The following is a 57,671-nucleotide window of genomic DNA, read 5'->3' on the forward strand; positions in this document are numbered from 1 at the left end:
GCCCCCATTACGGACTTTCACCGATTAGTACGTGCCCATGCTGGGCACACAATAGTAAAAGGAGTACCTTTTTCAGATACTCCTTTCATCGTTTATATAAAAATTATCAAACTATAATTTATATTCAATTTTATTAATTATATTTCCTCTATTTTCTTTGTAAATCCTTATTCACATAAAAATTAACGTGATTTATTAAACACAATATTTAAAATATCATTAGGGCAATTTAAATAATATGTAGATTTTATATTATCTGAATCATCTCTTCCCCATAACGCTAATGCTGAATCAACTCCAGCATTTGTAGCACACGTCACATCATATATAGAATCACCAATATATATTGTATCTTCTCTTTTAGCATTAGTATATTTTAAATATTCTTCCATTGGTTCAGCATTTGGTTTATGTTTGATAGTATCATCTGCACAAATTACTGCATTAAAATAATCATCTAAACCAAAATTCATAAAATCATCTTCATATTCTTTTCGTGTCTTAGACGTTATAATTCCTAATGTTATAAAATTTGATTTTAGCTCTTGTAGTATTTTTCCTATTCCATCAAAAACACAAATTTCATCTGAATATTCATTAAAAAATTCAGTCCATATGCATTCTACTTTTTCTAAATCCTCTATTCCTAACTTTATTAAAGCATCTTTTCCTGGTATTCCAAGTGCAAATTTAAGTTCATCTAAATCCTTTTTTATTCCTTTTACCTCTAATATCGTTTTCTGCAATGATCTTAAAACCGCCTTTTCAGTATCTATTAAAGTCCCATCAATATCAAATACAACATGTGAATATTTCATTTAATCCCCTCCAACATTTTATCAATTCTCAATTATCAAAGCTAAATTATTAATCCATTAACTCATTAGCCATCTTACTTAAACCATATTCATAATCTTCTATAAACTCATCAGATATTATAATTTTAGGCATTGCATTTTCAGGTATTCTACACTTACAATAAAACTCAATTTCTTCTAATTTATCTATTATATAAGAGTTACTATAAAGAACTATTAAATTAGGATTTATCAGCGCTATATATGATTGAATTATTTTGCCATAATATTCAACAATATTAATGTCAATATCATTAAATTCATACACAGGATATTTTTTACTATCACCATTGATTGGAAGATAGTGTATTTCGCCAGCAAAATTAGCTGTTCCACTCCATATCTTACCGTCAATAACCATATTAGATCCCATTCCATTTTTCCCCATATATATACTTGCTACAGCCTGTATATCTTTATTTTCATGCCTTGCCCAATATCCCCTAGCTGCAACTTTCATATCATTCTCAATATTTATAGGAATTTCATATTTATCTTTTAAATACTTAATTACATCCATATCATATAGTTCTTCATATTCCATGTGAGATGTAATTTTTCCACTATTAACATTACTTGCAATTCCAATCATTATACTTGCTAACTGACTATAATTTATTTTTATTGAACTTATTATATCTTCTATACATTTTAATATTTTATTTTTGCAATTTTCCCTTCCATCCTGTATTTTATTTCCACAGTGATCAGTTATAAACCAATATATTTCAAATCCCTCTAAATATAATGATAGTGAAACTAGATACATTGGATTTAAACTATATTTTTTAGCACATCTTCCTCCTGATGAATCTTTAAGTCCACCGTCTATTACTTCTCCTTTTTCAAGCAAATACTCTATAGTATTACTAACAGTTGGAAAACTCAATCCTGCATATCTAGCAATATCACTTTTAGTCATAGACTTATTACTGTCTAATACATTACGAATATTATTAATGTTAATATTCTTTATAGTCCCTGAATTAGCCACAGTTCACACCCCCCAGACTTATTAAAACTATTTTAATAAGTCTATTGTAACAATTTAACTTTTATACGTCAATTATAAATAAAGAAACTTCATTTATTTATGTTATTTAAAATTTTTATCAAAATAAATATATAAAAATAGCCTTAACCAAATAATATAATTGATTAAGGCTGGTTCTACTATGTCTAAAGATGCTGGAGAAATTTACTCTAAATAACTATAGTTTTTCATCAAATTTTTTATAATTTAAATGGCTTATCCTAACATATTACTTGAATTTACTATATAACTTTTGTTCTCATTACGTATCTCCATATACCTTACTCTTTAGATAAATAATGATATTCTCCAAAATTATTAGGTACATCTACTCCTAACTCAATATTAAACATCTTTTCCATTATCATTTTGCCTACTATATTTCTATAATGAGATGTTTCATACCAATAAAAATTATTAGTAGTTATATCATTATATCCAGAAAAATCCCAATAACTAGTTATTTTTTGTAACTGTTCTTTAAATTCTTCAGTTACTTCTTTATTTGATTCATATGTTATTTTATTTATTGGATTAAAGAAAACATATAAATTTATATTATTATCTTTACATAATGAAATAATTTCATTCATTTCATCAATGGATTCACTAATTCTATTGACTCCAAAAAAATTAGCAGGATTGTTAAATTTCGGATCATTAACATGGTTTTCTATATCACTAAGTATTTCATCGTCATTCCCATATGTGACACCTGTTTCTAAAATATCATCATTCTTATTAAAACAATAATTCCCATTAATTAATGTTCTGATAGTATTCAAATTATAAGTATCTATTGGATTTCTTAATAGATACTTATTAAACTTTTCTTTATAATCAAGATTTTGATATGGTACTCTTAATAAATCGTTGTTATTATTTTTTGGATCAAAAGTAAAAGAAAAATCATCTATTCCTAAAATAATATTTTTTATTTTAACATCATTATTTATAAAAGTTTTAATTGTACCTAACCACTCATGTTGTGTTCCTACAGAATATGTCATGTTATAATATTTACCGTCATGCAGTAAATTTGTTTCAATATGTCCTACTCTAGATGACCCAAATATAAATGAATCATATTTTTCAGGATTATTTAATACAAATTGTGTTTTTGCATAATTTTTATTTGGTTCTAAAACTTGATATTTAAATGAAGTTTTCCAAATTCCATATGGATCTAGTTTGTAATTAAAAAAACATATGCTTACTATCAAAATAGTAATAAAAAATATATTTAAATAAAAGAACTTTTTTTTCTTGTTCATAATAAATCAAAATCTCCTTAAAAATTAAAATATAGTGAAGTTATAGTTTGGCTCGAACATATTACAAAAGTTGCGCAAACTATAATTACTACAATTTGAAACATAGTTGCTATATTTAATTTCATATTTTTCACTTTATTCAATGAATTATTACATAAAAACGTGATAATAATAGCTATTATAAGTATACATAACAACCCTTCAATACTCATACTATCAGCAGAATTTATTTGCTTTATATAATCACTACTCATTAGTTTTGTTATACTTCTAAGGTCAAACATACTTCTCAATACACTTAATGCATTAGATATACTCTTTGCCCTAAAGATCACCCAGAATATATTCACACAATTAAAAGTTATAAAGATACCTAAATATTTATTTAATTTTTTTCCACTACTTGTCCATATTCTATGTATTATACTAGATATACCATGAAGCATCCCCCATATAATAAATGTCCATCCTGCTCCATGCCATATTCCACTCACCAAAAATATAATAAATATATTTAAATATGTTCTATATTTCCCTTTTCTATTTCCACCTAAAGGAATATATAAATATTTAGTTAAAAACTTTCCAAGTGTACTATGCCAATTTCTCCAAAACATTTGAATATCAGTAGACTTATATGGAGAATTAAAATTCATTGGTACTTTTATATTAAACATTAATGCAATTCCTATTGCCATATCACAATATCCACTAAAATCAAAATATAATTGAAACGTATATGCTAGTGATGTTAACCAAGCATCACAAAAACTTAAATTGCTTATTGCAAATCCAGCATCTGCGAATCTTCCTATCATATCTGCTATAAATATTTTTTTTCCAAGTCCAATTGCAAACATATATAGTCCTTTATTCATATTATCATAATCAATTCTTTTTTTTATGCTATCATCTAATTGAAAAATAAATTCATTAACTGTCATAATTGGACCCTCTGAAAGTTTAGGAAAAAATACTACTGCTAAACAATAATCTATAAAATTATAATGTATCATTTCATTTCTATAATTATCAATAACAAATGCTAATTGTTGAAATGTAAAAAATGAAATACCTACTGGTAATATTACATTTATTAAGTTAAAATCATTCTTAAAAATATAATTAACATTTTCTATAAAAAAATTATAATATTTAAAATATCCTAATAATCCTATATTAAATACTAAACCTATAATTAATAACATTTTCTTTGCACTTTTTAATTTATTGAACTTAATTATCAACTTTCCTATAGTAAAATTTATAATTATTGAAAATAATATAATTACAATATATTTTTTATTTGTATATTCATAAAAAAATAATGAAATACAAATTAAAAACATTTTCTTAAATAGTCTTTTATCACTTTTATCAATCTTATCAACAAAAAAATAAATTAAAATTGAAATTGGTAAAAATACTAAAATGAATTGTCGTGAATTAAAAATCATATTTATTGTCTCCCTATATCCCTTATATAATCTAATACCTGAAGGCAATGGAAACTCCCCTGCCTTAATATCTACTATTCTATTTTTGTTTTAAAATTTAATATACTCTCCTGCAAATTGTATTGCTGCATCCCCTTTCTTTTTTGAAGCTCTTATAATATAAGAGTATTAATTTAACCTAAAGGTTTTGTTGTCTTAATTTTTGCCTATTTTCCAAATATAAACTATTATAACATTATTTTATGCTTTTTATAAACATTTCACATTATAATAATAGAAAGATATGATTAAGAAATAATATAGTAAAAAATAAGCTGTCCAAAATAGAAATTACATTTCTACTTTGCAACAGCCCCTTCTGATTTTATTCATTTTTAGTAAATTTTGCATTTATTTATGATACTGTTCACCGTACCAGTAGCAAGTGAGAACTTTTATTTAGTTCCATTTAAAAAATTAAACATTTTGACTAAGACTCAATTTACGTTTAACTTTAATTTCTTTATCTTTCATAAATCTGTATATACGTGCTACAAAGTATAATCCAAATATAAAAGTATAAATTAATACATCAAAGAACTTTCCACCTTGCATTTTAGGTATAAATAAACACATAACATGAACATATATTAACCCATAAAAAACATATGCTAATCTTTGAATTGCTTTCCACTTTTTAAATGGAATTCTTTTTCTAACACTAGGAAATGAAGTTATCATTAATGGAAGCATTATAGCAATTAGAACTACTGATAATATTGCCGCTATTAATTTAAGCCAAGTAAATGAAGTAGGGTTTGTAAATAATATCACAAAAATTGTCATCCCATATAAAACATTATGACCTAATGTTAAAATACATGCAATTATTGACAGCTCACCGCGTATGCTTAATAATTTTTTAGTTATAGACATTTTCTTATTTAAAGCACCAGTATACATTACAATAGTAAACAAAGCAGTTGAAACTGCACTTCTTGAGAAAATTGTTACAACATATTTATTTATACCTTTAGGTACCTTATTATTTAAATCTAATTGAAAATATAAAATAAATCCTATTGCAATTAGCCCTGCTATTATATAAAAAATATTAGCATGTCTTTTTATTTGTTTATGAAATAAAACAATAAAAATAGATACAAGTAAAATAGAAATTAATATTAACACTAACGTTATCCCCCTTAATTGGTTATATTTAATAGTTTAATCAATTGTATCACTATTGATAGTGATTTTCAATATCGCATTTTTGTTTTTCCTAATTACTTTTATAAAGTTCATCATTCTTCATTAAGAAATTACTTTTATCTATAATTATTATTAATACTATATCAGCCTTATTAATTTAAATTGTCAAAGCTGAAAACCCTCCACCTCTTTTTTGTTTCGCTGTCAAAGGTTTTAATTGTAATAGTTTTATGTACCTTATACTCATCAGCGGTAAATTCTTTTTCAAAATATGTTTTTAAATTTTAATTATATTTACTCTATTTTCTTTGTAAATCCTTATTCACATAAAAATTAACGTGATTTATTAAACACAATATTTAAAATATCATTAGGGCAATTTAAATAAATTTTTTATACTACAAATTAATATTGATAATAATACAGAAGGCAGCATTAAAAGAAAGAAACTATTCCAATAAGTATACTTTTATAGTACATAACATTTCATAAAGAACCCTTTTTAACTCCTTATAAAATACTTAAAATTTCACAAAATGCTATTAATGTAAAGTAAGACAAAATGATTATATTGCATTTCTTGTTATCCATGTTTTAAAATCTATAATAGTGCGAAAATATTTCAATAATTTTCCACTATTATAGATTTTAAATGTTTTTATGTAAATAAAAAGCAGGTTAGAATTTCTTTAAATTATCCTTAACCTGCTTATATACATAATTACTTACCCCTTTTAAAGAAGCTGATTTAAACGTATTGTTAATCTATTTATTTTTCATTAATTGCTTTATTATACTCAAAATCTGCATATGCTTTTACTGAAAATCTACTTACTTTACCTGTAAATGTATTAATACCTACATCTACTTTTTTAGTAGAATCATTTTCATCTTGATAGAAAAGATGCTTTCCTTTTACAAGTATACATTTAGGCTTTTCTATATCACCTAACTTATTTTGCTTAATAAAATTCTCTGCTGTATTTTTTAATTGTTCTTCACTAATTGTTAATGGAACATCTGGTTCCTTAGGCATATCTTCACTAACCATTACAAAATCTACTTCCTTTGTATTTTCATTGAAGTCAAACATATAGCATCTATTTTCATCAACCCATCCAGCTTGGACCATTCCATGTTTTAATTTTGCCACTCTATCTTTAAGTCCATCATCATTTTTTTCAATATAATCTATTTCTTTATCATACTCTTCCTTGGAAATCTCCTTGTTATCATATAAATCCTTCATTGCTTTTAGTTCTTTGGGCTTTAGTTCATCCAAAGTCTTTTCATTTAATATACATGCGCTAAACTTAAAGTTTTCGTTTTCTTCAACTGATATGTTAAAATAATTTTTTAAAATGTCTAAAGACTTCTCCTTATAAGCTTCCTCCTCAGCACCACTTACTGTGCCTGTGCCATCATCTTGAGAAGCTGCTAACGTATCATCTTTAGCATAAACAACATTTTGCTTTACACTCTCTGCAAAAGCTGTTTTTATATTAATTTCATTAAATAAAGCAGTAGTAGATGCTACTACCCCCACTGCTACTAAGACTGCTGTTAATTTTTTAGAAAACATAATAATTCCTCCCTATATTCTTATTTTTTCATTCTACTCTAATTGTGTATAAATACTTACCACTCTTTAATTATAAAATTTAAATGTCTCAGAAGTTTATTGCAAATGTAAAATAGTTGTAAACTTTTATTTATTTTTCTAAGGAGCAATCTCAATCTAAAAACTTATAACAAGAACCTGTTCTAAACAATAGACACCTCATTATAATATAAATATTTTAGAATATAAATTAAATTGATTTATCTATATTTATAGAAGGTTGATTAAAAATTATGGTTACTTCTGTACCCTTACCTAATTCACTATTTATTTTTATATCTGCATTATGAATTTCCGCTATTTTTTTGCAGATAGAAAGTCCAATACCTGCTCCGTTATTTTTTCTGCTCCTTGCTTTATCAACTACATAGAATGGCTGCCATATTTTATCCAAATGTTCTTTAGTCATTCCTGTACCTAAATCCAAGACAGATATAGAAGTTTTATCATGTAAAACAGATACCTTTAAATATATTTTAGAATCCTTCCCGGATGCTTTTATAGCATTTTCCACTAAATTGCATAATGCCATCTTAATTAGATCTTTGTCAACATCTAATATACAGTCTTCCCCTTCAATAATTAAATCTATATTTTTATCTTTAAGCTTAACAAGTAGAGATTTTTCTGCTTCATATATTATGGGCATAATTTTTTCAGGTGTTAATTTAATTTCCTGAGTCTTAGCATAGATTAAATCCATCATTTTAAAAGCCATTTGCTCAAGTCTTTTCCCCTCTTTATAAATATAGTCTGCAGATTCGAAAAATAATTCTTCATTATATTTTGATGTTCTTATTAAATTAGCATATCCAATTATAGAAGTTAAAGGTGTCTTAAGTTCATGAGTCAGGTTATTTATGAAAGTTTCCTTTTTAATATTCGATATTTCCAACTCATTTATTTTATCTTCTATTGTCTGAGCCATTATATTAAAATGATTTGAAAGAACGTTAAATTCATCCTTTGATTTTATTCTTACCCTTTCAGAATACTGACCCAAAGATATTTTTTGAGTAGACTCTATTAACGTATTTATTGGTTTTGTTATTAATCTGCTTACAAAAAACATAAAAACAGCAAAAAGAGAGCAGATTAAAATATCCAATTTCATAAAAAGAGCATATTGATTCATTTTTTCAATGTATATGTTTGAAATATCTTTAGCATAATGTATTTTTATTGGAACATTATACACATTAACTAAGCTGCTTACATATAAATACTGCTTTCCATCCAATGTTCGAATAATGTAGTTGGTTTTTCCTACAGAAAGATTTTCTAATTCCTGTTTTTCATCTGAAACAGGAAATTTCACATCTGAATATAGTATTTTATTTTGCTGATCTAAAATTTCTATATCCCCATGTTGTCCAGCTTCACGATCAATTAAACTGTTGTATTCACTCATTAAAGCGCTGATTGACATATTAATGTCAGGAGAAGTATCTAAATAATAGATTTTTTGCAAAGCTAGAGAATTAATTCTGAATTCTGAAGAAACAAATTTTTGTTCTGCAAGACATTTCTCAACTTCTTTTTCTAATACATCATTATGAAGTTTTTGTATCAATATAAATCCGGCTATGTTTAAAGTAAATATTAGTAACAATAAAGAAAAGAAATATATTTTCTGCCATAACTTCATATCTATTACTCCTCTAATCTGTATCCAATTTTATATACAGTTTTTATGCTATCTGTAATATTCAGCTTCTTTCGTAGCTTTTGAATATGGGTATCTATCGTCCTTGTTTCCCCCATGTATTCATACCCCCATATCTTTTCTAGTAAATATTCCCTTGATAGAGCCATATTTTTATTTTTCACAAGCAAAACCATGAGTTCAAATTCCTTTAAGGTAAGATCAATTGTCTTATCATCTTTTTTGATAATCCTTTCTTCTTCATATATTTTCAAATTCTCAAATTCTATACAATTACTATTTTTAGAATAACGCCTTAAAACTATTTCAATCCTTGCCAGTAGCTCAACTGTTTCAAATGGTTTGACAATATAGTCCTCTGCACCAGATTTAAGGCCAGTTACCTTATCTGCAAGTCCATTTTTAGCGGTCAGAAATATTACTGGTATATTTAAATCTTTTATTCTGTTCATCAATTCAAAACCATCCATACCCGGCAACATAATATCCATGAGTATCAAATCAAAAGATTCTTCTTTCAATAAATGAAAAGCTTCCAATCCATCAAATACCTGTCTGCTTTCATAACCAGCCATGCTCAAGTTTATTTTTATTAAATTAGAAATAGCTTCATCGTCTTCTACAATTAAAACATTTATTTTCAACTATATTCCCCCTAGTGCAATAATCTAATATTTTTCAGTGAATGTTTAATTTATACCTTCATTATATAATAAATCTTTTAAAAACATTGCAAAATAGTTGTAAAATAGTTTCAAAATGGTTTAAAAACAAATTAATCTATTTACTGATTATATTTTACTGTTATCTAATTTTTTAGCCATTTAATCTTTCTTATGAAACATAAAAGGAATACTTTAAGCTCTTATTGCTCTAAGTATTCCTTTTAATTTCTCTTCATTAATTAAATAAATAATCAGCCACTTTATTAACAAATCCATTTTTATTCCAATAAATCACATCATTAACCAAGAAAGGATTATCTGTAATTATGCTATCTACATTTAAATCAATCATCTTCTTCATTAGATTTTTATCATTTATAGTCCATACAAAAATTTGTTTACCACTATTATGTATTTTATCTATTATATTTTTATTTACAAATGTAGATTCAATGGCATATATATTAACATAGTCCCAATCATAAAAATTACCATAGGCTATTGCACTTATATAACAAGTTTTCAGGTTTGGGTCTATTTTTTTTATCTTTTGTAATACGTCTTTACTCATAGAGGCTATAACACATTGATTTTCAAAGTTATTTTTCTTAATTAAATCTATAACTTTTTGTTCCATATTATTTGCATGTTCGTTAGCCTTAATCTCTATTAGTAATTTAATTTTACCTTTAGAATTTTTTATTACTTCATCAAGAGTTGGTATTTTTTCTCCTTTAAAATCTACACTAAAATAACTACCTGTATCATAAGTTTTAACCTCATCATAATCTACTTCCCATACATTTTTATCTATTCCAGTAGTTCTTTTAAAATTTGAATCATGTATAATTATTAACTCTCCATCTTTTGTTTCTTGAACATCTATCTCGACGTATTCTGCTTGACTTATAATAGCTTCTTTAAGTGCTGCTATTGTATTTTCTGGAGCAGTTATAGACGAAGCTCTATGTGCTGTTGCAGTAGTATTGTAAAGAAATTCTGTATTAAACGGAGAAACATTATTTAAAGAAAATGTAAATGATTCTATGCAAATTCCTAAAAATATTATTGATAATCTAAAAATATTTTTTATAATAGAATCTTTTGGTTTTTTATGTCTAAGCTCTTTTAAATTACATCCATAAACCTGATTATATTCATAATAAATAGCTGACAGAAATCCAATACTCACTATAAATTGAATTACTGATGATATAAATATAGCATAGTCCTTAAATATGATAGTTCTACTTATAAATATGTTCTTTGCATGATCAACATTACCTATATAGTGTTTTGTTAATAATCCAATCAAAATAATTATCACATACGAAATGATATATCCAATAATTGCAGTCAACATGAATAGACCTGTTGAATAAATAAAAATTTTAAATATCTTCCCTTTTGTAAGCGAAATACTCTTTTGTCTTGCTTCCTTAAAACTATCTGTATTTAAGGTAATTTCATGTATACTAAAAATCCACCTTATTGCTAAAATATATATACCTAACATTAAAATAATATATAATATGTTCAACATATTATTAGAATATATATAATCAATTATATATTCTGGTAACTTTATTCTTCCTATAAATCCTGAGGTTAGTACTAAATTTGTTAATGGAACTATAAATATCACAAATGCTATAAGCAATATATTTTTAGTATATATTATTCTAATTGATCTTTTTAATGATTCTTTTATAAGTTCTATTAATCCTATCTTAGAAAATTTTATAGATTTATCAAAACAAATAATTATAGAAGTAAGTTCAAAAAATATATAAAAAGCTAATGCTAAGATTATTAATAGAATTAAAATTATTGATATAGGATTGGTTAATATCTTTGTTATATTGTCAGTACTTAAATAAATTATATTTGCACTTTTCATTAAACTACTTAACATATAATTTATGAATGGCATTATTGCTATTAAAATTAATCCTTTATGAAGTAATTCAAATAAAATTAATGTCATCCAATTGTACCTTATTAGAATATAAAAATTATTTAAAATTCTTTTATTCACAAAAACCCTCCAAGTATTTATAAAATAAGTATATATTTTAATTTTTCTTTAAACCTTATTTTTCTTTATCAATATCACCATTAGAATATAATGCTTTTTTTGCTCCATTACTAGCAATTACTTCTTTATACCAGTTGAAACTTTTTTTCTTATAACGCCCTAGTGATCCTGTTCCATCATCATGACGATCTACATAAATAAATCCATAACGTTTCTTTAATTCAGCAGTAGTAAAGCTTACTAAATCAATACATCCCCAAGAAGTATATCCCATTAATTCTACTCCATCTTCAATTGCTTCTGCTACTTGAACTAAGTGATCTCTTAAATATGAAATTCTATAATCATCTAATACAGTTTTTGTGCCGTCCTCTAATTCAACTAATTCATCAACAGCCCCTAATCCATTTTCAACAATAAATAATGGTTTTTCATAGCGGTCATATAAAATATTTAGATAATATCTAAGTCCTTTAGGATCAATTTGCCATCCCCATTCACTTGCTTCTAAATAAGGATTAGGTACTCCACCAATAATATTTCCTTCACCTGAATTAATAGATTTATCACTAGATTCGCAAATACTCATATAGTAACTAAATGATATAAAATCTACTGTATGTTTCAATAATTCCTTATCTTCTTCTGTAATATTTAATTTAACATCCTTTTCTTTGAAAAATCTTTTTGCATATGCTGGATAGTGGCCTCTAACCTGAATATCTGAAAAAAAGAAATTTTCTCTTTCTTTATTAAGCGTTACCCATACATCATCAGGTGATGGTGTCATTGGATAAACAGGCATCCCTAAAATCATACATCCAATTTTAGCATCAGGAATAATTTCATGACACATTTTTACTGCCATTGCACTAGCCACTAATTCATGATGAATGGCTTGATAAATGTCCTGTTTGCTCAGTTCTTCTAAAGGTGTATAAATTCCTCCACTTAAAAAAGGAGCATGAGTAATTGAATTAATCTCATTAAATGTTAACCAATATTTCACTTTATCCTTGTAACGTTTAAAAACAGTAGAAACATAATTTTTGAAAAAACCAATCATCTCACGACTTTTCCATCCATCATAATTTTTAGATAAATGTAAAGGCGTTTCATAATGAGATAAAGTTACAAGTGGTTGAATTCCATACTTTAAACATTCATCAAAAACATCATCATAAAACTGTAGCCCTTTTTCGTTTGGCTCTTTTTCATCTCCTAATGGAAAAATTCTAGACCAAGCAATAGATAAACGAAAAACTTTAAATCCCATTTCAGAAAATAGCTTAATATCTTCCTTATAGCGATGGTAAAAATCTATCCCTACAAGTTTCATATTATCCTCTGTTGGTTCTGGTGTTGGTTTACCTTTGATTCCTTTTGGTGCTACATCTTCTACACTTAAACCTTTTCCATCTATGTTATAAGCTCCTTCACATTGATTAGCAGCAATTGATCCACCCCATAAAAAATTTTTAGGGAAAATTGTATCCATAGCTTTATCCTCCTCATATTTTAATAATTTTTTATTATTATAATCCAACCTTCTCATTTTTCAATATTTATATTTCACTATACAAGTTTAATATACTTATATAAACATTTCTTACATAAAAGAAGAAGGAGTACATTTCATATTATACTCCTTCTTCTTTGCTTAAATACTTAATCAAACCATCATTTATACTAATATCTTACCAAATTCTCTAGTATGCTATTTATAGACTCCTACTTCATTTCCATAATATAACTATAGTTTAAGTTAGTAACATCAACATTTTATACTAAAAACTTTGTTACTTATGGTACAACTGCCCTTAAATAATTTCTAAGAATAATTCTCTTAGCCTTATTGTAACGTTTTCGTAATATTAAAAAATTATAATTACTGAAGTAATCACTAAATCATCAATATTTGCTCACTTAAACTCCCTAACCTTTTTTAGTTTTAATTCCAAATTTGATTTGCCCATTCTGGATGGTCAATAAAAGGATTTCTATTGTGCTGATATTTTTTGTATATTATATCATTTCTCCTTTTTTCAAGTTCATCAACAGGGTCTTGGTTATTCCATTGAAGTAATGTGCTTAATTTCCCCATGTATGGATTAACCCCATTATTAACTTTATCATTCAATTCTAAATCTACTTCTCCTTTATCACCTTCATATCTTACATCCATGTAAAATAACATTCTAGCGATATCACCTTTTACACTATCTCTTGGTTCCCATGAATCATTATCATATTTACATAAAGTAGCCTCACTGTGTGGAACCCCACCATTATCAAAATCTAGATTTCCTCTTGCACTATTTACAGATACATCAGCAGCTCTTAAATGATGTAAATCTGTTCCTGGTCCTGTTTTAGTTCCAAAATTTCCATGTGACTTTGCCCAAACATGCTCTCTATTCCAATTATTCACTCCTGCTCCTTTTGTGTCTTTTCCTTGAGAACGACCTGTATATAATAATATTACGTTGTTTGTATTATTAGGATCTTCATCGGTATCCATCAATGCTTCCCAAACAGCAGCGTATGATAATTTTTTATTATCATCAATTATTTCATGAAGTGATGATTTTAAAGCTTTTCCACTCTTTCCAATAGCATCTACATAATAGGTATCATCATATGAAGTTGTTGTGTCAGTAATTGTAGTATCATTAGTACTTACTTCATCACTTCCACTAATCTCTTCATCAATACTCGTATCTGAAGTACTTTCGTCTGAAGTACTTTCATTTAAATTATCTTCATTTAAACCGTCCTCATCAGAAGAATTTATCTTTGTTATGCTAGTAATATCTTTTAATCCATCATGTGAAAAATATGAAGTTAAATAACCTGTAACATTAACTGGACTCCCTTGTAAATCTGGGTTTGTTTTTAGTCCAAAAGAGCTTCTATATTTTGCAGAAATTTTAACATAAATCATATTTGATGTACTTGTTTCTGTTTCACTGTCTGCAATCGCAATAGCAGTATCACCAGTGTATCCACTTGTTAAAACTCTATTAGTAGCTATTGGCTGTCCAATTACATAGCCCTGAATAGTTTTTAATGTATTATTTTGATTTTCTATAGCTTGTGTTACTGAATATGGCTGTGTGTTTGTCCCGCTTCCCGTTATAGCATATGTTGTGTTAGGTGTAGAAAAAGAGAAAACTAAGACTAAACTAAGTATAAATGATACTGTAAACCTTTTAATTTTAAACTTTGCATTATTCAAAATTACCCCTCCTAAAATATTTATTAATAATCCATTTTAATACATAGCTTCCCCCTCTTTATAGCAATGCATTTAAATTTACATGAATTATTATGTTTTAATATATTCTAAATATTTAGGATATATTAATGATAATATAAAAATTTATTTCATAATTATACAAGGGTAAATATTATTAGAAATTAATATAAAAATTAGCTAGTAAAATCTACTTTTACTAGCATATTATGTAAATATATTTTCAAATTCAAGAGTCACTTACAACACTCCTATTACATAAAAAATCATTTTTTTTATAATTTTACCATTGCAATATTTAGTATAACGTATTCTAATAAACTATTACATTTTTTCATTATTATACCAACTTCCTTTTACTATAAAAATTAAAATATAAATACCTTAAAGTAATTTTTTAAATTTTAAAATACAGAGATCAACTTCATTAATACTATAATAATCATTCAAAGTGATAAACTTCCTGTTATAAACGAACAAAATAAAGATAAAATATATTTGTTAGGCAAATTAATCATGTCTAAATTTTTAGTAATTAAAGATTGTGAAAAATGAAAGGAGAACATAATTATGGTTAGAAATGCTAACGATGTACCAGGTTTAAAGATACTAAATTCACCACCTTCAGAACAAAACTCCTCTAATAATGTTTTTGATAGCAATACTCAGAAAGCTAAGCAAGGTGTAACTTTAGGAAAAGGAAAAAAAGTAGTACATTGATTTTAATGAAATTCTAGTGATTCTAAAATAGTCCGTGTAAACTTCATGAAGATTATATAAAAAATTGTCAAATGAAGTTTACATGGGTTATATATTTATCTGAAAATTAATTAATAAAATAACGTATACCACATATATCTGTACAAAACAAAAGTTATGAATATATAAAATTATATCCTAAAGTCCATGCTATTGTATTTATTTTAAATTATTCTAAAGCCCTCGACTTTCTCACGAATATTGATAAATTTCTTGTAAACTAATATTATAAAAATATTTTGTAGACCACTTGTTTGGAGTTATATCCTCTAATTTCTTAATTTTATTTTTGCTGTCAATGAATATTCCTAGATCTTTTGTACATCTAATACAATATTTCCACTTAAGGATTTCATCTATAAACTTAAATAAATCAATGCCTTTAAATCCTCTATCAGCAAGTATAGTAACATCAAATTCATATGAGTTAGTATATCTTGTGTAAGAAGTTAAGTCCTTTTTTAACATGGCAGAAGTCTTTATTTCCAGTCTATTTATATCTAAACAGCCTAGGCCAAAGTGGAATAGCTCTTCTTCCTACCTTTAACGAAAACTGAAGTATCACAAATCTATCATCTATTGTTGTATGATCAAATATTATATAAATTGATTTTGATTTAAATTTATATTTTTTTAATAATTTATACGCAAAAAACTCATAGAGTTTTTCAGGATTAATGGCTTTATTACTTAAAAATCTTTGCAATCTTTTTATTTTACTTTCTTCTGTTCCCAAAGAATAACAATCTTTTAATTCTTGAGATATTTTAGATAAAACTACTGATTGTGAAGTTATTATTCCAACAACTATTGCAATTAAATTATTTAAGCGAGGAGCAGATAAAATTATCATTTTTTCTAGTATTTTTTTCAATTCTGTAGTAATATATTTTTGATCGTTGATCATAGAAACCACCTTTCTTTTGTGAATTGGATGTGCAAATCAATTTTACACTAGAAAAAGGTGGTTTTTTATATTTTTCAGAATAATTTTTCTGCATAATTCATATTCCCAATTATATGGTTATATAAAATACTATAAATACTATTTAGTTATCCACACTATATTCCTTTTTATAAAATAAGAACATTAATATTATGAGTAGTTAGGTTGAAAAACCTCATGGTAAATAAATCCATAATTTATAAAAAAATTCATATGTATAAAAACTACTATTAGACAAATAATAGTTTTGTGACTATTCAATGAGAGGAGAATAGTATGAATTTAATAACGAAAGGAAGTAAGATTATTATGGGAATTTTAAGTGGAAATCCTCAAGATGAGCCTTTACATTATGGAGAAGTATTTGGACTATGGAGCTCTTTATCAGTTGCAAAAGGTGCATTAGACGGTTATCAAGTTTATATTAATCATACTGGTGACCAAGAGTTAAAAGCATTTTTAAAACAAGTAATTGAATCATCAATCAAACCATCAATAAAAGAAATAGAAGAAGTATTACTACATAACGATATTGCGGTTCCACCCACACCAGCAGAACGACCTGAAGCAGACCTTGAACAAATTCCAGTTGGAGCGAGATTGCAAGATGCACAAATAGCTTATATAGTAGCTGCTGATATAGCAGCAGGTGTTGTAGCAAGTAGTCAAGGAATGAGTCAATCAATTCGTGAAGATGTTGGACTATTATTTGGCCAAATGGGTGCAAAAAGAGCAAAAGATGGTGCAGCATTATTACAAATCATGAAAGATAAAGGTTGGCTAGTTCCACCGCCACTTCATCATGAAACAAAACAACAATAATTAATAACAAGTTCGTAAAAGGGTAGAAAAACAGATACAAATATCTGCTTTCTACTTTTTTTATATTATTTAACTAACGTAAGGCGTTAGTTGTAGAAGAAAAGAAGGCGAATCCTAAAAATAATGGATTCGCCTAGAAATTAACCTTATCTTCTTTTTTGTACATTTAAATGGTGGAGTCGAATCTCATTGAACCACTAGATTACAAAAACCTCATTTATTTATGATACGGTTCACCGTATCAGTTACAAGTGAGTTTTTTCTAAGTAAATATTAATTTTCATAAATATATAATAATTTTTTAATACGTTTAATAAGCTCTACGCGTACATTCTCTGGAGCTAAACATTCACATTTATCTCCAAATCCCATTAATATATTATATCCTAAATCATCACCTACAAAAGGAAACTCAACTATAAATTTATCCTCTCCATAAGCCTTTACATTCTCTTCTCCACATCTTTCAACCATTTGTTCTCTCAAAGACCAATCAACTAGAAGCTTAATTGTAATAAGCCTTTTATCTATCCACCCACTTCCATCTAATGGTTTTGATTTAAACTCCCTTGGTACAAATATTGATTCTAATATTTCAAGGTTTGAAATTCGAGATAATTTAAATACTCTAAAATCTTCTCTTAAAGTACAATATCCTTGTAAATACCAGTTATTTTCTTTCAATATTAATTTATATGGTTCTATACAACGTTTATCTTTTTTTCTATTACCACCATAATATTCAAATGATAAATACTTACTATCATTTAAAGCACTTTTTACTTTCTCAAGATTTGGTTGAAAACTCTTATTCCCCATCCACGTAGTAAGGTCAATAGTTATTTGATTTGACTTTAATTCAATATCTCTAAATTGGTCTTTCGGAAATAAACTCTTTACCTTTTCTAAAGTACCTATAACTTCTTTATTGGATAATGTTGTTGCAACACTAGAAAGCCCCATTAAAAGCGTTGATATATCTGAAGCAGTAAAAAACTTTTTATCAATTTTATATTCAGGCATTATACTAACACCGCCATTTACCCCAGTATGAGTAATTATTGGTATCCCTGCTAAAGATATTGTATCTATATCCCTATAAATGGTTCTAGGTGTAACTTCAAACATCTCAGCTAATTTTATTGCACTTATTCTTTCATTATTTAGTAACACCATAATAATGGATATCAATCTATCTATTTTCAATAATATCTCTCCTTGAAATCATGTATACATTTATTTTATAACCTTGACATAATGGTGTCAGATTTACTGTGATATATTTAATCTGTTAGAAATAATATACATAATATATAGGAGGATTACAAATGAATTTTTCACAAGAATTTAATAGGATTATGCTATCTCAAAAGGAGTTAGCTTTAGCAACAAGTGTAGATAATATTCCAAATGTTCGAATTGTTAATTTTTACTACAATATTTCAAAGAAAGGAGTAGTATACTTTTCAACATTCTCAGATAATCCAAAAATTGAAGAGTTTGCTAAAAACAACATAGCGGCATTCACCACTATCCCATCTAATGGAAATGAACACGTTAGAGTTAATAAGGCACTAATTCAAAAAAGCAATTTAACAATATTTGATTTAAAAAATGATTTTATCAAGAAAATTCCTGATTATGAAATCACAATAAATGAGGTTGGAAATCAATTATCTCTTTATGAAATTCACTTTAACCAAGCTACTGTTACATTAGATTACACTCAAAGTGATATCATAACTTTATAGTATAATAATGAATAATCCAAAGATAGTTAAGATATCTTTGGATTATTTAATATTACTTATAAAAACCCTATTTTTCAACCTTACTTCTGATACGGTATTTTCTTTGCTTAAAACACTCTAACCTTAGTAATATCAACACTTAACTAAGAAACCGCATTTACTTATGATACGGTTCTCTGTATCTACTTTAAGTGAGGTTTTCCATTTAATCCCCTACCCTATAGTTACTATCTTCTCAGTTAGATAAAAGTTTATACATAGTTATATTAATCTAATTTTTCTACTTTAATAGATAATTCTATTAAATACTCATCCTGTGATTTTGATACAAGATATCCTATTAATTCACTTTCATATGCATCTCCTGTAACTTTATATCCATTCTTCTCTATAATTCTTACTTTTTGGGGATTTCTAGGAACTTGTTGTTGAGCATTGTCTGGATCTACCTTCCAAAATTTTATTATGAAAAATTATAAAGTCGTTAATACTGTAATTGCACTATTACTTGTCTATTGCTCAATCTCATTAATTATTTAATAATAACTTTTTTGAAGTTGAAAATATATAATTAGTTCTTGTTTTTGTACAATTGAAAAACTCAGGACAATTAATCTGAGTTTAACTTATTTCTAAAAATAAAATATACTCCACTACCTATTATGCATGTGATAGTATAGGAAACATTAATTTTTCTGTTCTAAATGGAATTTCTTTTTTTCCTCTTACAAAAAAAGTAGTGTCTTCTTCATTTACCAAACCCTCTTCATAGTAAGATGTATTACTCGGAGTAAAGCCTAAAACTACCTTCTTCGTTTCATCTATCATTAATGCATTAATAGCTTTATCTAAATCTACTTCTTTCATTGCAAATACATCTTGTATGTATAACACCGCTTCATCATATTCACATATAGCAATAACATTATAATCCTCAATGTAATATATATTATCTTTCATAAAATCCATACAATAAAACATTATTAGTGAAATATTATTTTCAACATGAAGCTGGGATATAGATACTCTATTATTTACAATTTTAATAAAAATTTCTTTATCACTAGCCTCTTCAATATTTAACTGTCTTACTTTTTCTAAAGACTGATCTTTAACTTTATTTATTGAATATTGATACTCATTATGCTTATCAAATCCGAACTTAAGATAAAAGTTAATAACACTATCATTTGCATACAGATATATACAGTCACACTTATTTTCCCATTCTTCTATAACTTTCTCCATAAGTGCTTTACTTAATCCATTACCTCTATAATCCTCATCTGTCATAACGGTTCCTATTTGTATATATCTTTTTCTATCACCTTGAATTAAAACATCCATAATATTTACTGAAACATTAGCTACTACTTTTTTATCATCCAATAATGAATATGGTATGTATTTACTATTCCAATATCCTTCTTTATACCACTTTTCAAAATTAAACCCATAAGTTTTTTCTGTTAATAAGTTAAAACTATTTCTTAATATGCTATCATCTTTATAATTGCTCTTATACACATATTTTTTTCCATTAACATCTAAATAATTATCCATCCCTTTTTATTCCTCCAAGTTATATATTATTTTAATAATTTTATTTTATTGATTTTATTATATCAACCTCAAAAACTTTTCATAAACAAATTTGAGCAATAACATATAAAATGTTATTGCTCATAAATTTATAATTTTCTTTTTTCTTGTAAAATAATTCTATCAATACTTTTCACAGATAAAAAGTACTTATCTGCAAGCTCTTCCTTAGTTGTTCCATTATTAAAATCATCATAAATAGATATATTTCTATATTCCAAACATTTCCTAACACCAGTATTTTCTCCCCATTTTTTTCTTTTTGCTTCTTTTTTAGGGATATAAATATACTTACCATCTATATATTGTTGAACTATTTCCATTACTTCTTTTGGAAATATATCCTCTGCATTAATAATCATTTAAATATTTTATAATTATTATATAATATAATTTCAATAAAAACCTCACTTATTTATGATATGGTTCACCTTAACTACTTCAAGTGAGGTTTCTCCATTTTATTCCTCTGTATATATTCTACATAATTATGGTATAATTCTAAAGTAATATTTTGTAGTTCCGTAGTAGGTTGCTACGAATGTACGAAAAAAGTGCTTCATCCCCTCAAGATTAGCACTTCTTTCATAGAAAATTTACTTAATTAAATTCATCCAATAGCCCCTAAACAAAATAACCACTATAATTAATATTTTTTATTACCTACACACTTATCACCAACAAAAATAATTATCTTATATCTTTTTATTTATTATCTCATCATTTATTTTATCTATGAAATTATCTAATTCTAAAATCCCTTCATCACCATTTTCTCTGCTTCTTAAAGAAATATTTTTATCATTCTCTTCCTTTTCACCGATAACAATAATATAAGGAACTCTTTCATTTCTAGCTTCTCTTATTTTATAACCTATTTTTTCACCACGTAAATCTATTTCAACTCGTATTCTATTAGCTAATAACTTTTCCTTAACTTCATTTGAATAATCTATAAACTTATCAGAAATAGGTAATATCTTTACTTGAATTGGAGCAAGCCATGTTGGGAACTTACCTGCAAAGTGTTCTATTAATATACCAATAAATCTTTCAATACTTCCAAAAATAACTCTATGAATAACTATTGGTCTATGCTTTTCACCATCACTACCAATATAGTCTAATTTAAATCTTTGAGGTAATTGGAAATCTAATTGAATAGTTCCGCATTGCCATGTTCTACCTAGACTATCTTCAAGGTGGAAATCTATCTTCGGACCATAAAATGCTCCATCTCCTTCATTTATTTTATAAGGTAAATTCATCTCATTAAGAGCATCTTTTAATGAATCCTCTGCCATATTCCAATCTTCATCGCTTCCCATAGAATCTTCTGGTCTTGTGGATAGTTCAACTCCATATTTAAAACCAAACTTTAAATATACTTCATCAATTAATGATACAACACCTTTAATTTCTGATTTTATTTGTTCTGGTAACATAAATATATGAGCATCATCTTGAGTAAAGGCTCTTACTCTCATAAGTCCATGTAAAACACCTGATAACTCATGTCTATGAACTCTTCCTAGTTCTCCAACTCTCATTGGAAAATCTCTATAAGAATGTGATTCAGATTTATAAACAAGCATTCCTCCTGGACAATTCATAGGCTTCAATGCAAATTCTTCATCATCAATCATTGAAGTATACATGTTTTCTTTATAATGATACCAATGTCCTGAAGTTTCCCATAACTTTTTATTTAACATTATTGGAGTTTCAATTTCTAAATACCCAGCCTTTTCATGTATCTCCCTCCAATAATTAATTAAATTATTTTTAAAAACTACACCCTTAGGTAAAAAGAATGGGAATCCTGGTCCTTCATCAGCAAAAGTAAATAGTTTTAACTCTTTTCCAAGCTTTCTATGATCCCTCTTCTTTGCTTCTTCTATATTATTTAAATAAGTCTTTAAAAGCTCTTTACTAGAAAATGCTACTCCATAAACTCTTTGTAGCATTTTATTTTTTTCATTAGCCTTCCAATAAGCACCTGCTACGTTTGTTAATTTAAAATCCTTAATTGATTTAGTGGAATATAAATGTGGTCCTCTACAAAGATCAATAAATTCACCTTGTTTATATAGAGATATTACTTCCCCTTCTGGAAGTTCTTTTATTATCTGAACCTTATAAGGTTCATCTCTTTCTTCCATTAACTTTATAGCATCTCCTCTACTTAATTCCATTCTTTCAATACTTAGGTTTTCTTTTATTATATTGTTCATTTCCTCTTCTATTTTAACTAAATCTTCATTATTTAATGGATTTTCTAAATCAAAGTCATAGTAAAATCCATTTTCTATTGATGGTCCAATAGTTACTTTTGCATCTTTATAAATTCTCTTTACTGCTTGTGCCATCACATGTGAGGTAGTATGTCTCATAACCTCAATTCCTGCTTCATCATTATAAGTTAGTATATTTACCTCATCGTCATCTTCAAGTTTATAACTTAAATCAACTAAGGTGCCATTTACTTCACCTACAACTGCAGCTTTTGCTAACTTTTTGCTAATTAAGTTAGCTAATTCTAAAACATTTGATTCTACTTTGATTTCTCTTATTGATCCATCTTTTAATTTAACGTTAATCATTACATTCTACCTCCTTTTGTAGATTTAATTTTTAATATAAAAAAACATCCATCCCGCAAATTTTGGGACGAATGTTATATCCGTGGTTCCACCCAAATTGAATTTTAAAATTCAATTCATCTCTAAAAAGTATTATCAATCTCCACCGATGGTATTTCTCAAGTCTTTGATACTAAACCATAACTCCAGGGTAGTTTTCTTATAGTCATATTTGAAAGTGCTTACAGCCACTGACACTTTCTCTCTTAAAACTGTATTCTATAATACTCGTCCCTATCAACACTTGTTAATATTATGTTAATTTACTGTAATATTCAAATTACAGTAAATTAATACTATCACTTTTTTATTTATTTGTAAATATTTTTTTCACCTATACAATTTTTAAAGCTATTTACAAAATAATCAATTACTATATTTTTTTGTTCTTCTCTCGCTAATCCTACTCTCCAAATTGCTTGAAGACTATGTCTCGCTGTAACAAATTTAGGGTCCTTCATTACATTCCATAATTTAGGAAATTAACCGATAATTTTTTATTATAGTCACTTATAGCTAAATTAGATAAAAGCTGTGCCTCTCTAGATCTTTTGTAATTATCTTTACTAGTTAAATATTCTATAAATTTTATTTTAGCATTATTATAAAAAAACGTATCTCTTACTTATGACATAGTCAACCATAACCTCTCTAAGTGAGGTTTTAGCACCAAATCACGTTACCATAAAACATTGTCATTCCACTTTATTTTGTTAAAAGAGTAATTTGTGAATTCCTATACTTCTTTTAATTTTTTCATCAATTATTGGTTAAAATAACATAAGTATTAAATCTTTTAGATAAAGGAGATCTTTTATATGGACTTTTTACATGGTCAGGAAACACTTAGCACCATTGAGTGGATACTTCGTGCTATTATTGCTTTTTTCTTTTTACTGGCTGTTGCAAAAATCTTAGGGCAGCGTTCCCTTTCTCAATTAAGACTACTTGATTTTACTATTACTTTAGTAATTGGTAATATTATTGCCCATCCTCTGTCTGATGAAAAACTTGGATTAGAGGGCTCCATCATTACAACACTTGTATTAGTTATTCTATATCTTAGTGGAGTATTCATCATTCTTAAGTTTCCGTCTCTTAGAAGACTTATTAATAATTCGCCAATTACAATTGTTCAAAATGGTGAAATACTTTATAACGGATTAAAAAAAGCAAGAATATCAATTGATGTATTATTAGAAGAATTACGTGAAGAAAAAGTAGAGGATGTGAAAAAGGTAGCATTAGCAACTTGGGAGCCTGATGGTAAAATTTCTGTTTTTTTACATCCAGAATACGAGCCAATTACGCATTCATCTTTACATATAGAAATGGAACCTTTTAATTTTCCAAGAACAATTATTAAAGAAGGTAAAATTAATTTCAAGGAGCTAAAAGGACTTCATAAAGATGAAGACTGGGTTGTTTCCAAATTAGAAAATTTATATCAAACCGGGGTAAAAAATGTTTTGCTTGCCACACTTGATAATAAAGATAACCTAAAAGTTTTTTTATATAAGTAATACATTGAGGCGTAAACATATCCATTTATATACAGATTAGTTTAATCCTCTTTTATTCTAAAAACCTCATTTATTTATGACATGGTTCCACGTTACACCTACAACGTAGATAGTTTTTCAAACTTTCTTATACTATCGTACCTTATTGTATTCCATATTAATTATACTCTTTTTCTTATTGATATCTTATAACCTAAGTTAACTATTAGATTATACAAAATATTAGCTAGTAAAATATTTAATTTTACTAGCTAATACTTTTAATCTCCAACACCAAAATCAGTATTTTCAAATAATATTTCTACTTTTTCAACATCTTTTAAGAATTGATATTCTTTTTCAAACCATTTTATTAATTCTTCATCCCTTTTTACTTTAGTAGTATTTTCAGTAAATATATTTACTGTTCCATAGTCAAAATGATGTAATACTATATCTATATCCCTTTTTATTATTTCTTTTGTTTGCCCTTTTATTCCAACCAATAGACAAACTGATTGAAAATTCTCTTTTACTTCTTCATATGTTTTAAAGTTAGCATTTTTATTTAAAAATTTATTTCTAAAATCATTATCAAAACTTTCTACTCCAATTTTAAAAACTATTTCTATTCCAAAAAAGTCTCTCATCTCTTGTAATCTATTTTTATAACACCAATGACTTTCTAAAAATAATTTTGTTATTTTATTTTTATCTATTACTTCTTTTATTTTCTTTAATGTTTCTTTTGGTAATTCAAAACAGCTCCCAGAATTTATTACCTCTAAAGTCTTATAAACACCTTTTACATTATCAAGAACTTCAAAATTTAATTTATTTATTTCTTCCTCTTTTGTTGAGTTATCATCTATATAATCACAAAATGTACATTTACCCCAAATACATGGAAATCCTTTTAATAAAACAATTTCTCTCTTATTTTTTTCTTCTATAACATTATATCTGTCCATTAATCTCATTCCTAACTAAGTTCATAGTAATTTTTATTGGCATAGCTTTTATTACTGAAAATACTAATGCAAAATTAACAGCTTTATCTAGTAAATCCGTAAATATTTGAGTAGAAAATACTGCTGTAATTGTACTTATTCCTAAATTTTTAAATATAGCAACAAATATACTAGACCCAGATGAAGTTACCCCATTAAATACAAATGCTGCTACTATTGATGCCGTTATTGATCCTAAAATCGTAATTAATATAATTGAACAAACTGATTTAATGCCATCAAATTTAGAATTTTTAAAACATATTCCACTACTTAATCCTACAATTAATTGGACAGGCATAAAATAAAATGAAATCGGATCAAAAGTTGCCCCATTTACTATTGAAGTTAATCCACCAACTATTCCCCCATTAATTGGTCCTAATAAAATAGCACTTAATAAAGTTCCTATTGTATCAATATATATTGGTAATTTAAAACTTAATGCTATAAATCCGCCTACAAGATTTATGACTATACATAAAGACATAAATATCATAATATTTAAATTTAATTTTTTCATATTTTAATTTCCCCTTTAATAACAACTTAACACGGTTTAGTGTTCCTGAGCTCAATTACTCCATTCACCTTTATTTATGGATATATCAACAAAATCCACTAAAACATAATTTAAAGATTAATTTATATTTTTGCATATTGCTTAATTACCGTACTTTGAATTATTTAATATATTTAAAATATCTTTTTTGTATTCTGGAAGTAATCTTGTTAAAAACATTTCCATAAAAGCTTTTGAATTTACTTCTGTTAATACTAAACAATTTGGTTCTTTTCTATAAAAATCCCCTTCATCTACTAAACTCATGCCAATTGCTTTTCCTTCTGTAACTATATCCACATAATATTCTTTTCCATTGCAAATACTTGGATTTATAAAATAAGCTATTGCTAATGGATCATTTATTACGCACCCCAAAGTTCTTTCTTGCTCCCAATGAAAATCAACATAAAATCTTGTTATTTTAACTATTAAATCCGCTAATGGATTTTTAAATTGCTTTAACATCTCAATATAGTTAGGAGTTAATACAATTTCTCTTGTTACATCTAATCCAACCATAGTAATTTTTTTATTAAGTTCATTAAAAACTTTTTCTGCACCATGAGGATCCACCCAAAAATTAAATTCAGCAACCTGTGAACAATTTCCAAAACTCTTAAATGCTCCCCCCATTAAAACTAGCTCTTTAATTTTTCTTGTTGTTTCCTTATCCTTCTCTAAAGCTTTTGCAATATTAGTTAAAGGTCCTATTGCTATTATTGATAGCTCATCCTCTTCTCTTAAAGAGTTTAGAATAAAATCTACTGCTCCATCTTTGTAGTTAGTTTCTTCTACTTTAGGTAAAAATGTTTCTCCAAGTCCATCTTCTCCATGAGTGTCTTCTGCTGTAATTAGTTCTCTTACTAATGGCTCACCATCCCCTATATATACAGGAATATCTAACCTTCCAAGTTCTTTTAATATTTTAAGAGCATTTTCTGCACCTTTTTTAGCATGTACATTCCCAGAAACAATAGTTATACCTTTTACTTCTAATTCCTCAGATTTTAATGCAAGCATGATTGCTAATGAATCATCAATTCCAGGATCACAATCTATTATTATTTTTTTCTTATTCATTAAAATTTCTCCTTGTCTTTTATATTTAGAATAAAGCTACAACTCTCCATTTTTTCTATTCAATCTTCAAATAATCTGCTCTCTAACCCAATATATTATTGGCTTCTTAATATTTAAAAATCATATAATTTATTTAAAATGCTATGTTTTAAAGTTTTGATATATTGAGTAGGCAAAGTTACATTGTAATTAGCTTTGTAGAATGCTTCTAACTTTGCTTATTCATATAAACACGCTACTAAAACATAGCAAGATAAAATAACAATATAATTTCCTAAATAATGAAAAAACACCTTGAGCATATCCATCTCAAAGCGTAAGAAATTAAAGTCACTTAATTTTATGAGAAAAATCATCTAAATCAAGTGAATAAAAATAAAAAAGGTCGCACTTAACCATGCGACTCATTAAATCTTATTTAATTGCCTAGTTTTTTATAGAGGGATGGTCTTCGAACCTCTCCCACTTTTTTGATAAAGTGGATTTTTTTATTAAATTTTCTTTTTGAGTATATCAAATATTACAATTATTTTCAAGTAATATTTATTTAATTTTAACCTTATCTAATTTTTTATTGTATATAAACATATATAACGAAGCTGCAAATATTATTATATATCCTATAACGCTTAAGTAATCTGGTAAAGCTCCAAATATAACTAAACTTATTATAGCTGAGAATAGTATATTTGAGTAATCAAATATTGATATTTCCTTAGCTGCTGCATATTTATAAGCTAAAGTTACTCCAAATTGACCTACACTTGCAAAAACACCTGCAAGTATTAAATAAGTCAACTGCATCATTGTCATTGACTTATAAGACATCATCATAAATGGAAACAACACTATTGATGAAAAAGTTGAAAAATAAAATACTACTGTATAATGTTTTTCCTTTCCTCCAAGCACTCTAAGACAAGTATATGCTGCTGCTGCAAATATAGCACCTCCAACTCCTGCCAAAGCTGATATTACTTCAAGATTAAATGATGGTTTTATAATAAATAATGCTCCTAAAAATGCAATTATTAAAGATGCAATTTGTTTTGTATTTATTTTCTCACTTAAAAATAAAGCTGAAAAAATAATTACGAAAAATGGACTTAATTTGTTTAACATATTAGCATCTGATAAAATTAATTTATCTATTGTATAAAAATTCAACACAATTCCTAATGTTCCAAATAAAGATCTTAATATAAGAATTTTTTGATTTTCTCTTTTTCCAAAAAAACTTTCTTTATGCTTAATTATTAAACTTAAAGCAATTAAACTTGCTACTAAATTTCTAAAAAATGATTTTTGCAAAGATGGTAAATCTCCTGAAAGCTTAACAAAAGCTGACATCATTGCAAATCCAAATGCTGATAATATTATAAATATTATTCCTTTACTTCTATTACTTAAATTGTCTAAATTCATAATTTCCTCACTTTCCTAGTTAAATAAGGTTCTATATATAATTTATATATTTTTTAACACTTTGTTTCAATAAATTATTCATATAAAATTCTTTATATTAACTATAATAACATATTACTCTGAGTTCTTTAAAATTTAATGTTAAAATAAAGCTTTGTTTTTAAGGCAATGTTGATATCTGCAATAAGTAAATTAACATTATAATTGAACTTTTAGAATTCTTAATGAATATTGTCCTATTTACTGCTTGTCACAATTTTATATTGGGAGCAAGTTAAAATAGGACTATATTAATTTTAGTATTCTTAAGTTTAATTACTCAGTTCAACGTTACTTATTCATATATCAACATTATTCAAAATAAAAACTGCTGATAACAATTTTATCAGCAGTTTCTATTTTAATACATATGATTTGATCATAATATATAATTTGATGAAATGTACTTTGTCTTAGGGAGAACAGAAAAAATCCAAACTAAATGATAAGGTCACGCAATTATTCATTTAGCATATTAGTATTTTGAGTGTGTGCTTTCAATACTTGCTAATTTATTTTTCCTAGTACATTTCATAAATTTTTGCTTTTGTAAAATTTTTATTGTGTATAGCAATAATTTGTCTCATCTGTCATTGAATGAGTTATGTTTGTCCTTGAGATTGATTCTCAATTACAATATTATAATATCTCTATTTAGTACTATTGTCAATACATTATTAGAAAATTTTATTTTTTATTTTTTAATTCATATAAAATTCCTTTTTCAGTACAAATAATAAATTCACTACCTTTATCCTCTGTTGCATAATTTATTATTTCACTTGTACTTCCTATATAATCTGCTAAAACTCTTATTTCCTTTGTACATTCTGGATGAACTAATATTTTTGCTTCTTTATATTGTTCCTTCAATATTAATATACTTTCTTTTGAAATTTTGTTGTGGCATGGACAAAATTCATCCCATAATATAAATTCCTTATTTTTAAAAAATTCTGATATATATTGTCCTAAATTTTTGTCTGTAAGAATATTATTTGTTTGTTTGGTACATTTTTTATTATTCTTAATGCACTCGAAGAAGTAACTGAAACCTCACTATATGCTTTAACTTTATTATGTAGAATTTATATAACATACTACATAAGCATTAGGATATTTTTTGCTTTTTAAGGGAATACTTTTATTGTGTGCTAATAAATAGGTTATAACGTACTTTAAAATAAATTACGTTGAATTTACAAATTAAAATTTTAATTTAGATTTAAATTTATGCTGATCATAATCTAAAATCCAGTATAAATTATCCTTATTTTAGGATAAATAAATTTTAGGAGGAACATATAAATGAAAAAGTTTGTTTGTACAGTATGTGGTTATATTCATGAAGGAGATACCCCACCTGAAATTTGCCCTGTTTGTAAAGTAGGTGCAGATAAATTTATTGAAATGAAGGATGATATGGCTTGGGCTGATGAACATAGAATCGGAATAGCAAGTGGTATCCCTAGTGAACTTATAGACGATTTAAGAGCTAATTTTACTGGTGAATGTACTGAAGTTGGAATGTATTTAGCTATGTCTCGTCAAGCTGATAGAGAAGGTTATCCTGAAGTTGCAGAAGCATATAAGCGAATTGCCTTGGAAGAAGCTGAACATGCTGCTAAATTTGCTGAAATACTAGGTGAAGTGGTTTTTCCTGATACAAAAGCTAACCTAAAGGCTAGGGTTGAAGCTGAGTTTGGTGCTTGTGATGGTAAAAAGAAATTAGCTACATTAGCTAAAAAAGAAAATTTAGATGCTATCCATGATACTGTCCATGAAATGTGTAAAGATGAAGCTAGACATGGTAGAGCATTTAAGGGACTACTAGATAGATATTTTAAATAGAAATTTATAACTAAAATTATTTTAAATATAATATATGTTTTAATTATATGTTGATATATGCAATAGGTAAAGTTGCATATATCAATACACTACTAAAACATAACACAAATATAAAATTTTATTTTAAAAGGAGTGTCTTTAATGCAAAAAATTAATTGTGACGTAAATAATTGTTCTCATAACTGTTCTGGTATTTGTTACGCCAATCGTGTTGATATAGGTGGAGATTCTGCACAAAAAGATTCTGATACTTGCTGCGGATCTTTCTTAGATAAAAAGCATTATAGTGATTTAACTAATAATTCAAATAGTTCTGGTGAATGTGATTGCTTAGTTTGCACTGTTAAAACTTGTACTCACAACTATAATAACCTTTGTGATCTTTCATCAATAAATGTTAATGGTTCAAATCCAAATATGTATACAGAAACTAATTGCCAAAGTTTTGAATCTAAATAACATATTTTAATTAAATAAAAAACTTTTAAATTCATTTCTATCATGAATTTAAAAGTTTTTATTATAAATTTTCTACATTTGAAGCTATTCAATATTAGTTATCTAATTGTACATTCCATCTATAATTACTTAATTTTATGAACTTTTTATTTTAATGAAGTACATTAAATCTTTTTATAATAATAAATGTCTGAATTTCTTTACTACACATCTTGTATTTGCACCTTACTCTGTTATACTTGTTAGTGTCATATAATACTGAAAGAGGTGTTTATTATAATAATAAATTATAAAAATATGGAAAATAAATATGAGATTAATAACAAGATTGCTTTTATTACAATTTTAAAAAAGAATGGTGAAGAACTTACAACTAAAGTAGATGTTGAAGATCTTAATAAAGTTAAAGAATCAGGAACTTGGTTTGCTGAATGGAACAAAGATCTTAATAGCTATACAGTGCAAAATATAAGCGTAACTAAAATGAATAAAAAATCTAAGCCACTAAAGCAAAGTTTACAATCTATAATTTTAGATACTAATCCAAAGACTCCTATTAGACATATTAACGGAGATACTTTAGATAATAGAAAATCTAACTTAGAAATAGTTGAACGTAATATAAGAAATGATTATGAAGTAGTTAATGATGATACTATAGCTATACTTTTAAGAGATAAGTATGGTAAGGTACAAAACAAAGCATTAATATCTAAAGAAGATTTAAGAAAAGTAGTAACTGATACATATACTTGGGTGCTTCATAAAAATTATGATAATTTTTGTGTTATCGCAAACACACCTAATGGCAGAATACATTTAGATAGAGTACTTATGAACCCTGATGAAAATCAAACAGTTCATCATATAAATCTTAATCCATTAGATAATAGAAGAAGTAACTTAGAAAAAACAGGTATCTAATTCTATTATCCTCATAAAAATTCAAACTGTGTTTTGTAGTGTATTGAGATTGGCCTTGAGTAAGTTAGCTTCGGAATACTACTTTAACCATTTCATATATAAAAACATATCTAAAACATGGTCAACATAAAAATAAACTCTAAGCATAAAAAATATACTTAGAGCTTATTTTTATTTATTCGTGATATTCAAAAAAATCAATTTATATTTAATTCATCATTAGAATACAATATTATTTTAAAGTTATTCCTTGATTATCTTTTCCATGACAAATTGCTGCTGATGAACATCCAGAGCATCCACAGCCACAACCGCCTTCTCCATTTTTAGCTTTCTTTATTCTTTTGAACACTACTAATCCCATCATGAAAAATATAATACCAGCTATTATTATTGTAGCTAACATAAGTATCACTTCCTCTTATAAAGTTTATTAGTAGATAATTTTAAATAATTATCTACTAATATTTAAAATACTATTTTGTATAACTTAATTTAACATCACTCTTTATATTTACTAATTTTTTGTTTGATGATAGAATTCCAGTTATTATTGCTGCTACTATAGCAATTGCTATAAGTGCACCTATTATATTCCCACCATAAAATAATGCGTTACCTATTTGATTTATTAATAAAGCAACAAGATATGCTGTACCTGTTTGGAATCCTAATGTAATCCAAGTCCATTTCCATGAACCCATTTCTCTTTTTATTGCACCAATTGCTGCAAAACAAGGAGCACAAAGCATATTAAATGCTATAAATGAAAATGCGCTTACTGCTGTAAATGCTCCTGCCACATTCATAAAAAGTGTTGGATCTTCTTCTGTTGCTTCTGTAATACCAAATAGTATACCAAATGTTGCTACAACATTTTCTTTTGCTACAAGTCCAGTAATTGTTGCAACTGCAGACTGCCAATCACCAAAACCTAATGGTGCAAAAATTGGTGCAAAAATATTTCCTATGCTTGCTAGTATACTGTCACCAGCATCTACCATTTCTAATGACCAATTGAATGATTGCATAAACCATATTGCTCCACAAGCAACAAATATAATTGTACCAGCCTTTATAATAAATGCCTTTCCTCTATCCCACATATGCATAAGAACACCTTTTAAACTTGGTATATGATATTGTGGAAGTTCCATAACGAATGGAGCTGGCTCTCCTTGAAATAGTTTAGTCTTCTTTAAAAGAATACCACAAATAATTATCATTATAATTCCTAAAAAGTATACTGATGGTGCTACCCATGACGCTCCACCAAATATTGCCCCTGCAAACAATGCTATTATTGGAATTTTAGCTCCACACGGAATAAATGTTGTTAACATAATAGTCATTTTTCTATCTCTATCATTTTCCATAGTACGAGTTGCCATGATTCCTGGAACTCCACATCCTGAACTGATAAGCATAGGTATAAATGATTTTCCTGAAAGTCCAAACTTACGGAATATTCTATCCATTATAAATGCAACACGTGACATATACCCACAGTCTTCAAGTATTGATAATAGGAAGAATAATATCATAATTTGAGGTACGAATCCTAATACTGCACCTACTCCACCAATCAACCCATCAACAACTAATCCTTCTAACCACGCTGCTACTCCTACCCCTTCAAGCCAAGTTGAAACATTTCCACTTATGATTTCTCCAAATAATGTATCATTTGTCCAATCGGTAGCTATAGTTCCAAGTGAACTTACAGCTATGTAATATACTCCCCACATAATTAATGCAAAAATAGGAAGTGCCAAGAAACGATTGGTTACTATTTTATCTATTTTATCTGATGTAGTTTCATTATTTTTATTATTCTTTTTTACTGCTTTAGAAACTACTTTTCCAATAAAATCATAACGTTCGCCTGTAATTATACTTTCACTATCATCATCAAGTTCATTTTCACATTTATTAATTATTTCTTCTACTTTATCTAACACATTTTTTGAAAATTTATTATTATTTAAAATATTTTTATCACGTTCAAAAAGTTTAATAGACAACCATCTAGTATCTATTTCATTCTTAAAACTACTATTATCTAAAGCTTGTTCAATGTCTTTTATAGAACTTTCTACCTCTTGTAATAGCTCTAGATTAAAATTATTAGCATTTTCTTTTTTTGAAAGTTCAATTGCTTTTTCAACAACTTCTTTAATACCTTTTCCTTTTATAGCCGAAGTTTCAACAATTGGACAACCTAATAATTGTGAAAGCTTTTCTACCTTTAGCTTGTCACCATTTTTCTCAACAATGTCCATCATATTAAGTGCTAAAACTGTTGGAATCCCAAGTTCTAAAATTTGAGTAGTTAAATATAAGTTTCTTTCAATATTAGATGCATCTATTATATTAATTATTACATCTGGTTTATCATTCATCATAAAATCACGTGTTACAACTTCTTCAAGCGTATACGGTGAAAGTGAATATATACCTGGTAAATCTACAATTTCAACATCCTTATTCCATTTTAATTTACCACCCTTTTTTTCTACTGTTACCCCTGGCCAGTTACCTACATATTGTGTTGATCCTGTAAGGTCATTAAACATAGTTGTCTTTCCACAATTGGGATTACCTGCAAGACCTATCTTTATTGACATTTGTCTTCCCCCTTAATTCATATAGATTATCATTCTCATTGAATGATTATATAAAATACATTAATTTAATACTTACCCAACAATTATCATTTCTGCATCAGCTTTACGAAGTGATAATTCATAATTTCTAACTTTTATTTCAATTGGATCTCCAAGCGGTGCTACCTTACGTACAAATATCTCACATCCCTTAGTTATTCCCATATCCATAATACGTCTTTTAATAGGACCTGCTCCTTGTATCTTAAGAACATTAACTGTTTGTCCACATTTAATATCTTTTAATGTATTCATTAATATTTCCTCCTTAAACTATTATTCTACTAGCCATAGATTTATCTAATGCTATTCTACTTCCCTTTACTTTTATTATTAAACTTCCCGCAATTTCAGAAATAATACTTATAGTTTCTCCTGTAATAAATCCTAAACTTGATAGGAACTTTTTTGTCTCATCATTACCTCTAATTTTTTTAATTGGCATACTTTGTCCTGCATTTGCTAATATTAACGGCATATTTTCTCCTCCTCATATTATGTACTTATACAAATTCATATATAGTACACCTTTTATGAAAATGAATAATCTTTTCTATTGATAATTATTATCATAATGTAATTATAACACTTTTATCCAAAGTTGAAAATGATTTTCATTGATTTTATTTAAAGTTTAAATTTTATTCAAAATAAAACGTTTTCTAATAATATATTAATATGTTTATAGGCTAATATATGCAACTTCAATACTACTCTCTGTTTTTACCTTTTAACATACTTTATTATTCTTTAGAAATACTCATCTTATTTTTTAAACTTAGAATTCTATAAGTTATCTACAGATTTTAATATGTATAATTTTTTGAAAATAAAAAAGGATATTAACTAATAATTCTAATTAATATCCTAAAACATAACCAAGACTTCTAACTTACTAACTTATTTGTTACTTGCATATATTACCTGCAACATTTAATACATCCCATGTTCTTGAAAATGGTGGTGAATAACATAAATCTAGCATTCCTAGCTCTTTAGTTGTTAGTTTTCCAAATATACATGCTGCAATAACATTAACTCTTTGAACAGCATCCTTATATCCTGCAACCTGTCCTCCTAATATTCTTTTACTGTTAGCTTCATAGATTAATTTAACGTAAATTTTATTTTGACCTGGATAATAATTGGTTTGATTCATATCAGTTATAAATTTAGTTTTATAATCTATTCCCATACTTTTAGCTTTTTCTTCTGTAATACCAGTTCTTCCAGCTTCAATATCTAAAACTTTTATGCAACTAGAAGATAATGAACCTTGAAATGGTAAATTAGCTCCCCCTAAATTTTCTCCAACAATACGTCCAAGTTTGTTGGCACCTGTAGCAAGAGGAACATAACTTTTTTCATTTGTAACTATTTGATTTATCGTTGCACAGTCTCCAGCAGAATAAACATCTTCAATTGATGTTTTGCCATATTCATCTACAACAATTGCTCCATTAGGTAACATATCTATTCCACTATCTTTAATAAATTCTGTATTAGGTTTAACACCAGTAGATATAATTACCACGTCAACATTTATTTCTCTTTTGTTTGTACATATTTTTGTAACTTTATCATTACCTATAAGTCCTGTAACAGTCTCTTGTAAATATAAATTTACTCCCTTATCTCTTAATTCTTGTTCTAATACATCAGTAATTTCTTTATCAAGAACATCCTTTAATATTCGATCCTCTAATTGAAATACTGAAACTTCTTTTCCATGACTTTTAGCTGCTTCTACTGCCTCTAATCCAATAAATCCTGCACCTACTATCGCTATATTTTTATTACTTTTTTCCATGAAAAGTTGTTTTAAAACTTTTCCATCATCCATACTTTTTAATGTATATACATTTTTTAAATTAACATTTTTAATTGGAGGTATTATACTCCTTGCACCTGTAGCTATCATTAATTTATCATATTTATCATTAAATTGAGAACCTGCTTTCAGATTCTTTACTGTCACTAATTTATTATTAAAATCTATATTAACAACTTCATGATTAGTTTTAACATCAACTCCACTTTTTACAAATTCTTCAGGAGTTCTTGCAATCATATTTTGTGGGTCTTCAAAAAAATTTCCTACGAAGTAAGGTAATCCACAAGCACCAAATGATACTATATCTGATTTCTCATAAATTATAATTTCAGCATCAGGGTTTACTCTTCTTAATTTTGCAGCTGCACTTGTACCTGCTGCTATTCCTCCAACAATTACTACTTTCATTTTTTTCCTCCTAATCTATATTAAGCATTATATTTTCTATTAATCTTAACTCTTTATTAAATAATAATGTTTTTCTTTTAATTGGTCAATATTCTTATCGGATTACTCTTGTATATCTCAAATATTTTTTATCTTCTTTTCATTTAATTATTATGTTAAAATAATTTATATAGTAAATATTTCAAAAAGAGGTGTTAATTATGGATCGTATGAAATCAATGTTAATTACAGTCGGTATTATATTGGTATATTCAGTTGCCGTTGCACTAATCTATAAACTATATAAAAAATTTTCTGCCAAAAGAAAAAGTAGATAAGCTTTACTATAAATTTTTTCAATTTAAGAAAGATATAAAATTAATGAAATCGATTAATTTTATATCTTTTTTTATAATGTTAAAAAAAATCATTGATATATGTATAATGCCACTTTACCTATTATATATATCAATGCACTTCAAAAATATAGACTTCGTAATATCTTATTAACATTTTGTATTATTAATGTTTAATAATTCTTCAAAATTATTAATTTTATAATCATATTTATCTAAATCTCCAAATCCATAGCTTGCATATATAAATGGAATACCTGCCTTCTCGCTTGCTATTGCATCCCATTTAGTATCCCCTACATATGCTGGATTATTTAATTTATTTCTTTCTATTACCATTTTTATATTTTCAGCCTTTTCTAACCCTGTTCTACTTGGATCTTCAAAATCCATAAAATATTTTTTTAAATTATGTGTCTCTAAAAAACATTGTATGTAGCCATCTACGCAATTGCTAACTATAAATAATTTATATTTTTTATATAACTCTTTTATTGTATCTTCCAACTTTGGATATAATTTACCTCCATTTTTTAATAAATACTTTAATTCAATTTCAGTGCATTCATCTATTACATCTTTTCTTAATTTTTCACTTAACTGTGGGAAAAACTTTTCTAATATATCATTCATTGTCATTCCCATAACATTTTGAATTTCTTCAAGAGAGATTCCTTTCTTCGTTTCATCGTATTTTGAAAAGGCTTCATTCCAACATATATAAAATGCTTCTGTAGCATCCCACAGTGTTCCATCTAAATCAAATATAAGGCTATCCATATAAATCCTCCTATTTATAAATTTTTCATATTAACTATCTCCTCTAATTAAACATTTCTGCATTATTAATTTTCAAAATATAATTCTAGATACTTTTCTTTTAAATACATTAATTTTTCAATATACATAACTTAAAATTAATCTTCTCTTATGCTATGAATTAATATAAAATTTTATTCTAAAATAAATGTTAATCAAATATCATTTTTTGATTCTTTTGAAGCAAATAATAAAACATTAAGTGAAAAAATCACTTCTAAAACTGGAGACTTTTAATTATGAAAATAAAGAAATGTTTTTTCTAAAATACTTAAATATTGCTCTTAACTTACAAAGTAGAATGATGACTAAAAGATATTGGAAGCACATGTTAGAAGTAAATGACCAAATTTACTTCTAACATGTGCTTTTGAATAGTGTTTATATCTACATACGTATATCCTACCAAATAGATAATCTATCTTTTACCTTTATATACATATTATCATTTTCAGTTACGTTATAAATTTCATAGAATTTTTCAAATTGTTGTAATACTGTATTTACCCTAATATCACTAGGTGAATGGCTGTCTATTTTTAATAATAATACTTTATATTCTTCAGTGGTTATATCTCTCCATACTGTAGCAAAATTTCTAAAAAACTCATCATAATTTATATTAGGTATGCTATCTAAAATATCTAACATACAAGTCATAGATCCAATATCAGCAATATTTTCACCTAAAGTAATTTCTCCATTCACTTTTATTCCAGGCAATGCTTCTATATTTCCATAAACTTCTTCTATTCTTTTAATTTTATCTTCATATTTTTTATAATCTTCATCAGTCCACCAATTCTTTATTTTCCCATTCTCATCAAACTTAGATCCATTATTATCAAAAGCATGAGTAATTTCATGTCCAATGATAACTCCTAATCCACCTAAATTTTTTTCCTTACTTTCATTTATATCATAAAACGGTGCTTGCAATATAGCTGCTGGAATTGTAATTTCATTAGTCTCAGCATCATAATATGCGTTAACATCTTCTGGTGATATTTTATTAAATGACTCTTTAGAGTTTATAGGTTTTTTGTATGAAAATTTCTCTAAATTTATTATATTTTCAAGAAGTGATCCACCTTCTTTATATGACTTTATTTCTAAATTTGAATAATCTGTCCATTCTTCTGGATATCCTATATTTACTTTTATATTATTTAACTTTTTAATAGCATTATCTTTAGTTGAAGTACTCATCCAATCAAGATTTTTAATTCTATTTAAATAAGTATTTATAATCTCTTCAGTAATGTTTTTGACATCATTTTTTATTTCTTCGCTAAATACTTCTTCTACATATAGTTTACTTAAAGCTGAATTGAAATTCTTTTTTACAAGTTCTTTAGTTTCATCTTCTAATGATATACTATCTACATCATATAATGATTTTTGTAAAGCTAAATATTCATTTCTAAAATTTTCACTTAGATATTTACTTGCTGCAGAAATCATACAAACTTCAGTATAATCTTTTATTACTTGCAAATTTTCTTCATTATATAATTCATTTAATTTATCTAACCATTTAGGTTCAAATAAAATTATTTTATCTACATTTTCATAGCCAAGATTTTTTATTATATAAGATAAATCTAAATTATTTGAAAGTTCATTAATGTCACTGATTTTATAAGTTTTATAGTTGTTTTTTTGATTATTATAATAATCTGCAAATTCATTAACACCTATAATAGATGATGCTAACTGATTTTCAAAGTAGAATAAATTACTAACTTTTTTAGTTGCTTCTTCTTTAGAATATCCACTTAACATTAATATATTAACTAAATATTTTTCCATATTATCCTTATTATCTTTAGTTTTATCTGTTTCATTTCTATATTGATCTGAATCTCCTAAAACTAATCTTGTTGATGAAATATATAGTGCATTATTTTTCTCATCATAAATATCACTTCCCACACTAAAATTAATTAAATTATTAAATATATTTATAGTTGGGTCTCCTAATAATTTTGTAAGTTCATTTAGATTTTTAGCTTCTTTTATTTTATTTGTATATTTCTTTATAGGTTCTGCACCTTGATTATTTCTTTCTAAAATATTAATAGAATTATTATATAAATTTATTATCTTCTTTTCGTCTGTATTGCTTAAATATCTATCTTCATGAATTAATAAATCATTAAATATTCTTTTTGCATCATTATTAACCTTATCTTTTGTTTCAGTAAAAGTACTTTTTGCTTCCTCATCTTGTTTAAGTATTGATTTTTCTAGCCATTCCTTATTAACTGTTTCATAAAAGTTGTCTTGTAGTCTTATTTCATTATTGCTCTTCGTAATTACTTCACTTGCAAATACATCATAATTTATAAATGAATTTATAATAAATACAGATAATATTAAAGCTAACATACGTGCTGTTTTTTTATACTTTATCATATTAGTCCCCTTCACATTTTATATTATATGTTAATTATATAAAAAACATATGCTTAATAATAGCATTATTAATGCATATGCTCTTTCTTTAAGTATAATTTAAGATAAAATTAAGATTTCAATATAATTTCTGTATAAAGTTTTACCTATACATATGTCAACATACTTCTAATTATTAAATAATATCGTTCTTTTTTCTACAAAAATCACCTTTCTCCTAAATATGCATATTATATTTATTGAGCAATGAAAATGAAGGGAAGAAAAAAATTTATGTACAAAAAGGATGATTGCAACTTTAAATTAAAAAAGTATGCACGTGCATTTATATTACCTCAACCTTATGAAAATCTATTCACATGTAAAGAAGGATTTATTAAAGGAACTATTTTTAAAGACCTTTATAAGCATTATGATGAAAAGAAAAAAAGTAAATGTTAAAGTGGGGTGATGTATTATGTATGAAAAAGATTTATTAGATAGTATAAGAATTTATCAATTTTCAGCTGTTGAACTAAACTTATTCCTTGATAATTTTCCTGATAATGAGGATGCCAAAAAAGACTATGATACAGTATCAGCTAAATTAACTTGTTTAATTAATGAATACGAGAAAAATTTTAGTCCTTTAACTAATTTTGGTACTTCCTTTAAGGAAGATCCACGTTCTTGGATAGAAAAACCTTGGCCTTGGGAAAATGATGATTAGGAGGAATAAAAACTTATGTGGTATTATGTTAAAACATTGGAGCACCCAATAAATTTAAAATGTAAAGACCTTCAAATGGCAAAATATCTTGTGTCTCAATACGGTGGTCCTGACGGAGAGTTAAGTGCTGCTCTTAGATATTTAAACCAACGCTATACAATGCCTACTGGAAAATCCAAAGGCTTACTTACAGATATAGGTACAGAAGAAATGGCGCATGTAGAAATGCTTGCTACTATGATATATCAACTTATGGAAAATGCAACATTAGATGAACTTAAAGAGGCAGGTCTTGGTGGACATTACGTTGACCATGGCAAAGCATTATTCTATACTGATGCTACTGGAAATCCATGGACTGCAACTTATATCCAAGCAAAAGGAGATGTAATTGCAGATTTACATGAAGATATGGCAGCAGAACAAAAAGCTAGAGCAACTTATGAACATTTAATACAATTAACTGATGAACAAGATATTAAAGATGTTTTAAAATTCTTAAGAGAAAGAGAAGTTGTACACTATCAAAGATTTGGAGAAGCTTTAATGAACGTTCAAGATCATTTATGTAAGAAATAGTTTCTATTTCAAATTTAAATTTTGTGCTCTATTTTAAATTAATGTTTATATTACAATATCAACACACTTTTAAAATAATGCAAAATTTTTAAAACTTTCATAATTAAAATGAAGTTTAAAAAATCTCTACAGTTTTATCTCTGTAGAGATTTTTAAGTTGTTTAATTAAAATGTATTCCATTCCAATAAACACATTGTTTTATTATTGTTTTTTGTGGGAATTCTATTCCTTCTAATGCCCACTTTTTATATTCTCCAAATCCTACTCTATCGATGATATATCCTATATGTTCTTTACCACCTGGAGCACTTCTATCTATATACTTTTCTACAAATTTATAAGTATTTAATATTATCTTAATTATACTTTGTTCATCTGCCCAAATTAAGAAATCTTCAGCAAGACGTGGATTTCTCTTACCGCTTCTACCCATTATAACTAATTTATAATATTTTTCCTTGCTTCTTGTCCATGCACCAGTAGGACAATTTATAACACATTCTCCACATCCGATACATTTTTCTTCATTTCTTACTACTTTATAATTCACTGCTTTAAGTGCATCTACTGATTTCTTCTTACATGCTCTTACACATGCTCCACAGCTTACACATCTATCTTTATCATACTGTGGTTCAGTCATTCCTATTATTCCAAAATCATGCATTCTAGCTTTTATACAATCGTTTGGACATCCAGTAAGGGCTACTTTAAAGTGTAAATCATTAGTGAATATAGCTTTTTCTATTCTTTTGGCAAAATTAGTTGTATTATAGTTTGCAAATGGACAAACCTTATTACCAATACACGCTGATACATTTCTAGTTCCAGCAGATGTATATCCCTTGCCTGGTATTTCTTGATTTATGCCTAAGCTTTCTATAATTGGTTGTAATAATTCATTTACCTTATCAATATCTTCATATTTTATCCCTGGTATTTCAAAACCTTGACGCGTTGTTATATGCACACTTCCATTACCGTACATTTGTGATATTTCTTGTATCTTACCTAATAAATCTGCTTGTAAATATCCTCCTGGAACTCTAACTCTAGAAGCAGTTAATCCCCTTACTTTAGTAACTCTAAAAGCATTTTTCTTGATTTTTTTTGTATTTAAATCCATAATTAACTCCTCCTAGTCCAGTAAAGACTTACCTTTTGAATAATTAAAAACAGGTCCATCTAAACAAATATAAGTATCATCTATTTTACAGTGTCCACATTTTCCTATTCCACAGCACATTTTTCTTTCTTGAGAAATCCATATATTATTTTCTTCTATTCCAAGTTTTAAAAATTCTGCAACTGTAAACTTCATCATCATAGGTGGTCCAACTACAATAACAGCAACATTATTTAAATCTTTTATATCAAGTTCTGGTATATATTTAGTAACTAGTCCTACTTTTCCATTATAGTTTTCATCAGCGTTATCTACTGTAAGAATAAGATTTATTTTATTATTCCATTCTTTTATATCTGATTTAAATAAAATATCATTAGGAGATTTAAATCCTGATATTAAAGTAAAACTATTTACTTCTTCCATATTATTTGCAAAATAATCAACAACACCTTTAACTGGAGATAAGCCTGTCCCCCCTGCTACGATAATTAAATCTTTTCCCTTATATTCATTTACATCAAATCCATTTCCATAAGGTCCTCTTAGATATAATTTATCACCTACATAATTATTGAATATTTCATTAGTAACTTTTCCAACTCTTCTTATTGTTAAGTCAACAGTGTTTTCTCCAATACCACTTACTGAAATAGGTGCTTCTCCAAATTTAGGTAATGACACTTCAAAAAATTGTCCTGGTTTTACATCACCTGAGAATTCCATTCTGAAAGTATATTCAATATCTGTATGTTTAATAACTTCCTTAATTTCTGATAAAAAAGGAATATATTCATTTTTACTCATTAGAAGACACCTCTTTCATTCCATTTTCTAATTTATTTATGCAATTAGAGAAAGATATATATTCTGGACAAATATCATCACATCTACCGCATCCAACACACATGTGATATCCCCATTTCTTTTTATAATCATATACTTTGTGCATAACTTTAAATCTCATACGTTGGCTCTTATCAGCTCTAAATGTATGCCCACCAGCCATCTCAGTAAAACCATCTACTTGACACGAAGCCCATACTCTACGTCTTTCACCTGCTTTTCCATTATCAGTGTAGAATATATCTTGCATTGTAAAGCAAGTACAAGTTGGACAAACAAAATTACATCTACCACATGCAATACAACGTGCGTTATAGTCTTCCCACATTTTTGAATTTATAATATCTAATGAAAGATTATCTGGTACTGAAACCTTTTTATTGTTTTCACTTACAAAGTCAGGCTTAACTTCTACATTTTCACCAATTGAAAATAGTTTTATGAACTCTTCTTCTTTAGCATCTATATATACTTCATCACCTATAACTTTTAAATATGCAGCATATTCATCAATTTTATTAGTTTCCATGCTTACACAAAAACACTTTTCAAATGATTTTTCACATCCAATTAAAATGAACTTAGTTTTTTCTCTTAATCTCTTATAATAAAAATCTTCATGTCCATTTTTTAAATAAATATCATCCATACGTTTTATAGCATGTAAATCACAACTTCTTAAAAATACTATTGCACCTTTTTTAGAAGTCTTAGCTTCCTTTATCTCATCCTCTGTAAAGAAAAATAATGTTTCAGATATTGGTAATAAAATTTCTTTAGATGAATATTCAGCTTTTTTATCAAAAACTATTTCATCTATATTTTCTACCTTTCCATATCTAATTCTATCTGTATCAGAATAAGTTCCTTCTCCTAAAAATAACTTAGGTGCATACATATCATATTCTCTTGATAAATTATAAAATATATTATTTACATCAGTTTTATTTAATTTATATCCCATGATGATATCCCCTTACTTCTTTTTTGATATTAAATAGTATGGAACTGCTAAAAATATAGCGCCCCCAATGATATTTCCAAGTGTCACAACTATGATGTTATATAAATATCCCATTACACTTACATCTGCTGTACCTGGTGAAAGTAATCCTACAGTTAAAAGTGTCATATTAGCTACACTATGTTCAAATCCAGCTGTTATAAAGACAAATAAACACCAAAATATCATAATTAACTTAGCAACTTCATTCTTACAACGGAAACTACACCATATGGCTAAGCAAACTAGTATATTACAAAGTACACCTCTCATTAGTAATGGTAAAAAAGGCACACTCATTTTTACTGCTGAAGTATTGGCAATAAATTCTCCTACCGGACCTGTTGCAAGACCTGTTAAATAAAACATAGTTCCTATAATTATAGAACCAACTAAATTTCCAAAGAAACAAAGTCCCCAAACTTTAAATGTATCACTCCAAGTAACTTCACCACTTAAAGATCCTGCTGTCATAACAAAATTATTTCCTGTAAAAAGTTCTGATCCTGCCATTACTACTAAACTAAGTGCTACACCAAAAGATGCTCCCATAATTATTTTAGTAAATGGTGATCCTGCACTACTTAAAAGTCCGCCTATTGTAAATATAAGTATTATTCCCATTCCTACATAAGCACCTGCAAGCATTGAGCTAATAAAATAACCTAATTTATTATTTTTCAGTAAATTAATCTTTGCTTTTGCAGCCCCTACTACACTGTTAAATTCTTCACAAAACATCGTATTAAGTCTCCCTTCATAATTGCGATTTTAAATTATAATTTCCATTAAGCTAAGTATATATTCTAAATAATTAAAGCACCGTGATATTAATCACGGTGCTTTAAAAAACTGAGATAATTTTTCCTGATTTTTTACTATTATCTGCTTATTTTTATATTCAATTAAATTTTCATTACATAATACTTTTAATGCTCTGGATATTGTTTCTCTTTTTGAACCTAATAAATCTGCTAAATAGGTAATAGTTATCTTTTTATCAACTACTACTTCACCATTTTTTTCAATTCCATAATCCTTGCTTAATTTCCACAGCTTTGCGCATAATCGTTTTTCCATTTTTATAACACCTGTTGAATTTTTAATCTGCCTATACAATCTTCTTACTTTCATTGATAATGAGCACATTACATTTTTTGTTAATATAAAATCCAACTTCATAATTTTCATAAAATATTCTTTATCAAAACTTAAAATTTCTGCATCTTCAAAAACTTCACAATTAATAGATGATGGTAAATCTTGTATTATAACATCATTAATCATCTTACCTTTTCCTAAAATAAAGATAGCTCTTTTATGCCCACATTCATTTAATTTATACAATGATACTGTACCACTTAATACTACATATAAATTTTTCACATCTTCTTTATCTCTAAAAATATGCCTCCCTGAAGAATATTTAATTAAAATTCCCATTCCAATTATTTTATTCAAAGAATCATCACATATATTTTTAAAGATTTCTAAATTCCTAAGTTCCTGCATAGTAACATTATTCATAATTCCTCCAAAATATATATTCTAATAATATTTAATATATTTCTTAACTTAATGCTAGCTTTTAAGTTTCAGCAAGAATTTTGCCCATATCTCTTAAATCATATTCACCCAATCCTTTGATTTCTTTTTTGAACTTCTCAGATTGAATTATTTCAATTATTAATTTATAAATTGGATATTTTAAAGATGATTTTTTTATAATTAAATCATATCGTTCTTCTTGTATAGGTATAAAATCGATCTCACTTACTTGATGAGCAACCTTTTCTATTCCTATCCCTAAGTCTCCATCCCCAACAGCTATGCTACTTGCTACTGCTAAATGAGATGATTGTTCAAAGTTATAGCCTTTAATAGACTCGCCTTCAACATTATATAATCTTAACTTCTCATCTAACAATACTCTAGTACCTGATCCCTTTTCTCTATTCACTATACTTATATCATTTTTTATTAAATCATTCCATGTTGTTATTTTATATGGATTTCCTTTCGCTACATAAAAACCTTGTCTTCTATAAGCTAAATTAATTATTATGCAAGGAATTCCTGGAATTAATCGCCTTACATAGGCTGTATTATATTCATTTGTATCACCATCCCAAAGATGTGATGACGATATTGATATCTTATCATTATATAAATCACACAAACTCGTATAACTGCCAACATTTGAACGTAAAACTCTAATATTATCAGTTTTTTCTTCAATATGACGAGCTAAAACATCTAAAATAATATCTTGTCCTGAAATTATGATATCATTTTCTACTTTAAATTCAGAATTTATATTTACATTATTATTTAAATAGTTTTTTGTGATATTTTTACTATTTCTTGAAGAAGATTTTTGATTATTTATATATTCAAAAACATCTTTTTCATCTATCCTTAATTTTTTTCCTATCTTATAACCAGGTAATTCGCCTCTCTTTACAAGTTCATAAACTGTATTTTTATTTATTTTTAATAATTCTGATACTTCAAGTGCAGTCAATGATCTTTCTGAGTCCACAATTAATCTCCCCCTTTTATAAATTAATTCTATCATTAAGAAATAATAGTTGCTATAAAATATTATGTTTTTGAAGGAAAATTTTGTTATAAAAGCAATTGTATTGTTGAACCCATCGTTAAATAATGGTAAAATTATTAAAAATGTACAAAACAAGGTAAAGCTCAATAAAACTATGCAAAACAATGTTAAAAAGGGGAGATATTTATGAAAAAGAAAATTTTAATTACATTATTAACGGTTACATCTTGTATAGTATTACTTTCAGGATGTGCAAAAAAAGAAACACCAAACAGCTCTGCCCAATCTAACAGCTCTGAAAAAATAGAACTTAACATTTCAGCAGCAGCTAGCTTAAAAGAGGCTATGGCTGATATTCAAGAAAAATTTAAATCTATTGAACCTAATACTGATCTTGTTGTAAATTATGGTTCATCAGGTTCTTTGCAACAACAAATTGAACAAGGTGCTCCTTGTGATATCTTTATTTCAGCTGGCCAAAGTCAAATGAAAAAATTAGATGAAAAGAATTTATTACTTGAATCTACTAAAAAAGACTTAGTAAAAAATGAATTAGTCCTTATTGGACCTAATTCTACAACTATTACTAGTATTGAAGATTTAAAAACTGATAAAGTAAAAAAAATTGCAGCTGGTGAACCATCGAGTGTACCTGCTGGAAAATATGCCGATGAGACTTTCAATAATTTGAACATAAAATCTGATATAGAATCAAAATTAGTATTTGCAAAAGATGTGAAAGAGGTACTAGCTTGGTCTATATCAGGTAATACTGATGTTGGTTTTGTTTATTTAAGTGATGCCTTAAATAATAAAGATGCTAAAATAATTGAAACTATTTCTGAAGAATCACATTCTCCTATCACTTATCCTATTGCAATAATAAAAAATACTTCTAAACAAGAAGCTTCAAAACAATTTGAGGATTTTTTATTTACAGATGATGCTAAAAACATTCTTGAAAAATATGGTTATAAATCTATAGATTAATTAATTATGAGGAGGAATTAATATGGGTATGGACCTTTCACCATTATGGATATCTTTAAAAACATCTTTAGTCGCAACATGCCTTACCTTTATATTAGGTATTATCGTTTCATACTTGATGGCTAATTTTAATGGAAAACTAAAAGGCTTAATTGATGGTTTATTAAATTTGCCGTTAATTCTTCCTCCAACTGTTGTTGGATTCTTTTTACTTCTTTTATGTGGTAAAAATGGATTTATAGGAAAATTATTTTTAATATTTGATAAATCCTTAATATTTTCTTGGACTGCTACAGTAATAGCTGCAATAGTTGTTTCTTTCCCAATGATGTACAGAACAGCTAGAGCTGCCTTTGAACAAATAGACAGCAATATTATTGCAGCCGCTAGAACACTCGGATTAAGTGAACTACAAATATTTTATAAAATTGCTATCCCATTATCTTGGCCTGGAATAATAGCAGGGCTAGTATTATCCTTTGCTAGAGCTATGGGTGAATTTGGTGCAACTTTAATGATTGCAGGTAATATTCCTGGAAAAACTCAAACTATGCCACTGGCAATATTTTTTGCAGTTGAAGGTGGTGACATGCAAAAAGCCCTTTTATGGGTTGTGATAATCGTATCACTATCATTATTTATGATTATTTTATTAAATTATTGGTCAGATTTACAACTTAAACTCATTGGAAGGAGAACTAAGTAATATGTCTTTATATGTAAACACAAAAAAGGAATTATCTTCAATTTCTTTGAATGTGGAATTCAATCATAAAAAAGGAATATTAGGATTTCTAGGGGCATCTGGTTCAGGTAAAAGTATGAGTTTAAAATGTATTGCTGGATTAGACAAGCCTGAAGAAGGAAAAATAATATTAAATGATACTATTCTATTTGATTCTGAAAAAAACATCTCTGTTTCATGCAAAAATAGAAAAGTAGGCTTTTTATTTCAAAATTATGCCTTATTTCCTAACATGACTGTTGAAGAAAATATTAAACTCGGACTATTAAATATGAAAAAATCTAATATTAATAATCGAGTTAATAAATATATAAATAGATTTGGATTAAGTGGCTTAGAAAAAAATTATCCTTGGCAGTTGTCTGGTGGGCAGCAACAAAGAGTTGCTTTAGCTAGAGCTCTAATTACGTCTCCAGATATATTACTTTTAGATGAACCTTTTTCAGCTTTAGACCATCACCTTAGACATAACATGGAAAAAGAATTACTATCTATTCTAGATAATTACGATGGTACTGTTATTTTTGTTACTCATGATATAGAAGAGGCCTATAGAGTATGTGATAATATTATTGTCTATGATAATGGTTCTGCTCTTGACATAAGAGATAAAAAATCATTATTTAATGTTCCAAAATCACTTGCTGAAGCTAGATTAACAGGTTGCCAAAACATATCTAATATAAAAATAATAGGTGATAGCATTGTTTATGCCGAAGATTGGGGCTATGAATATATTATAAATTCTAGTTATAATATAAAAGATATTAATTATATAGGTATAAGAGAACATAATATAAAATTATGTAATAATAAAACTGTCCCTAACACATTTCCCTTTATAGTTGAAAATATAATAGAAAATCCTTTTGATTATACAATTTACCTTAAAAATCCTAATAAAGTAACTTCTAATTTGATAAACTTTAGGCTAAATAAAGATCTAATTACTTTTTCTAAAGGTGATTTGTTATATCTTACATTTTCTACTGATGATTTATTCTTATTTTAAGATTATTTAAAATTAAGATATATCACTTATTTAATGATGCTTAATTAAATTTCAAGCTTTTTAGTTGAGAGTAAAGAAATTAGAATTGAAAGTTTTGGTTAAAAGCCCTAAAAACTTTCTAAAAATATATACTTTTAAATTCCTGTGCATTAAAAAGAGGATTCATATTTTAAAATGGACCCTCTTTTATAGATTAGGCTCTATTTTAAATATGTGTTGATATATACAATAGGTAAAGTGGCATTGTATATATCAATACGCTACTAAAACACAGCCATAGGTTAAAATAACCATAGTTTGATACAACCATTTTTATTTTACTAAATATTTATTTGCTTTGTAAATATTCATCTATAGCTTCTGCGGCCTTCTTACCAGCACCCATTGCAAGTATTACTGTTGCAGCTCCTGTAACAGCATCTCCGCCAGCATAAACGCCTTCTTTAGTAGTTAATCCATCTTCATCTGCAACTATGCATTTCCACTTGTTAACTTCTAATCCTTCGGTTGTTGATGAAATTAATGGATTTGGAGATGTTCCAAGTGACATTATTACAGTATCTACATCCATAATAAATTCAGAACCTTCAATTTCAACTGGTCTTCTTCTTCCAGATGCATCGGGCTCACCAAGTTCCATCTTAACGCACTTCATACCACTAACCCATCCATTTTCATCAGTTAATATTTCTTTTGGATTAGTTAATAAATCAAAAATTATTCCTTCTTGTTTAGCATGATGTACTTCTTCAACTCTTGCTGGAAGTTCTGATTCACTTCTTCTATATACTATATGGCTTTCAGCTCCAAGTCTTAATGCTGTTCTTGCAGCATCCATAGCAACATTTCCGCCACCAACTACTGCAACTTTTTTGCCATTCTTAACAGGAGTATCATATTCATCTAAATATGCTTTCATTAAGTTAACTCTTGTTAAAAATTCATTTGCAGAAAATACTCCATTTGCATTTTCTCCATTTATACCCATGAATTTAGGAAGACCTGCACCAGATCCTATAAATACAGCTTCAAACTTTTCATCTTCAAAAAGTTCATCTATAGTTATAGTTTTTCCTATTATAACATTAGTTTCAATTTTAACACCTAGTTTTTTAATATTTTCAACTTCATTTTTTACTACCTTTTCCTTAGGTAATCTAAATTCAGGTATACCATATTCTAAAACTCCACCCGCTTTATGTAAAGCTTCAAATATAGTAACATCATATCCCTTTTTAGCTAAATCTCCAGCACAAGTAAGTCCAGAAGGACCACTTCCTATTACTGCAATTTTTTTGCCATTTAAAGGAGCTGTTTCACTTAAGTCAACATTGTGTTCTGCAGACCAATCAGCTGTGAATCTTTCTAGTTTACCAATTGATACTGGTTCACCTTTTATTCCTAATACACACTTGCCTTCACATTGACTTTCTTGTGGACATACTCTGCCACATACAGCTGGAAGTGCACTATATTTTGCAATTTCCTTTGCTGCATCTTCAAATTTACTATCTTTTATGTGTGATATAAATCCTGGAATGTTTATAGCTACTGGACATCCCTCTATACATTTAGGATTCTTACAATTTAAACATCTTAATGCTTCTTTTTTAGCTTCTTCTTCATTATATCCTAAGCATACTTCTTCAAAGTTTGTTGCTCTAACTTTTGCATCTTGCTCTCTTACAGGAACCTTAACCATTCTATCTTTCATATCCATTATTTATCACCTCTGCAACCACAGCCGCCATGACTATGAGTATTTCCTTCTTCGACCTTTAATTGTACTCTACCTTCTTCGCTCTTGTACATAGTTTGTCTTCTCATTGATTCATCAAAATCAACTAAATGTCCATCAAATTCTGGTCCATCAACACACGCAAACTTAATTTCATTTCCAACAGTAACTCTACAAGCACCACACATTCCTGTACCATCTACCATAATCGGATTCAAGCTAATGGTTGTCTTAATTCCAAGTTCTTTAGTTAAAGCCGCCATAAATTTCATCATTATCATAGGTCCAATAACTACGGCATGATCATATTTCTTTCCTTCATTAACTAGACTTTGTAAACAATCAGTAACTCTACCATTAAATCCATAACTTCCATCATCTGTTGATATATATAGATTTCCGGCTACAGCTTTCATTTCTTCTTCTAATATTAATAATTCTTTATTTCTAGAACCAACTATAACGTCTACATCAATACCATTTTCGTGCATCCATTTAACTTGAGGATAAACTGGCGCAGCACCAACTCCACCTGCTACAAAAATAATATTTTTCTTTTTTAATTCTTCTAAATCTTCATGAATAAATTCACTTGGTTGTCCTAATGGTCCAACAAAGTCACTTACATAATCATTAACTTCATATTGAGCTAATTCCTTTGTACTTTTTCCAACAGTTTGAAAAACTATTGTTACTGTTCCCTTTTTACTATCATAATCTGCAATAGTTAAAGGAATTCTTTCACCTTTGTCATCATTTTTTATAATTATGAATTGACCAGGTTTTGCTGATTTTGCTACTCTTGGAGCTTCTATATCCATTAAAAAGATATTATTTGTAAGCTCTCTTTTACTAACTATCTTATACATTTCTGTTCCCCCTGTTCAGATTTTATTTGCATACTATAAATATACACCAATTTAATAAATTTTTGAAATTATTTCTTTGAATATTTACTTAATTAATGTGTTATTTTACTAAAATGTACATTTTTAAAATATTTTCTATTTATTTGTAATAAGATTTATATTTACTTAGTTTAGCTTTACTCATGCATATATAAGTACTATTTTAAAACATAATCTAAAAATAAAAAACTAATTTAATAAAAATTCAAATAAAATTCCATTAAATTAGTTTTTTATTATACTATAATATTAACACTGTCTTAAAATAAACATCTCACTAATATCTATTTCTTTCTTTCATAGCTCTTTGCATTTCTCTATTATGAGCTTTTTCTAACATAGAATCTCTTTTATCGTAATCTTTCTTACCTTTACAAATACCCAAAGCAACTTTAACTTTTCCAGCTTTTAAGTATAATGTTAATGGAATTAAAGTATATCCATCTCGAGATACTAAACCTGCTAGTCTATGAATTTCTGACTTGTGTAATAATAATTTTTTTTCTCTTAAAGGCTCAACATTAAATATATTTCCTTGTTCATATGGACTTATATGCATACTTAATATAAAAATTTCGCCATTTCTAATATCCGCATAAGATTCTTTTAAATTAGCTCTACCATTTCTAATAGATTTTACTTCTGTTCCAACCAATGCAATACCAGCTTCAATAGTTTCTTCTATAAAATACTCATGTCTTGCTTTTCTATTTTCTGCTAAAGTATTTGAACTTTTTTTTCTTACCATTTAATCACCCACAAATAATTATAAATTTTAACGTATGGCTGTATTTTAACATAATATTTCTATATTTATAAACAACATATATTTAAAACACAGCCTACTGTATAATTTAGGTTTCATATTAACTTTTATATAAAAATTATAATATAACTAATATTTTTAATCAATTAATAGATGTTTAATTAAGAATGGGATCTTCTTCTGAAGATAAAAGTTCCTTTATAATTTCTTTACTGGTTTTCTCTTCATTATTCTCTTTATCTTCATTATCTTCATCTATTTTTGTTGAAACTAGTTTAAAATAAATTTCTCTATTATCTATATCAACCTTAACACATTTTACTTTTACTTCATCTCCAAGTTTATGCATGTTCTTTGTCTTCTCACCAATTAACGCTAAGTGTGCTTCATCAAATATATAGTAATCATCATCTAACTCAGTAACATGAACTAATCCTTCAATAGTGTTTGGTAATTCAACAAACATTCCAAAAGATGTAACAGAAGATATCATTCCATCAAATTCTTCTCCTATTTTATCAAGCATATATTCAGCTTTCTTTAAATCATCAACTTCTCTTTCTGCTTCTTGAGCTACTCTTTCTTTTTCAGATGATTGTTTTGATGCTACATCAACTATCGGTACTAATTTTTTAAATCTTGCATCATCAATTTCTCCATTAAGATGTTCTTTTATTATTCTATGAATTTGTAAGTCCGGATATCTTCTTATTGGAGATGTAAAGTGACAATAATATTGAGCAGCTAATCCAAAGTGACCTACACATTCTGGTGCATAACGTGCTTGCATCATTGATCTTAGTAATAATGTACTTACTATTGTTTCTTCTTTCTTTCCTTTAACTTGTTCTAATATACTTTGTAAAGTTTTTGGATTTACATCTTCACTCCAATTAATTTTATATCCTAAATTATATATAAATTCTTTAAATTTAACTAACTTTTCTTCATCTGGAGTTTCATGAACTCTATATACAAAAGGAAGTTTACTCCAGAACATATGCTCAGCAACTGTTTCATTACAAACTAGCATAAATTCTTCTATAATTTTATTAGCTATTTCACGTTCATATGGCTTTATATCTATTGGTTTTCCCATTTCATCTAAGATTATCTTTGATTCTTCAAAGTCGAAGTCAATTGCTCCTCTTTTCATTCTCTTACTTCTTAATATTAAACAAAGTTCTTCCATTAATTTAAAATCTTCACAAAGATAATCATATTTTTTTATTAATTCTTCATCATTATCTCTTAATATCTTAGTAACATCGGTATAAGTCATTCTTTCACTTGTTTTAATAACGCTTTCCATTATTTCATGATCTATGACTGTTCCTTTATTATTTATTACCATAAAGCAACTTAATGCTAACCTATCAACTTTTGGATTTAATGAACATATTCCATTAGATAATTGTTTAGGTAACATAGGAATAACTCTATCTATTAAGTAAACAGAAGTAGCTCTTTTCAAAGCTTCCTTATCTAATATATTATTTTCTCTAACATAATGAGTAACATCCGCAATGTGAACTCCTAATTTAAAATTTCCATCTTCCAATTTTTCTATAGATACAGCATCATCTAAATCCTTAGCATCTTCTCCATCTATAGTTACCATTCTAATATTTCTTAAATCTACTCTTCTCTTATATTCTTCAGCCTTTATAGTTTCTGGAATTTGTTCTGCAAATTTTAAAACTTTTTTACTGAACTCTTCTGGTAAACCAAACTTTCTTATAATTGTTAAAATATCAATACCTTTATCGCCTTTTTTACCTAGCACTTCTTTTATTAATCCTTCTGGGCTTCTTTTTCTATCAGGCCATTTAGTTATTTCTACTATAACTACATCACCATTTTCTGCTCCATTTCTATCCTTTTTAGAAATAAAAATATCTTGAGTAATTCTTGTATCTTCTGAAACAACAAATCCAAAGTTTTTATTGTCTTCATATATACCCACTATTTTAGTAGTATTTCTTTCAAGAATTTTATAAACTTCGCCTTCTCTTCTTTTAGTATTAGAATTTTCTCTTGTTATTTGAACTTGTATTTTATCTCCATTTATTGCTCCGTTCATACATGAACCTGGAATAAATACATCATTTTCTCCTTCTGCATCTGGTATTAAAAATCCAAATCCCTTTGGGTGTGCTTGAAGTCTTCCAGTAATTAAGCCTGCACTCTCCTCTATTACTGCTGCATTTTCAGCTATAAAGTATTTATTTTTTTCAGTAGTTGAAATCAAGCCTTCATTCCCCATGATTTTTAATATCTTTTTGAAATCACCATATTCATGTGATTTTATATCAAAAACAAGAGCCAACTCTTCAATATTCATTGGACTATAAGCAGGTTCTTTCATAAAACTTAATAATGTTTCTTTTATTGTCATAACACGTCCTCCTGTTACCTTAACTGATAGCAAATATTTCTATTATATTAAGTATATACTACCACAATAACATTTTATAATATATATTTTTTATAATTATCTTTAGTATTTACTTATAAATTAAAATTTATTTCATTTTAACAAAAAAAGACTGCAAATTATTAATTTATAAATAAATTTAATTTGCAATCTTTCTAGCTAAAATATAGCTTAATCTAATTATTTATTTAATAAATAGGTTTATCAAAATTCCACCATATTTTAATATTACAGGTGCAAATACTACTGAAACAATTGTCATAAGTTTTATTAAAATATTCATAGATGGTCCTGAAGTATCCTTAAATGGATCTCCAACTGTATCTCCAACAACTCCTGCTTTATGAGCATCACTGCCTTTTCCGCCATGTACTCCACTTTCAATATATTTCTTAGCATTATCCCATGCGCCACCAGCATTTGCCATCATAATTGCAAGCATAACTCCTGTGACTACACCACCACCAATTACTCCTGCAAGTGCTTCAGTTCCTAATAATATTCCAACTAATAATGGTACTGCTATAGCTAATATTCCTGGAAGTATCATTTCTTTTAAAGCTGCATTAGTTGATATTTCAACACATTTTGAATAATCTGGTTTTTGAGTACCTTTTAATATTCCATCATTTTCTTTAAATTGTCTTCTTACTTCCTCAACCATTTGAGTTGCTGCTTTTCCTACTGATTGCATAGTTAATGCACCAAAAAGGAACGGTAGCATACCACCAATTAAAACTCCTACTAATGTTAATGGATTAAGTAAATTTATAGTTTCTAGATTTACTATTTGTGAATATGATGCAAAAAGTGCTAATGCAGTAAGTGCTGCTGAACCAATAGCAAATCCTTTTCCTATTGCTGCCGTTGTATTACCAACAGAATCTAATTTATCAGTGATCTCTCTTATGCTATCATCTAAATCACACATTTCTGCTATACCACCAGCGTTATCTGCTATTGGTCCATATGCATCAACTGCAACTGTTATAGCTGTTGTTGATAACATTCCTACTGCTGCTAGTGCTATACCATATAAGCCTAATGCAGTATCTTTTGCTCCACCTATTGCAAAAAATGATATTATTATTCCTACAGCAATTAGTAATATAGGTACAACTGTTGATCTCATTCCAACTGATAATCCTGCTATAATATTTGTTGCAGGACCTGTCTCTGATTCATTTGCAATAAATTTAACTGACTTATAATCAGCAGAAGTATAATATTCAGTAATTTTACCAATTAGTAATCCTACGAGTAATCCAGCTATTACGGGTAAGAAAATTTTGTAGCTTCCAAGCAAATATTTACAAGCTATAAATCCTACTAC

General features: G+C 27.1%; 53 protein-coding genes, 1 pseudogene, 1 riboswitch and 1 other annotated feature (1 of these 56 running past the window's edge). Of the genes and pseudogenes, 13 read left to right on the plus strand and 41 right to left on the minus strand.

Annotation, left to right across the window (positions count from 1 at the left end):
* Positions 1-182: 182 nt before the first annotated feature.
* From RYM86_RS07985 to RYM86_RS08035, 11 genes are all read right to left on the minus strand, one after another.
* Positions 183-818 carry an HAD family hydrolase gene (locus tag RYM86_RS07985; protein ID WP_315079372.1) on the minus strand — a complete coding sequence of 212 codons (636 nt, stop codon included), beginning with the start codon at positions 816-818 and terminating at the stop codon, positions 183-185.
* Between the two features lie 49 nt (positions 819-867).
* Positions 868-1,851, minus strand: coding sequence for an ROK family protein (locus tag RYM86_RS07990; RefSeq protein ID WP_315079374.1), 984 nt, complete (start codon positions 1,849-1,851; stop codon positions 868-870).
* 320 nt (positions 1,852-2,171) lie between these two features.
* Positions 2,172-3,164, minus strand: a complete 993-nt coding sequence (locus tag RYM86_RS07995; protein WP_315079375.1) for a hypothetical protein — start codon at positions 3,162-3,164, stop codon at positions 2,172-2,174.
* 17 nt (positions 3,165-3,181) lie between these two features.
* Positions 3,182-4,621 carry an MBOAT family O-acyltransferase gene (locus tag RYM86_RS08000; protein ID WP_315079378.1) on the minus strand — a complete coding sequence of 480 codons (1,440 nt, stop codon included), beginning with the start codon at positions 4,619-4,621 and terminating at the stop codon, positions 3,182-3,184.
* A gap of 456 nt (positions 4,622-5,077) precedes the next feature.
* On the minus strand, positions 5,078-5,791 hold the full coding sequence (locus RYM86_RS08005; RefSeq protein WP_315079380.1) for a ferric reductase-like transmembrane domain-containing protein: 714 nt from the start codon (positions 5,789-5,791) through the stop codon (positions 5,078-5,080).
* Between the two features lie 790 nt (positions 5,792-6,581).
* Positions 6,582-7,394 (minus strand): hypothetical protein, encoded by an 813-nt coding sequence (locus tag RYM86_RS08010; RefSeq protein WP_315079382.1) that lies wholly within the window; start codon positions 7,392-7,394, stop codon positions 6,582-6,584.
* Positions 7,395-7,623: 229 nt separating this feature from the next.
* Complete coding sequence (locus RYM86_RS08015) at positions 7,624-9,081, minus strand: HAMP domain-containing sensor histidine kinase (protein ID WP_315079385.1); 1,458 nt, start codon at positions 9,079-9,081, stop codon at positions 7,624-7,626.
* A gap of 5 nt (positions 9,082-9,086) precedes the next feature.
* On the minus strand, positions 9,087-9,743 hold the full coding sequence (locus RYM86_RS08020) for a response regulator transcription factor (RefSeq protein ID WP_315079386.1): 657 nt from the start codon (positions 9,741-9,743) through the stop codon (positions 9,087-9,089).
* A gap of 256 nt (positions 9,744-9,999) precedes the next feature.
* On the minus strand, positions 10,000-11,802 hold the full coding sequence (locus RYM86_RS08025; RefSeq protein WP_315079390.1) for a glycerophosphodiester phosphodiesterase: 1,803 nt from the start codon (positions 11,800-11,802) through the stop codon (positions 10,000-10,002).
* A gap of 55 nt (positions 11,803-11,857) precedes the next feature.
* Positions 11,858-13,300 carry a glycoside hydrolase family 1 protein gene (locus tag RYM86_RS08030; protein ID WP_315079392.1) on the minus strand — a complete coding sequence of 481 codons (1,443 nt, stop codon included), beginning with the start codon at positions 13,298-13,300 and terminating at the stop codon, positions 11,858-11,860.
* Positions 13,301-13,753: 453 nt separating this feature from the next.
* Positions 13,754-15,040 carry an endonuclease gene (locus RYM86_RS08035; RefSeq protein WP_315079393.1) on the minus strand — a complete coding sequence of 429 codons (1,287 nt, stop codon included), beginning with the start codon at positions 15,038-15,040 and terminating at the stop codon, positions 13,754-13,756.
* A 588-nt stretch (positions 15,041-15,628) separates the two neighbouring features.
* On the opposite strand from RYM86_RS08035, the gene RYM86_RS08040 reads away from it, so the two are divergent.
* Positions 15,629-15,778, plus strand: a complete 150-nt coding sequence (locus RYM86_RS08040) for a hypothetical protein (RefSeq protein ID WP_315079396.1) — start codon at positions 15,629-15,631, stop codon at positions 15,776-15,778.
* Between the two features lie 231 nt (positions 15,779-16,009).
* On the opposite strand, the gene RYM86_RS08045 is transcribed toward RYM86_RS08040, so the two are convergent.
* Together RYM86_RS08045 and RYM86_RS08050 are read right to left on the minus strand one after the other, a co-directional pair.
* Entirely contained in the window at positions 16,010-16,285 is a 276-nt protein-coding gene (locus tag RYM86_RS08045) for a hypothetical protein (protein ID WP_315079397.1), read from the minus strand.
* 22 nt (positions 16,286-16,307) lie between these two features.
* Positions 16,308-16,724: a hypothetical protein gene (locus RYM86_RS08050; RefSeq protein ID WP_315079399.1), complete on the minus strand. Its 417-nt coding sequence runs from the start codon at positions 16,722-16,724 to the stop codon at positions 16,308-16,310.
* A gap of 315 nt (positions 16,725-17,039) precedes the next feature.
* Between RYM86_RS08050 and RYM86_RS08055 the strand changes: the two genes are divergently transcribed.
* Positions 17,040-17,585: a DUF3231 family protein gene (locus RYM86_RS08055; RefSeq protein WP_315079403.1), complete on the plus strand. Its 546-nt coding sequence runs from the start codon at positions 17,040-17,042 to the stop codon at positions 17,583-17,585.
* A gap of 273 nt (positions 17,586-17,858) precedes the next feature.
* Here the strand turns inward: RYM86_RS08055 and RYM86_RS08060 are convergent, their stop codons facing one another.
* A complete protein-coding gene (locus RYM86_RS08060) occupies positions 17,859-18,791 on the minus strand; it encodes a YafY family protein (protein WP_315079405.1) in 933 nt (310 codons plus the stop codon).
* Positions 18,792-18,913: 122 nt separating this feature from the next.
* On the opposite strand from RYM86_RS08060, the gene RYM86_RS08065 reads away from it, so the two are divergent.
* Positions 18,914-19,336, plus strand: a complete 423-nt coding sequence (locus tag RYM86_RS08065) for a pyridoxamine 5'-phosphate oxidase family protein (protein WP_315079407.1) — start codon at positions 18,914-18,916, stop codon at positions 19,334-19,336.
* A gap of 660 nt (positions 19,337-19,996) precedes the next feature.
* Here the strand turns inward: RYM86_RS08065 and RYM86_RS08070 are convergent.
* The 4 genes from RYM86_RS08070 to RYM86_RS08085 all read right to left on the minus strand — a co-directional run bounded on the left by RYM86_RS08070 (position 19,997) and on the right by RYM86_RS08085 (position 24,041).
* Positions 19,997-20,899: a GNAT family N-acetyltransferase gene (locus RYM86_RS08070; RefSeq protein ID WP_315079409.1), complete on the minus strand. Its 903-nt coding sequence runs from the start codon at positions 20,897-20,899 to the stop codon at positions 19,997-19,999.
* A gap of 128 nt (positions 20,900-21,027) precedes the next feature.
* The gene (locus RYM86_RS08075; protein ID WP_315079411.1) at positions 21,028-21,300 is read right to left on the minus strand and encodes a CD3324 family protein; all 273 of its coding nucleotides are present in this window, start codon (positions 21,298-21,300) and stop codon (positions 21,028-21,030) included.
* Between the two features lie 333 nt (positions 21,301-21,633).
* Entirely contained in the window at positions 21,634-23,541 is a 1,908-nt protein-coding gene (gene thrS, locus RYM86_RS08080) for a threonine--tRNA ligase (protein WP_315079413.1), read from the minus strand.
* 60 nt (positions 23,542-23,601) lie between these two features.
* Positions 23,602-23,830: a binding site (T-box leader), on the minus strand.
* 61 nt (positions 23,831-23,891) lie between these two features.
* Positions 23,892-24,041 carry a hypothetical protein gene (locus RYM86_RS08085; RefSeq protein WP_315079414.1) on the minus strand — a complete coding sequence of 50 codons (150 nt, stop codon included), beginning with the start codon at positions 24,039-24,041 and terminating at the stop codon, positions 23,892-23,894.
* A 357-nt stretch (positions 24,042-24,398) separates the two neighbouring features.
* Here RYM86_RS08085 and RYM86_RS08090 point away from each other — a divergent pair, with 357 nt between their 5' ends.
* A complete protein-coding gene (locus RYM86_RS08090) occupies positions 24,399-25,103 on the plus strand; it encodes a DUF421 domain-containing protein (RefSeq protein ID WP_315079416.1) in 705 nt (234 codons plus the stop codon).
* A gap of 260 nt (positions 25,104-25,363) precedes the next feature.
* Here RYM86_RS08090 and RYM86_RS08095 read toward each other — a convergent pair whose 3' ends face one another.
* The 5 genes and pseudogenes from RYM86_RS08095 to nadA all read right to left on the minus strand — a co-directional run.
* Positions 25,364-26,053 carry a radical SAM protein gene (locus tag RYM86_RS08095; protein WP_315079418.1) on the minus strand — a complete coding sequence of 230 codons (690 nt, stop codon included), beginning with the start codon at positions 26,051-26,053 and terminating at the stop codon, positions 25,364-25,366.
* Positions 26,040-26,615, minus strand: coding sequence for an ECF transporter S component (locus RYM86_RS08100; protein WP_315079421.1), 576 nt, complete (start codon positions 26,613-26,615; stop codon positions 26,040-26,042). Before RYM86_RS08100 ends, RYM86_RS08095 begins: the two co-directional genes overlap by 14 nt.
* Before the next feature lie 141 nt (positions 26,616-26,756).
* A complete protein-coding gene (locus RYM86_RS08105; protein WP_315079422.1) occupies positions 26,757-27,737 on the minus strand; it encodes a nucleoside hydrolase in 981 nt (326 codons plus the stop codon).
* A 420-nt stretch (positions 27,738-28,157) separates the two neighbouring features.
* A riboswitch (PreQ1 riboswitch) is annotated at positions 28,158-28,203 on the minus strand.
* A 77-nt stretch (positions 28,204-28,280) separates the two neighbouring features.
* Positions 28,281-29,162: a DMT family transporter gene (locus tag RYM86_RS08110; RefSeq protein WP_315079423.1), complete on the minus strand. Its 882-nt coding sequence runs from the start codon at positions 29,160-29,162 to the stop codon at positions 28,281-28,283.
* Positions 29,163-29,894: 732 nt separating this feature from the next.
* Positions 29,895-30,326: pseudogene (gene nadA / locus RYM86_RS08115) on the minus strand (quinolinate synthase NadA); the annotation flags it as partial.
* Positions 30,327-30,509: 183 nt separating this feature from the next.
* Between nadA and RYM86_RS08120 the strand changes: the two are divergent.
* The 3 genes from RYM86_RS08120 (at position 30,510) to RYM86_RS08130 (ending at position 32,435) form a co-directional block, all read left to right on the plus strand.
* Positions 30,510-31,052: an NADH peroxidase gene (locus RYM86_RS08120; RefSeq protein ID WP_315079424.1), complete on the plus strand. Its 543-nt coding sequence runs from the start codon at positions 30,510-30,512 to the stop codon at positions 31,050-31,052.
* A gap of 141 nt (positions 31,053-31,193) precedes the next feature.
* A complete protein-coding gene (locus tag RYM86_RS08125) occupies positions 31,194-31,511 on the plus strand; it encodes a DUF1540 domain-containing protein (RefSeq protein ID WP_315079427.1) in 318 nt (105 codons plus the stop codon).
* Between the two features lie 297 nt (positions 31,512-31,808).
* A complete protein-coding gene (locus tag RYM86_RS08130) occupies positions 31,809-32,435 on the plus strand; it encodes a hypothetical protein (RefSeq protein ID WP_315079428.1) in 627 nt (208 codons plus the stop codon).
* A gap of 232 nt (positions 32,436-32,667) precedes the next feature.
* On the opposite strand, the gene RYM86_RS08135 is transcribed toward RYM86_RS08130, so the two are convergent.
* From RYM86_RS08135 to RYM86_RS08165, 7 genes are all read right to left on the minus strand, one after another.
* The gene (locus tag RYM86_RS08135) at positions 32,668-32,841 is read right to left on the minus strand and encodes a FeoB-associated Cys-rich membrane protein (protein ID WP_315079429.1); all 174 of its coding nucleotides are present in this window, start codon (positions 32,839-32,841) and stop codon (positions 32,668-32,670) included.
* A gap of 70 nt (positions 32,842-32,911) precedes the next feature.
* Positions 32,912-35,062: a ferrous iron transport protein B gene (feoB, locus tag RYM86_RS08140; protein ID WP_315079432.1), complete on the minus strand. Its 2,151-nt coding sequence runs from the start codon at positions 35,060-35,062 to the stop codon at positions 32,912-32,914.
* A gap of 72 nt (positions 35,063-35,134) precedes the next feature.
* Entirely contained in the window at positions 35,135-35,356 is a 222-nt protein-coding gene (locus tag RYM86_RS08145; protein ID WP_315079433.1) for a ferrous iron transport protein A, read from the minus strand.
* Positions 35,357-35,369: 13 nt separating this feature from the next.
* Positions 35,370-35,579: a FeoA family protein gene (locus RYM86_RS08150; RefSeq protein ID WP_315079434.1), complete on the minus strand. Its 210-nt coding sequence runs from the start codon at positions 35,577-35,579 to the stop codon at positions 35,370-35,372.
* Between the two features lie 429 nt (positions 35,580-36,008).
* A complete protein-coding gene (locus tag RYM86_RS08155; RefSeq protein WP_315079436.1) occupies positions 36,009-37,343 on the minus strand; it encodes a CoA-disulfide reductase in 1,335 nt (444 codons plus the stop codon).
* Between the two features lie 485 nt (positions 37,344-37,828).
* Complete coding sequence (locus RYM86_RS08160) at positions 37,829-38,458, minus strand: HAD family hydrolase (protein ID WP_315079438.1); 630 nt, start codon at positions 38,456-38,458, stop codon at positions 37,829-37,831.
* Positions 38,459-38,899: 441 nt separating this feature from the next.
* The gene (locus RYM86_RS08165) at positions 38,900-40,915 is read right to left on the minus strand and encodes a M13 family metallopeptidase (RefSeq protein WP_315079441.1); all 2,016 of its coding nucleotides are present in this window, start codon (positions 40,913-40,915) and stop codon (positions 38,900-38,902) included.
* 273 nt (positions 40,916-41,188) lie between these two features.
* On the opposite strand from RYM86_RS08165, the gene RYM86_RS08170 reads away from it, so the two are divergent.
* Genes RYM86_RS08170 through RYM86_RS08180 form a run of 3 tightly spaced genes read left to right on the plus strand, consistent with a single transcriptional unit; the run spans position 41,189 to position 42,203 of the window.
* Positions 41,189-41,356: a spore coat associated protein CotJA gene (locus RYM86_RS08170; protein ID WP_315079442.1), complete on the plus strand. Its 168-nt coding sequence runs from the start codon at positions 41,189-41,191 to the stop codon at positions 41,354-41,356.
* Between the two features lie 16 nt (positions 41,357-41,372).
* On the plus strand, positions 41,373-41,624 hold the full coding sequence (locus RYM86_RS08175) for a spore coat protein CotJB (protein WP_315079444.1): 252 nt from the start codon (positions 41,373-41,375) through the stop codon (positions 41,622-41,624).
* Positions 41,625-41,639: 15 nt separating this feature from the next.
* A complete protein-coding gene (locus tag RYM86_RS08180; protein ID WP_012424008.1) occupies positions 41,640-42,203 on the plus strand; it encodes a manganese catalase family protein in 564 nt (187 codons plus the stop codon).
* A gap of 161 nt (positions 42,204-42,364) precedes the next feature.
* Here the strand turns inward: RYM86_RS08180 and asrC are convergent, their stop codons facing one another.
* From asrC to RYM86_RS08210, 6 genes are all read right to left on the minus strand, one after another.
* Entirely contained in the window at positions 42,365-43,330 is a 966-nt protein-coding gene (asrC, locus tag RYM86_RS08185) for a sulfite reductase subunit C (RefSeq protein ID WP_315079447.1), read from the minus strand.
* Positions 43,331-43,342: 12 nt separating this feature from the next.
* Positions 43,343-44,137 carry an anaerobic sulfite reductase subunit AsrB gene (gene asrB / locus RYM86_RS08190; protein ID WP_315079449.1) on the minus strand — a complete coding sequence of 265 codons (795 nt, stop codon included), beginning with the start codon at positions 44,135-44,137 and terminating at the stop codon, positions 43,343-43,345.
* A complete protein-coding gene (gene asrA, locus RYM86_RS08195; protein WP_315079451.1) occupies positions 44,130-45,140 on the minus strand; it encodes an anaerobic sulfite reductase subunit AsrA in 1,011 nt (336 codons plus the stop codon). Before asrA ends, asrB begins: the two co-directional genes overlap by 8 nt.
* A gap of 12 nt (positions 45,141-45,152) precedes the next feature.
* Positions 45,153-45,920, minus strand: coding sequence for a formate/nitrite transporter family protein (locus RYM86_RS08200; protein WP_315079453.1), 768 nt, complete (start codon positions 45,918-45,920; stop codon positions 45,153-45,155).
* Positions 45,921-46,013: 93 nt separating this feature from the next.
* Complete coding sequence (locus RYM86_RS08205; RefSeq protein ID WP_315079455.1) at positions 46,014-46,706, minus strand: Crp/Fnr family transcriptional regulator; 693 nt, start codon at positions 46,704-46,706, stop codon at positions 46,014-46,016.
* Between the two features lie 61 nt (positions 46,707-46,767).
* A complete protein-coding gene (locus tag RYM86_RS08210) occupies positions 46,768-47,721 on the minus strand; it encodes a helix-turn-helix transcriptional regulator (protein ID WP_315079456.1) in 954 nt (317 codons plus the stop codon).
* Between the two features lie 207 nt (positions 47,722-47,928).
* Between RYM86_RS08210 and modA the strand changes: the two genes are divergently transcribed.
* From modA to RYM86_RS08225, 3 genes are read left to right on the plus strand one after another with little or no spacing between them, the layout of a single operon-like run.
* Complete coding sequence (gene modA / locus RYM86_RS08215) at positions 47,929-48,732, plus strand: molybdate ABC transporter substrate-binding protein (protein WP_315079458.1); 804 nt, start codon at positions 47,929-47,931, stop codon at positions 48,730-48,732.
* A gap of 22 nt (positions 48,733-48,754) precedes the next feature.
* Positions 48,755-49,438 carry a molybdate ABC transporter permease subunit gene (modB, locus tag RYM86_RS08220; RefSeq protein WP_315079460.1) on the plus strand — a complete coding sequence of 228 codons (684 nt, stop codon included), beginning with the start codon at positions 48,755-48,757 and terminating at the stop codon, positions 49,436-49,438.
* A 1-nt stretch (position 49,439) separates the two neighbouring features.
* Positions 49,440-50,489, plus strand: coding sequence for an ATP-binding cassette domain-containing protein (locus RYM86_RS08225; RefSeq protein ID WP_315079462.1), 1,050 nt, complete (start codon positions 49,440-49,442; stop codon positions 50,487-50,489).
* A gap of 328 nt (positions 50,490-50,817) precedes the next feature.
* On the opposite strand, the gene gltA is transcribed toward RYM86_RS08225, so the two are convergent.
* The 5 genes from gltA to RYM86_RS08250 form a co-directional block, all read right to left on the minus strand.
* Entirely contained in the window at positions 50,818-52,209 is a 1,392-nt protein-coding gene (gltA, locus tag RYM86_RS08230) for an NADPH-dependent glutamate synthase (protein WP_315079464.1), read from the minus strand.
* Positions 52,209-53,096, minus strand: coding sequence for a sulfide/dihydroorotate dehydrogenase-like FAD/NAD-binding protein (locus RYM86_RS08235; RefSeq protein ID WP_315079466.1), 888 nt, complete (start codon positions 53,094-53,096; stop codon positions 52,209-52,211). Before RYM86_RS08235 ends, gltA begins: the two co-directional genes overlap by 1 nt.
* A gap of 316 nt (positions 53,097-53,412) precedes the next feature.
* A complete protein-coding gene (gene smpB / locus RYM86_RS08240; RefSeq protein WP_315079467.1) occupies positions 53,413-53,883 on the minus strand; it encodes an SsrA-binding protein SmpB in 471 nt (156 codons plus the stop codon).
* A gap of 175 nt (positions 53,884-54,058) precedes the next feature.
* Positions 54,059-56,299 carry a ribonuclease R gene (gene rnr, locus RYM86_RS08245; RefSeq protein WP_315079470.1) on the minus strand — a complete coding sequence of 747 codons (2,241 nt, stop codon included), beginning with the start codon at positions 56,297-56,299 and terminating at the stop codon, positions 54,059-54,061.
* A 223-nt stretch (positions 56,300-56,522) separates the two neighbouring features.
* On the minus strand, positions 56,523-57,671 hold the 3' portion of the coding sequence (locus RYM86_RS08250; RefSeq protein WP_315079473.1) for a sodium-translocating pyrophosphatase. The gene runs 879 nt beyond the window's last position; only the last 1,149 of its 2,028 coding nucleotides appear in the window; its start codon lies off the right edge, out of view; the stop codon is at positions 56,523-56,525.

The organism is uncultured Clostridium sp. (genome assembly GCF_963527835.1).
GTDB lineage: Bacteria > Bacillota > Clostridia > Clostridiales > Clostridiaceae > Clostridium.

Bases quoted from the DNA above. Each gene is read 5' to 3' on its own strand.
- RYM86_RS07985 (WP_315079372.1), bottom strand. From the start codon at position 818: ATGAAATATTCACATGTTGTATTTGATATTGATGGGACTTTAATAGAT.
- RYM86_RS07995 (WP_315079375.1), bottom strand. From the start codon at position 3,164: ATGAACAAGAAAAAAAAGTTCTTTTATTTAAATATATTTTTTATTACT.
- RYM86_RS08000 (WP_315079378.1), bottom strand. From the start codon at position 4,621: ATGATTTTTAATTCACGACAATTCATTTTAGTATTTTTACCAATTTCA.
- RYM86_RS08010 (WP_315079382.1), bottom strand. From the start codon at position 7,394: ATGTTTTCTAAAAAATTAACAGCAGTCTTAGTAGCAGTGGGGGTAGTA.
- RYM86_RS08015 (WP_315079385.1), bottom strand. From the start codon at position 9,081: ATGAAGTTATGGCAGAAAATATATTTCTTTTCTTTATTGTTACTAATA.
- RYM86_RS08030 (WP_315079392.1), bottom strand. From the start codon at position 13,300: ATGGATACAATTTTCCCTAAAAATTTTTTATGGGGTGGATCAATTGCT.
- RYM86_RS08040 (WP_315079396.1), top strand. From the start codon at position 15,629: ATGGTTAGAAATGCTAACGATGTACCAGGTTTAAAGATACTAAATTCA.
- RYM86_RS08045 (WP_315079397.1), bottom strand. From the start codon at position 16,285: ATGTTAAAAAAGGACTTAACTTCTTACACAAGATATACTAACTCATAT.
- RYM86_RS08050 (WP_315079399.1), bottom strand. From the start codon at position 16,724: ATGATCAACGATCAAAAATATATTACTACAGAATTGAAAAAAATACTA.
- RYM86_RS08055 (WP_315079403.1), top strand. From the start codon at position 17,040: ATGAATTTAATAACGAAAGGAAGTAAGATTATTATGGGAATTTTAAGT.
- RYM86_RS08065 (WP_315079407.1), top strand. From the start codon at position 18,914: ATGAATTTTTCACAAGAATTTAATAGGATTATGCTATCTCAAAAGGAG.
- RYM86_RS08070 (WP_315079409.1), bottom strand. From the start codon at position 20,899: ATGGATAATTATTTAGATGTTAATGGAAAAAAATATGTGTATAAGAGC.
- RYM86_RS08075 (WP_315079411.1), bottom strand. From the start codon at position 21,300: ATGATTATTAATGCAGAGGATATATTTCCAAAAGAAGTAATGGAAATA.
- thrS (WP_315079413.1), bottom strand. From the start codon at position 23,541: ATGATTAACGTTAAATTAAAAGATGGATCAATAAGAGAAATCAAAGTA.
- RYM86_RS08085 (WP_315079414.1), bottom strand. From the start codon at position 24,041: ATGAAGGACCCTAAATTTGTTACAGCGAGACATAGTCTTCAAGCAATT.
- RYM86_RS08090 (WP_315079416.1), top strand. From the start codon at position 24,399: ATGGACTTTTTACATGGTCAGGAAACACTTAGCACCATTGAGTGGATA.
- RYM86_RS08095 (WP_315079418.1), bottom strand. From the start codon at position 26,053: ATGGACAGATATAATGTTATAGAAGAAAAAAATAAGAGAGAAATTGTT.
- RYM86_RS08100 (WP_315079421.1), bottom strand. From the start codon at position 26,615: ATGAAAAAATTAAATTTAAATATTATGATATTTATGTCTTTATGTATA.
- RYM86_RS08105 (WP_315079422.1), bottom strand. From the start codon at position 27,737: ATGAATAAGAAAAAAATAATAATAGATTGTGATCCTGGAATTGATGAT.
- RYM86_RS08110 (WP_315079423.1), bottom strand. From the start codon at position 29,162: ATGAATTTAGACAATTTAAGTAATAGAAGTAAAGGAATAATATTTATA.
- RYM86_RS08120 (WP_315079424.1), top strand. From the start codon at position 30,510: ATGAAAAAGTTTGTTTGTACAGTATGTGGTTATATTCATGAAGGAGAT.
- RYM86_RS08125 (WP_315079427.1), top strand. From the start codon at position 31,194: ATGCAAAAAATTAATTGTGACGTAAATAATTGTTCTCATAACTGTTCT.
- RYM86_RS08130 (WP_315079428.1), top strand. From the start codon at position 31,809: ATGGAAAATAAATATGAGATTAATAACAAGATTGCTTTTATTACAATT.
- RYM86_RS08135 (WP_315079429.1), bottom strand. From the start codon at position 32,841: ATGTTAGCTACAATAATAATAGCTGGTATTATATTTTTCATGATGGGA.
- feoB (WP_315079432.1), bottom strand. From the start codon at position 35,062: ATGTCAATAAAGATAGGTCTTGCAGGTAATCCCAATTGTGGAAAGACA.
- RYM86_RS08145 (WP_315079433.1), bottom strand. From the start codon at position 35,356: ATGAATACATTAAAAGATATTAAATGTGGACAAACAGTTAATGTTCTT.
- RYM86_RS08150 (WP_315079434.1), bottom strand. From the start codon at position 35,579: ATGCCGTTAATATTAGCAAATGCAGGACAAAGTATGCCAATTAAAAAA.
- RYM86_RS08155 (WP_315079436.1), bottom strand. From the start codon at position 37,343: ATGAAAGTAGTAATTGTTGGAGGAATAGCAGCAGGTACAAGTGCAGCT.
- RYM86_RS08160 (WP_315079438.1), bottom strand. From the start codon at position 38,458: ATGGATAGCCTTATATTTGATTTAGATGGAACACTGTGGGATGCTACA.
- RYM86_RS08165 (WP_315079441.1), bottom strand. From the start codon at position 40,915: ATGATAAAGTATAAAAAAACAGCACGTATGTTAGCTTTAATATTATCT.
- RYM86_RS08170 (WP_315079442.1), top strand. From the start codon at position 41,189: ATGTACAAAAAGGATGATTGCAACTTTAAATTAAAAAAGTATGCACGT.
- RYM86_RS08175 (WP_315079444.1), top strand. From the start codon at position 41,373: ATGTATGAAAAAGATTTATTAGATAGTATAAGAATTTATCAATTTTCA.
- RYM86_RS08180 (WP_012424008.1), top strand. From the start codon at position 41,640: ATGTGGTATTATGTTAAAACATTGGAGCACCCAATAAATTTAAAATGT.
- asrC (WP_315079447.1), bottom strand. From the start codon at position 43,330: ATGGATTTAAATACAAAAAAAATCAAGAAAAATGCTTTTAGAGTTACT.
- asrB (WP_315079449.1), bottom strand. From the start codon at position 44,137: ATGAGTAAAAATGAATATATTCCTTTTTTATCAGAAATTAAGGAAGTT.
- asrA (WP_315079451.1), bottom strand. From the start codon at position 45,140: ATGGGATATAAATTAAATAAAACTGATGTAAATAATATATTTTATAAT.
- RYM86_RS08200 (WP_315079453.1), bottom strand. From the start codon at position 45,920: ATGTTTTGTGAAGAATTTAACAGTGTAGTAGGGGCTGCAAAAGCAAAG.
- RYM86_RS08205 (WP_315079455.1), bottom strand. From the start codon at position 46,706: ATGAATAATGTTACTATGCAGGAACTTAGGAATTTAGAAATCTTTAAA.
- modA (WP_315079458.1), top strand. From the start codon at position 47,929: ATGAAAAAGAAAATTTTAATTACATTATTAACGGTTACATCTTGTATA.
- modB (WP_315079460.1), top strand. From the start codon at position 48,755: ATGGGTATGGACCTTTCACCATTATGGATATCTTTAAAAACATCTTTA.
- RYM86_RS08225 (WP_315079462.1), top strand. From the start codon at position 49,440: ATGTCTTTATATGTAAACACAAAAAAGGAATTATCTTCAATTTCTTTG.
- gltA (WP_315079464.1), bottom strand. From the start codon at position 52,209: ATGGATATGAAAGATAGAATGGTTAAGGTTCCTGTAAGAGAGCAAGAT.
- RYM86_RS08235 (WP_315079466.1), bottom strand. From the start codon at position 53,096: ATGTATAAGATAGTTAGTAAAAGAGAGCTTACAAATAATATCTTTTTA.
- smpB (WP_315079467.1), bottom strand. From the start codon at position 53,883: ATGGTAAGAAAAAAAAGTTCAAATACTTTAGCAGAAAATAGAAAAGCA.
- rnr (WP_315079470.1), bottom strand. From the start codon at position 56,299: ATGACAATAAAAGAAACATTATTAAGTTTTATGAAAGAACCTGCTTAT.